Consider the following 55,570-nt stretch of genomic DNA (forward strand, 5'->3'; position numbering starts at 1 on the left):
CGGGCGCGGACGAGCCGGTCCCCATCGGCTACGTCCGCACCCTGGAGGACGTCTTCCGGTTCGAGCCGGTTCCCCCGGAGCTGACGCCCGAGGAGGCCCGGCACGTGCTGGGCACCCAGGCCAACCTGTGGACGGAGGTGATGGAGGACCCCGCGCGCGTGGACTACCAGGCCTTCCCGCGTCTCGCCGCCTTCGCCGAGGTGGCCTGGAGCGCCCTGCCCGCCCCGCACGAACGGGACTTCGCCGGATTCGAACGGCGGATGGCCGCCCACTACCGGCGGCTCGACGCCCTCGGCGTGGCCTACCGGCCGCCGTCGGGGCCGCGGCCGTGGCAGCGGCGGCCCGGGGTCCCGGGACGTCCGATCGACGGTCCGCCACCGAACAGGTGACGGAAAAGGGCCCCGGTCTCCCCGAAGAGCGGCAATCCTGGTGAATCGGTGAAGTACGTCCCAAACGGACCATCTACCCGATGAGGTGGGCGAATGCCTCCTAGCGGACCCCCGCGTCCGGGCCCTGCGAAGATGTGCCAGAGTTGCCACGTCCGCCCTGTCAGCACGTACCGTACGGCAGCACAGGCGGGACCAGGTGGGGCAGCGGGAAGGGGCAGCCGGTTTGACCACGCACGCACCGCAGGCGGCGCAGGCCGTCACCCTGCCCGCCACTCTCGACGAGGCCGTGGCGGCGCTCACCGCGATGCCCGCCGCGGTCCCGGTGGCGGGCGGCACCGATCTGATGACCGCCGTCAACTCCGGTCAGCTCAGACCCGCCGGACTGGTGGGCCTCGGCCGGATCAGCGAGATCCGTGGCTGGCAGTACCAGGACGGTCACGCCCTGCTCGGCGCGGGCCTCACGCACGCGCGCATGGGCCGCCCCGACTTCGCCGCCCTGATCCCCGCGCTCGCCGCCGCCGCGCGCGCCGCGGGCCCGCCGCACATCCGCAACGCGGGCACCCTGGGCGGCAACATCGCCTCCGCCGCGCCCACCGGCGACGCGCTGCCGGTGCTGGCCGCCCTGGAGGCGACGCTGATCGTCGCCGGCCAGGGCGGGGCCCGTCGGGAGATCCCGGTGTCGCACCTGCTGGCCGGCATGGAGATGCTCCGCGCGGGCGAACTCATCGGCTACGTGCGCGTGCCGCTGCTGCACGCCCCGCAGGTCTTCCTGAAGGCGACCGGCCGGACCGGCCCCGGGCGGGCCGCGGCCTCCGTCGCCCTGGTCCTCGACCCCGCGCGGCGCGGCGTGCGGTGCGCCGTGGGCGCCATAGCGCCGATGCCGCTCAGGCCCCTGGAGGCCGAGCAGTGGGTCGCCCAGCTCATCGACTGGGACAACGACCGCGCGATCGTCCCGGAGGCGCTGCACGCCTTCGGCGAGTACGTCGCCGCGGCCTGCATCCCCGACCCGGCGCCGGCCGAGGACGGCTCCGTGGTGCCGCTGCCGCCCGCCGTACTGCACCTGCGGCGCACCGTCGCCGCGCTGGCCCGACGAGCACTGGGGAGGGCGCTGTCGTGACCGACGACCAGCACGGAGAGGGCACGCCCCAGGGCGGCGGCCGCTGGGACCCGCTGCCCCAGGGGGACTACGACGACGGCGCCACCGCGTTCGTGCAGCTGCCCGAAGGCGGCATCGACGCGCTCCTCGCCGCCTCCGAGAGCCCGCTCGCCGCGCCCGGCCACGGCTATGTGCCCCCGCCCATAACGGTCACCCCGGCCACCACCGCCGGCTCCGACCCGGCGGCCACCGGCGCCTGGAGCATGCCCGCCGAAGGCGCGCAGTGGCCCGACCCCGAGGCGGTGCCGCAGCAGGACGCCGCGCACGACCGGTTCACCTACGACCCCGGGGCGACCGGGCAGTGGACGTACGCGGAGCCGCCGGAGACGTACGAGGAGCAGCCGGAGGCGCTGCCCGCGCCCGGCCACGACGTCACCGGCCAGTGGTCGATCCCGGTCGCCGGCGGCGACCTGCCGGACGAGTCGGGCGAGTTCACCACGTCCGCCCTGGTCGAGCAGTGGGGCGGCACCCCGCCCGCCACCCTGCCCGGCGGCGCGCCCGCGCCCTGGGCGACGGAGGGCGCCGGGCAGGCGTGGGCACAGCAGGCGACGGCCGGGGACGGCGGTAGGCACCCGCAGGACCACCCGCAGTCTCACTCCGAGGCCCACGCGGAGCCGACGCCCGCGCACGGCATGTACGTGGGGCACCTCCCGGAGGCGGAGGCGGAGGCTGAGTCGGCCGAGGCACCGGCCCCGGAGGCCGGGGAGGCCGGGGAGGCCGGGGGAGCCCCGGAAACCCCGGGAGCCTCGGACACCGCAGGTGCAGGAGAGGCCGTGGAGGCCGTCTCCGGCGCCGTAGAGACTCCCGAAGGCACCGAGCCCACCGGAATGGCTCCGGACGCCCCCACGGGCGGCGAGAGCGCCGCTGAGGGCCCTGCGGAAGCCGAGGCCGAAGTGCTGCCGGACGCGGAACCCGCGCAGGCCGCAGGCACCCCGCCGCCCCCCTCGGACGCCGCCCCCGAGCAGGAGCACGCCCCCGAGCCCGCCGCGGCACCCGACGCCGCGGAGGACCCCCCCGCGCTCCCCGGCGAGGAGCACCCCCTCGCCTCCTACGTGCTGCGCGTCAACGGCGGCGACCGCCCCGTCACCGACGCGTGGATCGGCGAGTCGCTGCTGTACGTGCTGCGGGAACGCCTCGGGCTGGCGGGCGCCAAGGACGGCTGCTCGCAGGGCGAGTGCGGGGCCTGCAACGTGCAGGTCGACGGGCGGCTCGTGGCCTCCTGTCTGGTCCCCGCCGTGACCGCCGCCGGCAGCGAGGTCCGTACCGTCGAGGGCCTGGCCGTGGACGGGCAGCCGTCGGACGTGCAGCGGGCGCTCGCGCGGTGCGGCGCGGTGCAGTGCGGGTTCTGCGTGCCCGGCATGGCGATGACCGTGCACGACCTGCTGGAGGGCAACCCGGCGCCCACCGAGCTGGAGACCCGCCAGGCGCTGTGCGGCAACCTGTGCCGCTGCTCGGGCTACCGGGCCGTCGTCGACGCGGTCCAGGAGGTCGTCGCCGAACGCGACGCGCACGCCGCGTCCGACGCGGCCGAGACCGACGAGGCCCGCATCCCGCACCAGGCGGGTCCGGGTGCCGGGGGCGTCAACCCGTCGGCGTTCGAGGCGTTCCAGCCGCACGACCCGTCGTTCGGGCAAGGACCCGGAGACGGACAGGGACAGGGACAGGGACAGGACGGAGGCCAGGTGTGAGCAACGAAGCCGTCACCGCGAGCACCGCCACCGCGGCCGGCACCGCCGAGGCCGGCCCCGCCCCGGAGCCGATCCCGCACGGCCTCGGCTCCTCGCTGCCCGCCGCCGACGCGCGCGCGAAGACGGAGGGCACGTTCCCGTACGCGGCCGACCTGTGGGCCGAGGGGCTGCTGTGGGCGGCCGTGCTGCGCGCCCCGCACGCGCACGCGCGGATCACGTCCATCGACACCACCCACGCGCGCGCGATGCCGGGCGTCCGGGCCGTCGTCACCCACGAGGACGTGCCGGGGAGCGCGCTGTACGGCCGGGGCAAGGCCGACCGCCCGGTCTTCGCGTCCGACGTCGTACGCCACCACGGCGAGCCGATCGCCGCCGTCGCCGCCGACCACCCGGACACCGCGCGGATGGCCGCCGCGGCCGTCATCGTCGAGTACGAGGTGCTCGACCCGGTGACCGACCCCGAGCAGGCGTTCGAAGCCGAGCCGCTGCACCCCGACGGCAACCTGATCCGGCACATCCCGCTGCGGCACGGCGACCCCGAGGCGGCCGGCGAGGTCGTCGTCGAGGGCCTGTACCGCATCGGCCGCCAGGACCCCGCCCCCATCGGCGCGGAGGCCGGGCTCGCCGTGCCGCGCCCGGACGGCGGCGTAGAGCTGTATCTGGCCTCCACGGACCCGCACGCCGACCGTGACACGGCCGCCGCCTGCTACGGCCTGGAACCCGAACGCGTCAAGATCGTCGTCACCGGTGTACCCGGCGCCACCGCGGACCGCGAGGACCAGAGTTTCCAGCTGCCGCTCGGCCTGCTGGCCCTGAAGACCGGCTGCCCGGTGAAGCTCACGGCCACGCGCGAGGAGTCGTTCCTCGGCCACGCCCACCGGCACCCCACCCTGCTGCGCTACCGCCACCACGCGGACGCCGAGGGCCGGCTGGTCAAGGTCGAGGCGCAGATCCTGCTGGACTCGGGCGCCTACGCGGACACCTCGTCGGAAGCCCTCGCGGCGGCGGTGGCGTTCGCCTGCGGGCCGTACGTCGTCCCCAACGCCTTCATCGAGGGCTGGGCCGTGCGCACCAACAACCCGCCCTCCGGCCATGTGCGCGGCGAGGGCGCGATGCAGGTGTGCGCCGCCTACGAGGCGCAGATGGACAAGCTGGCCAAGAAGCTCGGCGTCGATCCGGCCGAGCTGCGGCTGCGCAACGTCATGGCGACGGGCGACGTCCTGCCCACCGGCCAGACGGTGACCTGTCCCGCGCCGGTCGCCGAACTCCTCCAGGCGGTACGCGACTTCCCCCTCCCCGCGCTGCCCAAGGACACCCCCGAGGAGGAGTGGCTGCTGCCCGGCGGCCCCGAGGGCGCGGGCGAACCGGGCGCGGTGCGCCGGGGCGTCGGCTACGGCCTGGGCATGGTGCACATGCTCGGCGCGGAGGGCGCCGACGAGGTCTCCACGGCCACGGTGAAGGTGCAGGACGGGGTGGCGACGGTGCTGTGCGCGGCCGTCGAGACCGGCCAGGGCTTCACCACGCTGGCCCGGCAGATCGTCCAGGACGTCCTCGGCGTGGACGAGGTCCACGTGGCGCCGGTGGACACCGACCAGCCGCCCGCCGGGGCGGGGTGCCGGGGCCGGCACACGTGGGTGTCGGGCGGTGCGGTGGAGCGCGCGGCGAAGATGGTCCGCACGCAGCTCCTGCAGCCGCTGGCCCACAAGTTCGGCATGTCCACCGAGCTGCTGCAGATCGCCGACGGCAAGATCACCTCGTACGACGGGGTCCTGTCGACGACCGTCGTCGAGGCCCTGGAGGGCAAGGAACTGTGGGCGACCGCGCAGTGCCGCCCGCACCCGACCGAGCCGCTGGACGGCGCCGGGCAGGGCGACGCCTTCGTGGGCATGGCGTTCTGCGCGATCCGCGCGGTGGTGGACGTCGACATCGAGCTGGGCTCGGTACGGGTGGTGGAGCTGGCGGTCGCCCAGGACGTGGGCCGGGTGCTGAACCCGGCGCAGCTGGCGGCCCGGATCGAGGCGGGCGTCACGCAGGGCGTGGGCATCGCGCTCACCGAGAACCTGCGGACCCCGCGCGGGGTGATACGGCACCCGGACCTCACGGGGTACTCCCTGCCGACGGCCCTGGACGCGCCGGACATCCGGATCGTCAAGCTCGTCGAGGAGCGGGACGTGGTCGCGCCGTTCGGCGCCAAGGCGGTCAGCGCGGTGCCGGTGGTGGCGTCGCCGGCGGCGGTCGCGTCGGCGGTGCGGGCGGCGACGGGCCGACCGGTGAACCGGCTGCCGATCCGGCCGCAGGCGGCGGTGGTGACCGCGCAGTGAGCGGCCGGTTCTGATCGTCGCGGCTGGTCGGGGCGATTGTCAGTGGCGCCGCGTAGTGTTCTTCCCATGAGCACGACCGGCGCCGTCATCGCGGCGATCAGCACCCCGGCCACGGAGTCCGGCCTCGCCCTCGACCTGCCTTCGCGCCTGCTGGACCAGGAGTTCGGCCGGGGGCGCGTGGCGCGTTTCGAGGACGTGGACTTCCCCGTGACGCTCACTCATGAACCGACGCGCCGCTTCCTTCGCGAGACCGGGCTGCCGGCGGACGAGGTCCTGTTCTCGCTGGACACGGACCTGCCGCTGCCGACGCTCACCGAGTTCTACACCGACGAGGAGTACACGGGCGGCTTCCCGCTCGACCGACTCCCGCGGGACGCCGACCAGTTGATACGCCTCGGCCGCCTGGCCGGGGACGCGGGCCTGGTGGTCGACGGCACGAGCGGCGAGATCCTCCGCTGGACCGAGCCGCAAGCCCGTCTGGACCCCCTGAACCGGGACGTGTCAGAACTGGTCCTCGCACTCTGCCTGTTGCGCACGAACAACAGCGAGGCGATGACGGGCCTGGAGGCCGTGGCGGGAATCGAACCCGCGTAACCAGATTTGCAGTCTGGCCCCTGAACCACTCGGGCACACGGCCAACGTGTTGCGTCGACCGTATGGCGGGCCGGGACGCGGGCTCAAGGGATCCGGGCGCGCTGCAACGTGACCGCCACACGCCGTTCATGAACGGGGGGGCGCAGGGCGGCGTAGGACCAACGGCGGAGGCGATCACCGCCTATCGACAGGGGTCAAACACCCCCGTGCCCCTTACGCTGACGTGCATGGCCGCCCTTGAACCCCGCGACGCCGTGGTCGCGGACACCGAAGTCACCCCCGAACCCGCGGGCCCCGTCGAGCGCGACGGCGTCCTCGCCCGGCCGTACCGGGCCCTCAGCATCGGGATCGTCTCCGTCGTCCTCCTCATCGCCTTCGAGGCGACCGCCGTCGGGACCGCGATGCCGGTCGCGGCGCGGGAGCTGGACGGGGTGTCGCTCTACGCGTTCGCGTTCTCGGGGTACTTCACGACCAGCCTGTTCGGGATGGTGCTCTCGGGCCAGTGGTCCGACCGGCGAGGCCCGCTCGGACCGGTCACCTGCGGTATCGCCGCCTTCGCCGCGGGGCTGCTGCTGTCCGGCACGGCCGGGGTGATGTGGCTGTTCATCCTCGGGCGGGCCGTGCAGGGCCTCGGCGGCGGCCTGGTGATCGTCGCGCTGTACGTGGTCGTCGGCCGGGCCTACCCCGAGCGGCTGCGGCCCGCGATCATGGCCGCGTTCGCCGCGAGCTGGGTCGTCCCGTCGATCGTCGGCCCGCTCGCCGCGGGCGCGGTCACCGAGCGGCTGGGCTGGCGCTGGGTGTTCGTCGGCATACCGCTCCTCGTCGTCCTCCCCCTGGCGCTGGCCCTGCCGCAGATCCGGCGCCGGGCGTCCGGAGCGGTCGGGGCGGACGGCGGCTCCGGCGCGGGCGCTTCCTTCGACGGCCGCCGGATCCGCTTGGCGCTCGGCATCTCCCTCGGCGCCGGACTGCTCCAGTACGCCGCCCAGGACCTGCGCTGGATCTCCCTGCTGCCCGGCGTGGCGGGCGCCGCGCTGCTCGTGCCGGCGGCGCTCGGACTGCTGCCGCGCGGCACCTACCGGGCGGCGCGAGGCCTGCCCTCGGTGGTGCTGCTGCGCGGCGTGGCGGCGGGCTCGTTCATCGCGGCGGAGTCCTTCGTGCCGCTGATGCTGGTCACCCAGCGGGGCCTGTCACCCACGATGGCGGGGTTCTCGCTGGCCGCCGGCGGCGGGACGTGGGCGCTCGGTTCCTGGGTGCAGTCGCGGCCCCGCCTGGAGCCGTACCGGGAGCGGCTGATGACGCTGGGCATGGTGCTGGTGGCGGCGGCCGTCGCGACCGCGCCGAGCGTGCTGATCGACGCCGTGCCGGTGTGGACGGTGGCCGTCGCCTGGGGCTTCGGCTGCTTCGGCATGGGCCTGGTGATCGCCTCGACCAGCGTGCTGCTGCTCCACCTGTCCGCCCCCGAGGAGGCGGGCACCAACTCCGCCGCCCTCCAGATCTCCGACGGCCTGTCGAATGTGATCCTGCTCGCGGCGGGCGGCGCCGCCTTCGCCGCTCTCGGCGGCGGGACAGTGGCCCACGCCACGGCCGGCGCGGCGGACGCGGCCTCCCATCCGGCCGCCTTCGCCGCCGTCTTCCTGCCTATGGCGTCGGTGGCACTGGCGGGCGCGTGGGTGACGACACGGCTGCGTGAGCGGTGAGTGAATCGGTGGCGTCACAGAGGGTGTTGTGACGTGAGTCCCACCCACGGGCGACCCGGCCTCGTTGGCGCGTTGACGGTGCCGGGCCGCCGGTAGGGTGGCCCGGTTGTTTTAGTAGCCGAGCCGCCCTACCCCGTACGGAGACCGTGACTACCACCGCCGCTTCCTCCTCCCACCACCTCTCGCCCGCCTTCCCCGGCCGCGCCCCCTGGGGCACCGCCAGCAAGCTGCGTGCCTGGCAGCAGGGTGCGATGGAGAAGTACGTCCAGGAGCAGCCGCGAGACTTCCTGGCCGTCGCCACCCCGGGCGCCGGCAAGACGACCTTCGCGCTGACGCTGGCGTCCTGGCTGCTGCACCACCACGTCGTGCAGCAGGTGACCGTGGTCGCCCCCACCGAGCACCTGAAGAAGCAGTGGGCCGAGGCCGCCGCGCGGATAGGCATCAAGCTGGACCCCGAGTACAGCGCCGGACCGCTGGGCCGTGAGTACCACGGCGTCGCCGTCACCTACGCCGGTGTCGGCGTCCGCCCGATGCTGCACCGCAACCGCGTCGAGCAGCGCAAGACCCTCGTCATCCTCGACGAGATCCACCACGCCGGCGACTCCAAGTCGTGGGGCGAGGCCTGCCTGGAGGCGTTCGAGCCCGCCACGCGGCGCCTCGCGCTGACCGGTACGCCGTTCCGCTCCGACACCAACCCCATCCCGTTCGTGACGTACGAGGAGGGCGCGGACGGCATCCGGCGCTCGTCGGCCGACTACACCTACGGCTACGGCTCCGCGCTCGCCGACAACGTCGTCCGCCCGGTCATCTTCCTCTCCTACAGCGGCAACATGCGCTGGCGGACCAAGGCTGGCGACGAGATCGAGGCCCGGCTCGGCGAGCCGATGACCAAGGACGCCATCAGCCAGGCCTGGCGTACGGCGCTGGACCCGCGCGGCGACTGGATGCCCGCCGTGCTGCGCGCCGCCGACCAGCGGCTGACCGAGGTCAGGAAGGCGATCCCGGACGCGGGAGCGCTGGTCATCGCCTCCGACCAGGACTCGGCCCGCGCCTACGCCAAGCTCATCCGGGACATCACCGGGCACAAGGCGACGCTGGTCCTCTCCGACGACGCCGGCGCGTCCGACCGGATCGACGAGTTCAGCAACAGCACCGACCGCTGGATGGTCGCCGTCCGCATGGTGTCCGAGGGCGTCGACGTGCCGCGCCTCGCGGTCGGCGTGTACGCGACGACGATCTCCACCCCGCTGTTCTTCGCGCAGGCCGTCGGACGCTTCGTGCGGTCGCGGCGCCGCGGCGAGACCGCGTCGGTGTTCCTGCCGACCGTGCCCGACCTGCTCGGCTTCGCCAACGAGATGGAACGCGAGCGGGACCACGTCCTCGACAAGCCGAAGAAGGACGGCGAGGAGGACCCGTACGCCGAGGAGGACAAGCTCCTCCAGGAGGCGGAGAAGCAGCAGGACGAGGACACCGGCGAGCAGGACATGCTGCCTTTCGAGGCGCTGGAGTCCGACGCCGTCTTCGACCGGGTCATGTACAACGGCGCCGAGTTCGGCATGCAGGCCCACCCCGGCAGCGAGGAGGAGCAGGACTACCTCGGCATCCCGGGCCTCCTCGAACCCGAGCAGGTGCAGCTGCTGCTGCAGAAGCGGCAGGCGCGGCAGATCGCGCACAGCAAGAAGAAGCCGGACAGCGAGGCGGACCTGCTGGAGCTGCCCGCCGAGCGGCGGCCCGTGGTCTCCCACAAGGAGATGATGGAGCTGCGCCGCCAGCTCAACACGATGGTCGGCGCGTACGTCCACCAGAGCGGCAAGCCGCACGGGGTCATCCACACCGAGCTGCGCCGCGTCTGCGGCGGGCCGCCGGCCGCCGAGGCGACCGCCGGGCAGCTGCGGCAGCGGATCGCCAAGGTGCAGGAGTGGGCCACCCGGATGCGGTAGCCCTGTCGGGGGCTTGAGGGGCCGCGGCGCGCGCCGTACGTATCAGGACATATCGCGGCAGGTCATATCGGCCACTGACCGGATTCTGGACGGAGCCTTCCGCTGAGCGAACCGGCTCGCTACTGTCCCGCTACGCACACGCCCCGTGGCAGCGCCGCCGCGGAGCGCAGCCGTGAAGCGACGCGGCTCGGTACAGGCCGGGCCGCCGGCCGATCGGCAGCCTCTGAAGCGCGTCGCTGACGGGACTCGGCGACGCATCCGCCGCGAGGGGGCTGCCGACCTCACCACTTAAGGAGTGGGCGTCGTGACCGCGGAGACCTCTCAGACGCTCGACCGGGGACTGCGGGTCCTCAAGCTGCTGGCCGACACGGACCACGGGCTGACCGTCACCGAGCTTTCCACCAAACTGGGCGTGAACCGGACCGTTGTGTACCGGTTGCTGGCCACGCTGGAACAGCACGCACTCGTACGCCGGGACCTGGGCGGCCGCGCCCGGGTGGGACTCGGCGTGCTGGGACTCGGACGGCAGGTGCATCCGCTGGTACGGGAGGCGGCGCTGCCGGCGCTGCGCTCGCTGGCGGAGGACATAGGCGCCACGGCGCACCTGACGCTGGTCGACGGGGCGGAGGCGCTGGCCGTGGCCGTCGTCGAGCCGACGTGGACCGACTATCACGTGGCGTACCGGGCGGGGTTCCGGCACCCGCTGGACCGGGGGGCCGCGGGCAAGGCGATTCTGTCCGCGCGGCAGAAGCCGTCCGGTGACCCCGGGTACACGCTGACCCACGGCGAGCTGGAGGCGGGCGCGAGCGGGGCCGCGGCGCCGCTGCTGGGCGTGACCGGGGTCGAGGGCAGCGTCGGTGTCGTGATGCTGGCCGACGCGGTGCCGGAGCGGGTGGGCACGCGGGTGGTCGAGGCGGCCCGGGAGGTCGCGGAGGCGCTGCGCTGAGCCGTGCCGAGCCTGGGGGCACGGTTGCCCGCAGGCTGAGCCGGTGGGTCCTCCGTTAGATTGACTCCGTGCTCTCTCGTCTCTCTCGCCCCCAGGCCCTCGCCGTCTGCGCGCTGCCCGTCGTGGCGCTTCTCGCCACCGCGGCGTTCGCGCCGCTGCCGTTCGTCGTGGCGGAGCCGGGGATGACGGCGGACGTGCTCGGCAAGGACAAGGGGACGCCGGTGATCACCATCACCGGGGCGCCGACCCTGAGGACGAGCGGCGAGCTGCGGATGACGACCATCGAGGCGTCCGGCCCGGAGGCGCCGGTGTCGTTCGCGGACGTGGTCGACGGCTGGTTCCGAAGCGACGAGGCCGTGATGCCGCGGGACGCCGTGTACCCCAGCGGGGACAGCGAGCGGGAGATCGAGGAGTACAACGAGAAGCAGATGCGGGAGTCGCAGGACGATGCGACCGCCGCCGCGCTGAACTACCTCGACCGTGCCGACGAGGGCATCGGGGTCGACCTGGAGCTGGAGGACGTCGGCGGGCCCAGCGCCGGGCTGCTGTTCTCGCTCGGCATCGTCGACAAGCTCGACGGGAACGGCAGCGGGGGCGACCTGACCGGCGGCCGTACGATCGCCGGGACCGGCACGATCACCCCCGACGGCGAGGTCGGGCCGGTGGGCGGGGTGGCGCTCAAGACGCAGTCCGCCAAGCGTGACGGCGCCACCGTCTTCCTGGTGCCGAAGGCCGAGTGCTCGGACGCGAAGTCGGAGCTGCCCAAGGGGCTGCGGCTGATCCCCGTGACCACGTTGAAGGGGGCCGTGCAGTCCCTGGTCGCCCTCCAGAGCGGCAAGGGGTCCGTGCCCAGCTGCTGAGCGGCGTCACCCTTCCTTGACGAACCCTTCCTGCACCAGCCAGTCCAGCGCGACCTGGTGCGGGTCCTCGCCGTCCACGTCGACCTTGGCGTTGAGGGTCTGGGCGACCTCGTTGTTCAGCTTCTGCGTGATCGGGTCCAGGATGCCCGTGATCGCCGGCCACTCCTTCAGCGTGTCGGTGTTGATCACCGGAGCGGCGTTGTAGTTGGGGAAGAACTGCTTGTCGTCCTCCATGACCACGAGGTTCATGGACTTGACCCGCCCGTCGGTGGTGAAGACCTCGCCGTACGTGCAGGTGCCCTTCGCCACCTGGGTGTAGATGATCCCGGTGTCCATCTGGGTGATGCGGCCCGCCGGGATGTCCATCCCGTACTCCTTCTCCATCCCCGGCAGCCCGTCCGCCCGGTTGGCGAACTCGCCCTCGACGCAGAGCGTCACCGCGCCGGGGTCCTTCCCGGCCAGTTCGGCCACCTCCGACAGGGTCTTCGTGCCGTACTTCTCGAAGTTCGCCTGGTTCGTCGCCAGCGCGTAGGTGTTGTTCAGCGCGGACGGCGCCAGCCAGGTCACGCCGTTCTCGAGGTCGGCGTCGCGCACCACCTGCCACTGCTGCTGTGGGTCGGGGATGGGCTCGCTGTTGCCCATGTACGTGATCCAGGCGGTGCCGGTGTACTCGTACGCGGCGTCCGCGTCGCCGTTGACGACCGCCTCGCGGGAGCCGATCGAGCCCTGGATGCCGGTGCGGTCGAGGACTTCCGCGCCGGCCGCCTGGAAGGCGATGCCCATGATCGCGCCGAGGATGAGCTGCTCGGTGAACTCCTTGGACGTCACGGTGAGGTCGGCGCCCTTGAGGGGTTCGCCCTGCCCGATGGAGCCCGGCTTCACGTCGTCGACCATCGGCGAGCCGCTGGTGAGCCCGCAGCCCGCGGCCGCGACCAGGACGCCGGCCAGCAGCAGGCCCGTACGCCTCCCGGCCCCGCGTCCCATGGCCCCGCGCCTCATGTCTCGCTCTCCAGTCCCCGCGGCCGCAGCAGCAGTTCCGCCAGTGACGCCGCCCAGTCCACCAGCAGGGCGAGGGCGACGGTGAGGATGGAGCCCAGCACCAGCACGGGCATGCGCTGGCTGGTGATGCCCGTGGTGATCAGGACGCCGAGGCCGCCGCCGCCCCCGAAGGTCGCCAGGGTCGCCGTGCCCACGTTCAGCACCAGCGCGGTCCGCACGCCCGCCAGGATCAGCGGGACCGCCAGGGGCAGTTCCACCTTGGTGAGTACCCCCATGGGGGACATGCCGATGCCGCGCGCCGCCTCCAGCAGCGTCGGGTCGTTCGCCTTGAGCCCGGCGATGGTGTTCGACAGCACCGGCAGCACGGCGTAGACGGTGATGCCGATCAGGGCCGACCGGCGGCCGATGCCGAACCAGATCACCAGCAGCGCGAGCAGGCCGATCGCGGGGGTCGCCTGGCCCATGTTGGCCAGCGCCATCGCGAACGGGGTGGCCCTGCGGAACCGCTGCCGGGTCAGCAGGATGCCCAGCGGGATCGCGATGATCAGCACGAAGAAGGTGGAGATCAACGACAGCTGGATGTGCTGCCACAGCGCCTTGGAGACCCGCCCGCCCGACAGCGCGTTCTCGGAGATGGTGTCCAGCTCGGCCTGCTGGAACCACAGCCAGGTCCCCAGCAGCAGCATCACCAGGAACGCGGGCAGGAACGTCAGCTTCCGCCACCCGATCCGGCGGGGCGCGGGGCGGTGCAGATGCGGGACGGGCTCCAGCTCGGCCTCGCCGTCGTCCCGGAAGGGCAGCCCCCTGACCTCGTGCTCGCCCTCGGGGCGGCGCTCGCGCTCCGGTGAGGTCGTCACGCCTTCGTCTCCCCCGGGTCACCCTCCTGCTCCGCGCGGGTCAGCTCGTCCCGGGCCTCCTCCAGTTCCTGCTGGTGCTCGATCGCGTCCAGCCGGTCGGCCTCCAGCAGTTCGTGCACGGAGTTCATCAGCGTCTCCATATCGACGACGCCGGTGTACTCGCCGTGCCGGCCGGTCACCGCGACCCGCCCGGCGTTGTCGGTGAGGACGGCTTCCAGGGCGTCCCGCAGGGTGGCGTCCCGGGTCACCGTGTCGTGCACCAGGGTGCCCGCGCGCGCCAGCGACCCCCTGGCCCGCATCAGGTCGCCGCGCCGCAGCCACTTGTAGGGGCGGCCCCGCCGGTCCAGCATCAGGATCTCGTTCGTCCCGCCGCGGCGGAGCTTGTTGAAGATGTTCTGCAGCGGTTCGTCCACGGTCACCGTCGGATACTCGGTGATCTCCACCTCGCGCACACGCGTCAGGTTCAGCCGTTTCAGCGCGGCGCCCGCGCCGACGAAGCCGGAGACGAAGTCGTCCGCCGGGTTGGTGAGGATCGCCTCCGGGGTGTCGAACTGGGCGATGTGCGAGCGTTCCCGCAGCACCGCGATCCGGTCGCCCAGCTTGATCGCCTCGTCGAAGTCGTGGGTGACGAAGACGATCGTCTTGTGCAGCTCGTGCTGGAGCCGGATCAGCTCGTCCTGGAGGTGGTCCCGGGTGATCGGGTCGACCGCGCCGAACGGCTCGTCCATCAGCAGCACGGGGGGATCGGCGGCCAGCGCCCGTGCCACGCCCACGCGCTGCTGCTGCCCGCCGGACAGCTGGCGCGGATAGCGGCCGCGGAACTCGCCCGGGTCCAGGCCGACGAGGTCGAGCAGTTCCTCGACCCGGTCGCGGATCCGGGTCTTCGGCCAGCCGATCATCTTCGGTACGAGGCCGATGTTCTGCGCGACGGTCATGTGCGGGAAGAGCCCCGCGGACTGGATGGCGTAGCCGACCTTGCGGCGCAGCTTCACCGGGTCGATGTCGGTGACGTCCTCGCCGTCGATCCGGATCCGGCCGCTGGTCGGCTCGATCAGCCGGTTGATCATCTTCAGGGTGGTGGACTTGCCGCAGCCGGACGGCCCGACGAAGATCACCGTCTCGCCCGCCCCGATCTCCATGCTGACGTTGTCCACCGAGGGCGCGGGGTTGCCGGGGTAGCGCTTGGTCAGGTTCTCCAGCTCGATGGTGGCGCCACCGCGAGCGCTGTTCTCAGGCACGGATCCCCCTGGGAATGGTCAGCCGTCCGAGCAGGACGTAGGCGGCGTCGAAGAGCAGGGCCAGCACGATGATCCCGAGGGTGCCCGCGAGCACCTGGTTCAGCGCGTTCTTGCTGCCCAGCGAGGCGATCCCGCGGAAGATCAGGTTGCCGAGGCCGGGCCCGGAGGCGTACGCCGCGACGGCGGCGATGCCCATCAGCATCTGGGTCGAGACCCGGATGCCGGTCAGGATCGGCGGCCAGGCCAGCGGCAGTTCCACCCGCGCCAGCCGCATCGACCGGGACATCCCGATGCCGGTCGCGGCGTCCAGCAGCGCCGGGTCGACGCCCCGCAGGCCGACGATCGAGTTCCGCACGATCGGCAGCAGCCCGTACAGGATCAGCGCGATCACGGTGGGGGCCACGCCGAGACCGACGATCGGGATCAGCAGACCGATCATGGCCAGCGACGGGATGGTCAGGATGGTGGACGTGGTGGCGGTGGCCATGCTGCCGCCCCAGGCGCTGCCGTAGGTCGCGACGCCGATCAGCACGCCGAGCACGGTGGCCACGACGATGCACTGGAAGACGACGCTGGCGTGCTGTGCGGCGTCGCTGAGCAGCTGCTGATGGCGACTGCCCAGGTACTCCCAGAAGTTCACACCGCCTCACCCCACGACTAGGACGTCCTTTCCCGGTCCTCGGCCGCCTGCTCCACGAGCGGGATGATCCGCAGCGGAACGGGGTTTTCCATCACGATCGCGGTGGAGGCCCGGACGATGCCATCAAAACCGACAACCCGGTCGATCACCCGCTGAAGATCGGCGTTGGAGCGGGCCACCAGACGGCACAGCATGTCGTTGGCGCCGGTGGTGGTGTGCAGCTCCAGCACCTCCGGAACGGTCGCCAAGTGGGCCCGTACATCGGCTCCTTGCCCCTGCCGGATCTGCAGCGTGGCGAACGCCGTGACGGGGTAGCCGAGGGCCGCGGGGTCCACCTGAGGACCGAATCCGCGGATGACTCCGTTCGACTGAAGCCGGTCCAGCCGCGCCTGCACGGTGCCGCGCGCCACCCCCAGCCGCCGGGACATCTCCAGCACCCCGATCCGGGGCTCCCGCGCGAGCAGCACGATGATCCGCCCGTCCAGATGATCGATCGCCATGCCGAGCCCTCCCGGCTCTCCCGTAGTGGTCATCCTGTACAGAAGTGTCGTACTCGCGGCCTCACAGCTGGACAGATTGCCCAGTGAATACGCAAACTATTGCGCACCTTGCAGAGCGGGGCCAGGCTTCGGCTATGACGCAGACCACACACCAGACTCCCGACACCGCCCGGCAGGCCGACCCCTTCCCGGTCAAGGGGATGGACGCGGTCGTCTTCGCCGTGGGCAACGCCAAGCAGGCGGCGCACTACTACTCCACCGCCTTCGGCATGAGGCTGGTCGCGTACTCCGGACCGGAGAACGGCAGCCGCGAGACGGCCAGTTACGTGCTCGAGAACGGCTCGGCGCGCTTCGTCCTCACCTCCGTCATCAAGCCCGCCACCACCTGGGGCCACTTCCTGGCCGAGCACGTGGCCGAGCACGGCGACGGCGTCGTCGACCTCGCCATCGAGGTGCCGGACGCGCGGGCCGCCTACGAGTACGCCCTCGCCCACGGGGCCCGCTCGGTCGCCGAGCCGTACGAGCTGAAGGACGAGCACGGCACCGTCGTCCTCGCCGCGATCGCCACCTACGGCGAGACCCGGCACACCCTCGTCGAGCGCACCGGCTACGACGGCCCCTACCTGCCCGGTTACGTCGCCGCCGCGCCGATCGTCGAACCGCCCGCGCAGCGCACCTTCCAGGCCATCGACCACTGCGTCGGCAACGTGGAACTCGGCCGGATGAACGAATGGGTCGGCTTCTACAACAAGGTCATGGGCTTCACGAACATGAAGGAGTTCGTGGGCGACGACATCGCGACCGAGTACAGCGCGCTGATGTCGAAGGTCGTGGCCGACGGCACGCTGAAGGTCAAGTTCCCGATCAACGAGCCGGCGATCGCCAAGAAGAAGTCCCAGATCGATGAATACCTGGAGTTCTACGGCGGCGCCGGTGTCCAGCACATCGCGCTGAACACCAACGACATCGTCGCCACCGTCCGCACCATGCGCGCGGCCGGCGTGCAGTTCCTGGACACCCCCGACTCGTACTACGACACCCTCGGCGAGTGGGTCGGCGACACCCGGGTGCCGATCGAGACGCTGCGCGAGCTGAAGATCCTCGCCGACCGCGACGAGGACGGCTACCTGCTGCAGATCTTCACCAAGCCGGTCCAGGACCGTCCGACCGTGTTCTTCGAGATCATCGAACGGCACGGCTCGATGGGCTTCGGCAAGGGCAACTTCAAGGCCCTGTTCGAGGCGATCGAACGCGAGCAGGCCAAGCGCGGCAACCTCTAGGGGGTGTCTTGCCGATCAGGCCGGATCAGGGAGCGGCGTCTGGTGCCGTGCATCGCAAGGCGGAGGAGGGAGTCGATGCGGAGCGATGGGGGTGCCCCCGCGGGAGCTCGTTCGAGCGTGGGGGAGAGTGACGACAACGCGGCGAGGCGCGGTGCCAGGCGCCGCGAGCCCGGCATGATCGGCGAGACGCCCCCTAGGGCTGCTCAGGCAGCCGCCGAACCCCGGGAGCCCGGTCGCCCGTCGGCCGGTCCTCCGGGGCTCGCTCGGCCGGAGGCCGGACCTGCGGGGTTCGCTCGGCCGGCGGGCGCACGTCCGGACGCCGTACCTTCGGCGGCCGCACGTCCGGCGGCAGCTTGTCGGGCGGCTCGCCGAGCGCCTTCAGCGCCGTCCGGGCGAGCGGCACGTGCAGCGGGGAGAAGTACGGGTTCAGGCGCAGCGCCTCCTCGAGATGCCGTCGAGCGGGGCCGTGCAGCTTCAGGTCCCGCTCGATCATCCCCCGGTGGTAGGCGTACAGCGCGCTGCGCATCGTGCCGCCCTTCTGCCGGTCCGTAGCCCGCACGGCGAACGTCCACGCCCCCTTGTGGTCGCCTGCCCGGTGCAGCGCCCACCCCAGTGCGTCGGCGACGGCGATCGACGGCTGCCGCCGCCACTCCGCGCGCAGCCGCCGCACGGCGGACTTCGGGTCCCCGTGGTCCGCCTCCATACGGCCCAGCACCAGCTCCTCGTCCACACCGCCCGCGGCCGCCGACCGCACCAGGTCACGCACCAGGTCGTACTGCGCCCGCGCCTCCGGCTTCAGCCCCAGCGACTCGTACAGCTCGCCCAGCTCCAGCGCGTACTCCGGCGCCGGCTGCTCGGCCAGCGCCGCGCGGTACGCGCTCAGCGCCTCCGCCGTCCGGCCCAGCGCGGCCAGCGCCCTGCCCTCCCCGACCTGCGCGGCCCGCTGGCCCGGGTCGGTGCGCAACGCCTCCCGGAAGAGCCGCAGGGCCGCCTCCCGGTCCCCGCGCTCCCACGCCAGCTGCCCGCCCCGTTCCAGCCAGGCCGCCCGCTCGGCGGGGGACCGGGCGGCCGCCGCCGCGTCCGACAGCTCGGCGGCCGCGTCCTCGGGCCGGCCCCGGTCCCAGTACACGGCGGCCGCGCGGGCCATCACCGCTGGCCCGGTGCGCAGGGTCAGCAGCCGGTCCAGCGTCCGCTTGACCGCCTTGTAGTCGCCGAGCCCGGTGTAGGCGTCGATCAGCAGCGGATACGTCGTCCAGCGCGCCCGGTCCACCTTCAGCGCGGCCTCGCCCCACTTGCGCGCGGCCGGGAAGTCCCGCCGCGCGTTGGCCAGCGCCGCCATACCGTCCAGCGCCGCCGCGTTCCCGTTCGGCCGCACCTTCAGCGAGGTGCGCAGCGCCCGCTCCGCCTTCGGGTAGTGCCCGGCGTCGGCGTCCCGCCGCGCCTGCTCCACGTACGCCGTCCCCAGCACCGCCCACGCGCCGGCGTCCTTGGGATGCTTGCGCACCCGCGCCTCCCGGTCGCCGATCAGGGCCGTCAGATCCGGCAGCTCGGGCGGCACCCCCCTGCTCACCGCCCGCGCCGCCGCCCCCGGAGCGGGCGGCGGGGCGGTCTTCTCGTCGGGCGGCCACAGCATCAGCACCCCGCCGAGCACCAGGCACCCGGTGAGCGAGGCGATCATCGCCCCTTTGAGGACGACATGGACCCGGCGCCTGCGCGTCTCGGCCTCCTGCTCGGGACTGGGCCTGGCTCCGCTGCTCTCCTGCGTCTTCATGCCGCTCACTGTGCGTCAATACGACGAGTCATCCCGGCAGCCGTAGGGCGCCGCCGACGGGGTTCACACCGATGGCCGCCGGTGCGACGCTGTGATCATGAGCCGTATCGAAGCCGCGCCCCACGAGGGTCGCGCAGCCGGACGCGACCTCACCGACCGGCTGCTCGCGGGACTGCCCGCCGAGGCCGTCCTGACCGACCCGGACGTCACCGTCTCCTACGCCAACGACATGGCGAGCTTCTGCCCGGCCGGCACGCCCGCCGTGGTGGTCCTGCCGCGCACCGTCGAACAGGTCCAGCACGTCATGCGCACCGCCACCGAGCTGCGCGTCCCGGTCGTCCCGCAGGGCGCCCGCACCGGCCTGTCCGGCGCGGCCAACGCCTCCGACGGCTGCATCGTGCTGTCCCTGACCAAGATGGACCGGATCATCGAGATCAACCCGGTCGACCGCGTCGCCGTGGTCGAACCCGGCGTCGTCAACGCCACCCTCTCCCGCGCGGTGGCCGAACACGGCCTCGCCTACCCTCCCGACCCGTCCAGCTGGGAGATGTGCACCATCGGCGGCAACATCGGCACCGCCTCCGGCGGGCTGTGCTGCGTGAAGTACGGGGTGACGGCCGAGTACGTCCTCGGCCTCGACGTCGTGCTCGCCGACGGGCGGCTCATGTCCACCGGCCGCCGCACCGCCAAGGGCGTCGCCGGGTACGACCTGACCCGGCTGTTCGTCGGCTCCGAGGGCTCCCTCGGCATCGTCGTGCGCGCGATCCTGGCCCTCAAGCCGCAGCCGCCCCGGCAGCTCGTGCTGGCCGCCGAGTTCGCGTCGGCGGCCGCGGCCTGCGACGCCGTGTGCCGGATCATGGCCGGCGGGCACGTCCCGTCACTCCTCGAACTGATGGACCGTACAACCGTCAAGGCCGTCAACGACATGGCGCGCATGGGCCTCCCGGAGACCACCGAGGCCCTGCTCCTCGCCGCCTTCGACACCCCCGACCCCGCCGCCGACCTCGCCGCCGTCGGCGCGCTGTGCGAGGCCGCCGGCGCCACCCAGGTGGTGCCGGCCGAGGACACCGCCGAATCGGAACTGCTGCTGCAGGCCCGTCGGCTGTCGCTCACCGCGCTGGAGGCCGTCAAGGGCACGACGATGATCGACGACGTGTGCGTGCCCCGCTCCCGGCTCGGCGACATGCTCGACGGCGTCGAGCGCATCGCCGAGAAGTACGGCCTGACCATCGGGCTCTGCGCGCACGCGGGCGACGGCAACACCCACCCCACCGTGTGCTTCGACGCGCAGGACCCCGACGAGTCCCGGCGCGCCCGCGAGTCCTTCGACGAGATCATGGCCCTCGGCCTGGAACTCGGCGGCACCATCACCGGCGAACACGGCGTCGGCGTCCTGAAGAAGGAGTGGCTCGCCCGGGAGATCGGCCCGGTGGGCCTGGAGATGCAGCGGGCGGTCAAGCAGGTCTTCGACCCGCTGGGCATCCTCAACCCGGGCAAGCTGTTCTGACCCGCCCCGGATCACTGGGCGAGCAGCTCGGCGAGATCGTCGTCGATCCCCAGCTGCTCGCCCTCCGTGCCCGGGGGCACCACCCGCAACGTCCGCTCCAGCCACGCCGACACCTGCGCCGCCGGGGCCTCCAGCAGGGCGTCCCCGTCGGGTGAGGTCAGCGCCATCAGCACGACGCTGCGCCCCTCCGCCTTCGTCGGCCACACCCGCACATCACCGTGCCCGCACGGCCGGAACACCCCCTCCACCAGCAGCTCCCGGGCGAACGTCCAGTGCACCGGGTACTCGGAGTCGATGTGGAAGGCGATGTGGACGGCGTACGGGTCGTCGGTGCGGTAGCTCAGCCGGGCCGGGACGGGGACGCCGCGCTCGGGGGACAGGACGAGCCGCAGCTCCAGTTCGCGCTCCACGACGGTGTACATGGCGTTTCCTCTCTCATGCCGCACTGCTTCGGTACGGGGTGAGAGCGGGAAGCTGCTCGACCATTACGCGGGTTCGCGGAACTTTTTCCGCGTGGCGGTGGTGCCGTCCGTGCCGCCGGGGTAGCACAAGCGTGCTCGAAAGGGGCGGGTACGGCGGGACAGGCGATGCGGGTTGCGCCCGTCTGATAGATGTGGAGGCCCCCATCACACCCCCGAGCAGATACGGGACGACGGACATGAGCGCCCCAACCCCGGCCCCCGGCGACGACAGGCCCCGCGAAGGGTATTACCCGGACCCCTCCATCCCCGGATATGTCCGGTACTGGAACGGTGCCGCGTGGGTACCGGGCACCAGCCGTCCGGCACCGGCCGACGGCGAACCGCTCGCCCCGCCGCCCGGGGTGCGCCCGGCGCAGCCCTCCGTCGAGGAGACCGGCCCGCACTTCTTCGACGAGGACCCGCTCGACGAACCCGCCCCGCAGGAACCGGCGTCCGCGTGGGGCGCCGACCGCGCCCACCAGTCCGGCTTCGGCGGCGACCAGGACCGCAGGGTCTCCTGGGGCACGCCCGACGCCGCCGACCCTCGCGCGGCCCACCAGCCCGCCGACCGGACGGCCACGCCGGACCCCGGCGGCACATTCGTCTTCCGCCGCCCGACGCCGGCCGACGGGGGAGCGGAGCCCGACCCCACCGGGGGCACGGGCCAGGGCGGAGCGCCCGGGCAGGGCGCGGGTGCGGCGGGCCAGGGTGCGGTGCCGGGGCAGGGCCCTGGTGCGGCGGGCCAGGGCGCTGGTGCGGCGGGGCAAGGTGCTGCGTCAAGCCATGGCGCCGGCGCGGGCTTCGGGCCGGTCATGGCGTCGGGTGCCGCCGGTTCCGGCGCTGCGGGCTCCGGTGCGGCGGGTCATGGCGGTGCGGGTTCGGGTGCCGCAGGCTCCGGTGCGGCCGGTCCCGGCGCTGCGGGCTCCGCTGCGGCCGGTTCCGGCGCCGCGGGTTACGGCGGCGCGGGCTCAAGTCCCGCGGGCGCCAGTGCGTCCGGCCCCGGTGCCGCCGGCCCGCACGCGGCCGGCCCCGGTGCCGCAACCCCCGGTGACGCGGGCTCCCACGCCGACGCCCGCGCAGGGGCCCGCAGGGACGACGGCACCATGACCTTCCGTGCCGTGGGCGGCCCCCGCGCGGCCGCGTCCGGTACGGCGGCCGCCGCTCCGGCGAGCGCCGCCGACCCCGCCTCCGGCGCCCCCGGCTTCGGCGCCGGGAAGGCCGCCGCCGCCCGCGCCGCGACGGCCCAGGCAGCGCAGGCGGCTCAGGCGGCTCAGGCCGCGTCGGTCCCCTCGGCGCAGGCGGCCTCCGCACCTCCCGCCCAGGCCGGTTCCGCCGGACCCCAGCAGCAACCCGCCGGCGCCGGCTTCCCGCCGCGTGCCGCGCAGGTGCCCCAGCAGGCCGCCGCCCCCACCCCGGTGACGTCCGGCCCCGGCGGCGGGCAGTCCTCCTGGGCGCAGCAGGTCCACCAGCTCGCCGGAGGCGCGGGCGGCGCGGGCGGCGACGACCAGCCGGTCGCCCCGTGGAAGCCCCCGGTCGAGGACCCCTTCCAGGCGGCGGCGCGGCGTCAGGCGGCGGCCCGCCCGGCCGGGTTCGGCAAGCGGCTGGCGGCGCGGCTGATCGACACGGTCGTGGTCGCGGGCGTCACCGCGGTGGCCGCCGTGCCCCTCGGCGGGAAGGCGCTGGACCACGTCCAGGGCAAGGTCGACCAGGCCAAGCTGTCCGGCGAGACGGTGACGGTGTGGCTGCTGGACGGCACGACGTCGGCGTACCTGGGCATCGTGGTGGCCGTCCTCCTGGTGGCCGGTGTCCTCTACGAGGCGCTGCCGACCGCCAAGTGGGGCCGCACCCTGGGCAAGCGGCTGCTCGGCTTGGAGGTCCGCGACATCGAGGCGCACGAGCCGCCGTCCTTCGGCGCCGCGCTGCGCCGCTGGCTGGTCTACAGCGTGCCGGGACTGCTCTGCATCGGTCTGGTCGGCGTGCTGTGGTGCCTGTTCGACAAGCCGTGGCGCCAGTGCTGGCACGACAAGGCGGCGCGTACGTTCGTGGCGGCGGACTGACCGTCCCCCGGGGACGCGCTCGCGGTAGGGGGTAGCCCGGACGGCCGTCCGGAGGATGCGCCGCCGGGGCCTTCGGGGTCCACTCGGGCCATGACCACCGAACCGCCCCCCGGCTCCGGCGACCGGCCCCCGGAAGACGACCCGTTCAGAAAGCAGCCCCCGTCCGGCGCGGGCTCGGGCTCGCCGTACGACACCCCGCCCGGCGGCGGCACCCCGCCCGGCGGTGGCGGCCCGTACGGCGGCCCCCCGCCGCCCCCGTACGGAGGCGGTGGTCCGTACGGCGGCTACGGCGGTCACGAGGACCCGCTCGCGGGCATGCCCCCGCTCGCCGACAGCGCCAAGCGCACCCTCGCCCGGATCATCGACATGATCCTGGTGGGCGCGGTCGTCGTGCTGCTCAGCTGGGCCTTCGGGGTGGGCGAGTACGACCTGGCGGGCGACGACATCGACACGGCGGCGTCCTTCGGCCAGTCCACGATCGCGGCCGTCCTCTACATCGCGTACGACACCCTCATGATCTCCAGGTCGGGTCAGACGCTCGGCAAGAAATGGCTGAAGATGCGCGTCGCCAACCTGGACAACGGAGCCACGCCCTCCGTCCAGACCGCGCTGATCCGCGCGGCTGTGCTGTGGCTGCCGTTCGCCTTCTGCTGCGCCTGCATCTGGACGGCGATCTCGGGCGGCTGGAGCTACTTCGACAAGCCCTACAAGCAGGGCCTGCACGACAAGGCGGCCAAGACGGTGGTGGTCGCCACCGACTGACCGGTGCCTCAGTTGTCGTTGACCGACGCGGCCGCGACCGGCTCCTGTGCGGCGGCCCGCGCCACGGGGGAGGCCGGCGCGGTCCGCGGGGTCCTCGCCGGGACCGTCAGGGCGACCAGCAGCCCCAGGACGAGTGCCCCGACGGCGATGAGTGAGATCCCGACGACCGAACTCGTCTGCGACAGCAGCAGCATGGCGAGCGTCGAGAGGATCACGGTGCAGGAACCGTAGGCGAGCTGTGCGGCGGTCGGACGACGCATGGCAATCGTGTCCTCGGAGAATGGGGGTCTCCCCCCGTGCCTCTCGCCGTGGGGGAGGTGCGGACAGGCATATGTGTTCGTCAATCTATTCGGCTGCATGCCCGAGTGGAGCGATGAGTAAGCGTGAGATGACCAACAGTGCCGGAGCACGGGGGGCGCATCGAGTCATGTCGGGCCAACTCCCGCCTGTTCGCTGAGCGGAAGCGGAACACCGCATAATGCAGTTGACCTGAGCAAGTCAAGACCTGTCTTTTCTGCTCAACCTCTAGTCCAATGTCGTCACTTGACTACACGCGTTGATCACGCGCGCGCGGACATCCACGACCCAGGACCCTTCCCTCCGCGCGCCCGGACGCGGGGGAGGACCTCAAGTGACCAGCAGACCCTGGACGTTCAGAGCGGCCGCGACCGCGGTCGCGTTCGCGGCGGCCACCGCCACCGTCTCCACCTACACCGTGGCCCAGGCCGACCCGGCCCGCCCCGGCAAGCCCGCCGCCGTCGACCGGCAGGACCCGGCGTCCGTCAAGGCCAACGAGGAGCACGACCTCGAAGGCCCGCTCAGCAAGACCCGGGAAGCCCAGCGCGAAGAGGCCCTGAAGCAGGTCATATCCGGCAAGGCCGAGATACAGAAGCGCGACGGCTCCAGCGTCGTCGAGCTGGCCGGCCGCAAGGGCGAGAGCAAGTACGTCGAGCTGGGCCGGGAGAAGACCGACAAGATCTTCACCATCCTGGTCGAGTTCGGCGACAAGACCGACCCCCGCTACGGCGGCACCCCCGGCCCGCTGCACAACCAGATCGCGGCGCCGGACCGCACCAAGGACAACAGCACGGCCTGGCAGTCGGACTACGACCGCGAGCACTTCCAGGACCTGTACTTCGGTGACGGCACCGACTCGATGAAGACCTACTACGAGAAGCAGTCCTCGGGCCGCTACTCGATCGAGGGCGAGGTCGCCGACTGGGTCAAGGTCCCGTACAACGAGGCCCGTTACGGCTCCAACAAGTGCGACCCCGACAACTGCGCCTGGTACGCGGTGCAGGACGGCGTCACCGCCTGGGTCGAGCAGCAGAAGGCCGCCGGCAGGACCGACGCCGAGATCAAGGCCAAGCTCGCCGAGTACGACCAGTGGGACCGCTACGACTTCGACGCCGACGGCGACTTCAACGAGCGCGACGGCTACATCGACCACTTCCAGATCGTGCACGCCGGCGAGGACGAGTCCGCGGGCGGCGGCGCGCAGGGCGAGGACGCGATCTGGGCGCACCGCTGGTACGCGTTCGGCACCGACCAGGGCGCCACCGGCCCCGACTTCAACAAGCTCGGCGGCACCCAGATCGGTGACTCCGGCATCTGGGTCGGCGACTACACCATCCAGCCGGAGAACGGCGGACTCGGCGTCTTCGCCCACGAGTACGGCCACGACCTCGGTCTGCCGGACCACTACGACACCCAGGGCGGCGAGAACTCCACCGGCTACTGGACCCTGATGTCCTCCGGCTCCTGGCTCGGCCGGGGCCAGGGCACCATCGGCGACCTGCCCGGCGACATGACCGCCTGGGACAAGCTCCAGCTGGGCTGGCTGGACTTCGACAAGGCGAAGGCGGCCACCAAGTCCAAGCACAAGCTGGGCCTCGCCGAGTACAACACCAAGAACGCCCAGGCCCTCGTGGTCGAACTGCCGAAGAAGGCGGTCACCACCGAGATCGTCACCCCGGCCCAGGGCGCCAGCCAGTGGTGGAGCGGCAGCGCCAACAACCTGAAGAACACGCTGACCCGCTCCGTCGACCTCACCGGCAAGACCTCCGCCGCCCTCACCTTCGACGGCTGGTACGAGATCGAGTCCGGCTACGACTTCCTGTACGCGGAGGTCTCCACGGACGGCGGCGCCAACTGGACCGCCCTCGACGGCACGGTGGACGGCAACCCGGTCCCGCGTGACGGCAGCGACAAGCCCGCCCTGACCGGCACGGTCGACGGCCACAAGAAGCTGGCGTACTCCCTCGACGCCTACGCGGGCAAGAAGATCGACGTGCGCTTCCGCTACACCACCGACGGCGGTCTGGCGATGAAGGGCTTCACGGCCGACAACATCTCCGTCGTCGCCGACGGCACCGCGCTGTTCGCCGACAACGCCGAGTCCGAGGACGCGGCTTGGAAGAAGACCGGGTTCGACCGGGTCGGCGCCTCCTTCACCAAGGACTACGCGCAGTACTACATCGCCGAGAACCGGCAGTACGTGTCGTACGACAAGACCCTGAGGACCGGCCCGTACAACTTCGGGTTCGCGAGCCGGCCGGACTGGGTCGAGCACTTCCCGTACCAGAACGGTCTGCTCGTCTGGAAGTGGGACACCAGCCAGACCAACAACAACACCAGCGAGCACCCGGGTGTCGGTCTGCTGCTCCCGGTGGACTCCCACCCGAAGCCGCTGAAGTGGTCCGACGGCAGCCTGATGCGCAACCGCATCCAGGCCTACGACTCGCCGTTCAGCCTGTACCGCACGGACGCCATCACGCTGCACAAGGCGGACGCCGCGACCCGGATCCCGTCGTCGAAGGGCGTGCCGGTCTTCAACGACCACACGAACAGCTACTACGACGAGTCCACCCCGACCGCGGGCGTGAAGATCACTGACACCAACACCAAGATCAAGATCGTCAAGGAGGCCAAGAACGGCTCCACGATCTCGGTCGAGGTCGGCCCCGCGGTGAAGTAGTCGGTATTTCCCCAGGTCAGACGCGTATCGGCGGTAACCCCTTGGCGGGTTGCCGCCGATCGTGTTCAGATGCGTCCTGTGGTTCTCTTATTGACACACGCTGACACGGGGATGTGACCGCATGGCCGCAGGGGGTTTCTGCAAGCTGCCGAACGGGACGGTGGTGGTGGCTCTGAACCTGCCCAGCCCCGCGGACGGCTACGGCTGCGTCCGGGTACTCGTCCACGCCCAGAACCGGGCGCGCGCCCTGACCAGGCTGCGCAACCTGGGTCTGCGCGCGGTCTACCTGCGGGGCAACGCGGCGCCGCCGAGCCCGGACGAGATCACGGCGGTCCTGCACCACCCCGACGGCCTCATATGGCGGACGGCCCCCGGCAACGATGTCGCGATCATGGAGCTGTGGCACCCGATCCGCGCCCTGCTGCGCCGGCCGACGGCACCGGCGTAGCGCCGCGGGGCCTATCCCGGGTTGCCGGAGACGACCGGCTTGCCGGTCAGCTCCACGCCCGCCTCGCGCAGCTCCTCCAGGGCCCGCTCGGTGGTCTCCTGGGCCACTCCGGCGGTGAGGTCCAGGAGGACCTGCGTGCGGAAGCCCTCGCGGGCCGCGTCCAGCGCGGTCGCCCGCACGCAGTGGTCCGTCGCGATGCCGACCACGTCGACCTCGTCGATCTCCCGCTCGCGCAGCCACCGGGCGAGCGGCACCCCGTTCTCGTCGGTCCCCTCGAACCCGCTGTACGCGGCCGAGTACGCGCCCTTGTCGAACACGGCGTCGATGGCCCCGGAGGCGACCGCGGGCGCGAAGTTCGGGTGGAAGCCGACGCCCTCCGTGCCCGCGACGCAGTGCGCGGGCCAGGAGTGGACGAAGTCGGGGTCGTCGGCGAAGTGGCCGCCGGGCGCGATGTGGTGATCGCGGGTCGCCACCACATGCCGGTACCCGGCGGGTGCCTGGCCGATCAGCTCGGTGATCGCGGCGGCCACGTCGGCCCCTCCGGCCACCGCGAGGCTGCCTCCCTCGCAGAAGTCGTTCTGCACGTCTACGACGATCAAGGCGCGGCGCATGGTCGGTGTCCTTCGGCTATGGGGCTCGGCGTCCACAGGATGAACTTCCGAGCCTAGAGACTTCGGTTGCCGTGTGGGAGGGGGCATCGGGGGCGTACGGGCGGCCTTCGTTCAGGTGCCCGACTCGTCGTGCAGGTATTCGGTCGGAAGCACGGGTTCCCCGCGGGAGAGCTGGGTCGCGGACATCGGCAGACCGGCTCGTGCGGCCGTGTGGCGCTCGCGCGGGGCGTCCAGTGGCTCCCGTGCGACCACCTGACCGCCCTTGACCAGCTCCACGAGCAGCTGCCGGTCGGCCAGCTCCTCGGGAACCGGCCCGGTGCCGATCACCTCGGCCTCGGCGACACCGTACGAGTCCAGCCGCCGGGCGGCCCACTTGCGTCCCCCGATGGAGGTCTTGCCGCCGGTGGACCGCTTCGCCACCGGCACCAGCGGCGCCCCCGGGTCGGCCGACTCGGCGCGGGCGACCAGCTTGTAGACCATGGACGCCGTCGGATACCCGGAGCCGGTCACCAGCTGGGTGCCGACGCCGTACGCGTCCACCGGCGCCGCCGCCAGCGAGGCGATGGCGTACTCGTCGAGGTCCGACGTCACGATGATCTTCGTGCCGGTGGCGCCCAGCTCGTCCAGTTGCTGCCGCACCCGGTGCGCGACCAGCAGCAGGTCGCCGGAGTCGATGCGCACGGCGCCCAGCTCGGGACCGGCGACCTCCACCGCCGTACGGACGGCCTCGGCGACGTCGTAGGTGTCCACCAGCAGGGTCGTCCCGCGGCCCATGGAGTCCACCTGGGCCTGGAAGGCGTCGCGCTCGCGGTCGTGGAGCAGGGTGAAGGCGTGCGCGGAGGTGCCGACGGTCGGGATGCCGTAGCGGAAGCCGGCCGCCAGGTCGGAGGTGGAGGCGAAGCCGCCGACGTACGCGGCGCGCGCGGCGGCGACCGCGGACAGCTCGTGGGTGCGGCGGGCGCCCATCTCGATCAGCGGGCGGCCCCCGGCGGCCGAGGTCATCCGGGAGGCGGCCGCGGCGATCGCCGAGTCGTGGTTGAGGATGGAGAGGATCACGGTCTCCAGCAGCACACACTCGGCGAAACTGCCCTCGACCCGCAGGATCGGCGAGCCCGGGAAGTACACCTCGCCCTCGGGGTAGCCCCAGATGTCGCCGCTGAAGCGGTAGCCGGAGAGCCACTCGAGGGTGTCCTCGCCGACGATGCCGCGCTCCCGCAGGAAGCCGAGGACGGCGTCGTCGAACCGGAAGTTCTCGACGGCGTCCAGTACCCGTCCGGTGCCCGCGACCACGCCGTAACGGCGTCCGTCGGGCAGCCGCCGGGTGAAGACCTCGAACACGCTCCGCCGCTCCGCCGTGCCCGCACGCAGGGCGGCCTGGAGCATCGTCAGCTCGTACTGGTCCGTGAAGAGCGCCGTCGAGGGAACTTCCACCGGCAGGCCAAGGTCTGCTGTGTTCATGCCCACGCATGCTACTCCTATTTCGTCAGTGTGACGATTTCTGGAGGGCGTGGCAGCATGGTCATGTGACGTCAGCCGCTCCCATCGAGATCGAACGCACCGAATCGGCGGAAGAGGTTTCCGCCGTTCCCGAGCCGGACGTCCCCTGGGTCACGATCGTCCACAACGACCCGGTCAATCTCATGAGCTATGTGACGTACGTCTTCCAGACGTACTTCGGCTATCCCAAGGACAAGGCCACCAAGCTCATGCTCGACGTCCACCACAAGGGCCGGGCGGTCGTCTCCAGCGGCAGCCGCGAGGAGATGGAACGCGACGTGCAGGCCATGCACGGCTACGGTCTGTGGGCCACCCTCCAGCAGGACCGCAAGTAGCCGGTCGGAAGTAGCGAATCGCCTCCATGTCAGGAACCTTCGAACCGCTCCCCGGCGGCGGCGCGGCCGTCGCCCTCGACGACGTCGAGATCTCCATCATCCGCTCGCTGGCCGTCCAGCTGCTGGAGCTCATCGGGCCCGGCCCCGCCGAGGACGCCCCGGCCGACCCGCTCGCCGAGCTGTTCGCCGACGGTCCGACGGAGCCGCCCTCCGACCCGGTCCTGCGGCGCCTCTTCCCGGACGCCTACAGCGACCCGGAGGGCACGCCCGGGCCGCGCGAGGCCGAGGAGCGCAAGGCGTACTCCGCCGAGTTCCGCCGCTACACCGAGAACGACCTGCGGGCCGGCAAGCGCGAGAACGCCCTCGCGGTGATCCGCTCCCTGGACGCGCTGTCGCCGGCCGGTGACGGCGGGGCGGTGCTGAAGCTGTCCCCGCAGGAGTCCCGGCAGTGGCTCGGCGCCCTCAACGACCTGCGGCTCGCCATCGGCTCCCGGCTGGAGATCACCGACGAGGACGACAGCGATCTGCTGTACCGGCTGCCGGACGAGGACCCGCGCAAGCCGATGGTGATGGCGTATCTGTGGCTGGGCGGTCTGCAGGAGACGCTCGTCGCGACCCTGATGCCCTGATTCGCACCAAGAAGTGTTCGCTCAGCGGACGCTCAAATCCGGATAACGATCCTGTCACCTATGTAGCGGCCTATGCGCCGCTACATTGCTTTTTGTCCGCTTCTCCCTGTGGTGTGCGCCACACAGGGCAGGGGCGATCATTGTTGCGGCCGTGATAAATCTTCACGACCGCCCGGCGAACACCACCCATGTGCGCCGGGTGCGCCACCGAGCCGACGACCGTCGGCCAGGCACGAGCGGGCTCGCGAATCCCGCTCAGCTCCATCAATCCGGGGGGATCGTGACCCGATCCGAGGCCGAAGAAAGGCCCGGGTCGGTATGGAGAAAGGCGCACCACACATGACCTCTGTGCAGGTCGACAACGAGAACACCACCTCGGAAGAGGGGTACGAGCGGGGCCTCGGCAGCCGGCAGATCCAGATGATCGCCATCGGCGGCGCCATCGGCACCGGTCTCTTCCTCGGCGCGGGCAAGGGCATCTCGAAGGCCGGGCCCAGCCTCATCCTGGCGTACGCCGTCGCCGGCCTCGTCATCTTCTTCATCATGCGGGCGCTCGGCGAACTGCTGATGTACCGCCCCGTGTCCGGTTCCTTCTCGGAGTACGCGCGCGAGTTCATCGGCCCCTTCGCGGGCTTCGTGACGGGCTGGACGTACTGGCTGTTCTGGGTCGTCACCGGCATCACCGAGGTCACCGCCGCCGCTGCCTACATGCAGTACTGGTGGGACATCCCGCAATGGGTCTCGGCGCTGATCTTCACGATCGTCCTGTACGGCGCCAACCTGATCTCCGTGAAGCTCTTCGGTGAGCTGGAGTTCTGGTTCTCGATGGTCAAGGTCACCGCGATCATCGGCATGATCCTGATCTGCCTCGGCATCCTGACGCTCGGCTTCTCGGACGCCGGCGACACCGCCTCGGTCACCCACCTGTGGAGCGACGGCGGCTTCTTCCCGCACGGTGTCGGCGAGTCCCTGATGACCCTCCAGATGGTCATGTTCGCCTTCCTCGCCGTCGAGCTGGTCGGTGTCACCGCGGGCGAGTCCAAGGACCCGAAGACCGTGCTGCCCAAGGCGATCAACACCGTGCCGTGGCGTATCGCCGTCTTCTACGTCGGCGCGCTGATCATGATCCTGTCGGTCGTGCCGTGGACCCACTTCCAGCCGGGCGTGAGCCCCTTCGTGGCCGCCTTCGAGAAGATGGGCCTGGCCGCGGGCGCGGGCATCGTCAACTTCGTCGTCCTCACCGCCGCCCTGTCGTCCTGCAACTCCGGCATGTACTCCACCGGCCGGATGCTGCGCGACCTGGCGCTCAACCACCAGGGCCCGAAGGTCTTCACCAAGCTGACCGCCAACGGCCTGCCGCTGATCGGCACCACGTTCTCGGCCGCGCTGATGATGGTCGGCGTCTGGATCAACTACCAGTGGCCGGGCAAGGCGTTCGACTACGTCGTCTCCTTCGCCACGATCTCCGGCATGTGGGCCTGGATCATGATCCTGATCTCCCAGATCCGCTACCGCGCCAAGGCGGACCGCGGCGAACTGCCCCGCTCCGAGTTCCGCGCGCCGGGCGCCCCGTTCACCAGCTGGTTCGCGCTCGCCTTCATCGCCATGGTGATCGTGTTCATGGGTATCGACAAGGACGCCCGGATCTCGCTTTACTGTGCGCCGCTGTGGGCCGTGATCCTCGGCGTCTCCTACTGGCTGCTCAAGCGCCGCAACCCGGAGGCGGCGGCCTTCCGCAAGCGCTGACCCTCCCCAGGACGCCCAGCCGCAGGGAGTACTCGTGGCACCCCCTGCGGCTGCCGCTCAGGGCGTCCGGCATATGGGCCGTTCCGTACCAACCCTCGGTACGGAACGGCCCTTCTGCTTATCCTGACGGACATGCTGACCATCACCCAGGCCCTGTACGACCAGATCGTCGCCCACGCGCGCAAGGACCACCCCGACGAGGCGTGCGGCGTGGTGGCGGGCCCGGCGGGCTCGGACCGCCCCGAGCGCTTCATCCCCATGCTGAACGCGGCGATGTCGCCCACCTTCTACGAGTTCGACTCGGGCGACCTGCTCAAGCTCTACCGCGAGATGGACGACCGCGACGAGGAGCCGGTCGTCATCTACCACTCCCACACCGCGACCGAGGCCCACCCCTCGCGCACCGACATCTCCTACGCCAACGAGCCCGGCGCCCACTACGTCCTGGTTTCCACCGCCGACACCGACGGACTGGGCGAGTTCCAGTTCCGCTCCTTCCGGATCGTCGACGGCGAGGTCACGGAGGAAGAGGTCAAGGTCGTGGAGGCGTACTGACCCGCACCGGCGGGCCCTGACCGCAGTTCGGGCAGAATTCATCCAGTATCTGAGATCACATTCCAGGAACCGGACCGGGAATCGATACGATGAGCCCATGGTTCTCCTCGACGTGAGCGACAAGGCGCCGGGCACGCTGCTCGTGGCGCGGCTGCACGTCGACCTGTGCAGGCTGAGCAGCGCCATCTGTTGACACCGCGCTGCCGCCGTACGGCCGTGTGTGCCGCGGCGCGCGCGTTCTCCGCGCGCCCATCGACCAGAGCGACCAGAGACCCTCAACCCTCCCGACAGGAGCCCCCTGCCATGGCCATCGAGGTCCGCATCCCCACCATCCTCCGCACGTACACCGACGGTCAGAAGGCGGTGGAGGGCAGCGGCGACACCCTCGCCGACCTGTTTGCCGACCTCGAGACCCGGCACGCGGGCATCCAGGCCCGGATCGTGGACGGCGACCAGCTCCGCCGGTTCGTCAACGTCTACCTGAACGACGAGGACGTCCGCTTCCTGGACGGCATCAACACCAAGCTCGCCGACGGCGACAACGTCACGATCCTGCCGGCCGTGGCCGGCGGCATGGCCTGAGGCCCCGCCACCGATGCGTTACGACTCCCCGCTGGCCGCGGTGGGCAACACCCCCCTGGTGCGCCTGCCGCGGCTCTCGCCGTCCGCCGACGTCCGGATCTGGGCCAAGCTCGAGGACCGCAACCCGACCGGCTCGGTCAAGGACCGCCCCGCCCTGCACATGATCGAGCAGGCGGAGAAGGACGGCCGGCTGACCCCGGGCTGCACCATCCTGGAGCCCACCTCCGGCAACACCGGCATCTCCCTCGCCATGGCCGCCAAGCTCAAGGGCTACCGCATGGTGTGCGTGATGCCCGAGAACACCTCCCAGGAACGCCGGGACCTGCTCGGCATGTGGGGCGCCGAGATCATCTCGTCGCCCGCCGCGGGCGGCTCCAACACCGCCGTACGGGTCGCCAAGGAACTGGCCGCCGAGCACCCCGACTGGGTGATGCTCTACCAGTACGGCAATCCGGACAACGCGGGCGCGCACTACGCCACCACCGGGCCTGAGATCCTGGCGGACCTCCCCTCGATCACCCACTTCGTCGCCGGCCTCGGCACCACCGGCACCCTCATGGGCGTCGGCCGCTACCTGCGCGAGCACAAGCCGGACGTCAGGATCGTCGCCGCCGAGCCGCGCTACGACGACCTGGTGTACGGCCTGCGCAACCTCGACGAGGGCTTCGTCCCCGAGCTGTACGACGCCTCCGTGCTGACCAGCCGCTTCTCCGTCGGCTCGGCCGACGCGGTCACCCGCACCCGGGAACTGCTCCAGCAGGAGGGCATCTTCGCGGGCGTCTCCACCGGCGCCGCCCTGCACGCCGCGATCGGCGTGGGCAGGAAGGCGGTCAAGGCCGGCGAGAGCGCGGACATCGTCTTCATCGTGGCCGACGGCGGCTGGAAGTACCTGTCGACGGGCGTGTACACGGCGGCGACCACGGAAGAAGCGATCGAGACGCTGCAAGGCCAGCTCTGGGCATAGGCGACGCCGCTCAGGGGAGGGGCGCGCGGAACCGCGCGAAGGCCCCCCACCGGCCCGCCTCAGCCGAAGGACGACCTACCCGGCGAGGTGACGGACCTGGTCCCACAGGACCGGGTCCACAACCCCCACCCGCCGCCGGAAGTCCCCGACGGACACCTCACGCAGCTCGTCCGTCTCCAGGAAGCTCGCCCGCCCCCGGGTATCTCCGACGGAACCCGGCGGCAGCGGAATCACGCCCGCCCGCTCGTCGCGGTACTTGCTGGTGATCTTCGCCACGGTGGCCCGCCGCCCCCGCACCGACAGCACCAGACAGGGCCGGTCCTTGGCCCCCGGCCCGTCCTCGAAGGGCACATCGGCCCACCAGATCTCCGCCGGCCGCGGCCGGACCGAGTCCGAGCGGCCCGGTGGCCGCGTCCTGCGCCCCCGCGGACGCCGCACACCCCAGCCGTCGACGAGCGCGGCGACGAGCGCGAGCAGTACGACCGCGGCGAGCGCCAGCCACCAGGACGTGTCCATACCGACGACGTTACCGGCGCGCGTTCACACCCGCGCGCCCTCCGCCGCGCCGTCCGCGCCCCACGTCCAGCCGAACCGGTGACAGCACAGGTGAGTTCGCCCACAACGGCGACTGCCGGAGGAGCGACCAGCCGTTTTGCGCCTTACGCTCGACGGACCGCACGACCCCCGTCTCTCACCATCCGCCAGCGGAGGTTTCTGCTTCATGAAGCTCACCGTCGTCGGCTGCTCGGGGTCGTTCCCGTCCGCGGAATCGGCCTGCTCGAGCTACCTCGTCGAGGCCGACGGCTTCCGGCTGCTCCTCGACATGGGCAACGGCGCCCTGGGCGAGCTGCAGCGCCACTGCGGTCTCTACGACCTCGACGCGATCTTCCTCAGCCATCTGCACGCCGACCACTGCATCGACATGTGCGCCTACTTCGTGGCGCGCTACTACCGGCACGAGGGCGGACGCTGCGCCCCGCTCCCCGTCTTCGGCCCCGAGGGCACGGAACACCGCCTCACCACCGCGTACGCCGACACCCCGTCCGCCTCGTCGATGAGCGAGGTCTTCGACTTCCACACGGTGAAGCCGTCCACCTTCGAGATCGGCCCGTTCACCGTGCACACCGAACGCGTGGCGCACCCCGTGGAGGCGTACGCCATCCGCATCGAGCACGGCGGCCGCTCCCTGACCTACTCCGGCGACACCGGCGTGACCCCGGTACTGGACGAACTCGCCCGGGACACCGACCTGTTCCTGTGCGAGGCGGCGTTCACGCACGGCAAGGAGAGCATCCCCGACCTGCACCTCAACGGCCGCGAGGCGGGCGAGACGGCGACCCGGGCAGGCGCCCGCCGCCTGGTCCTCACCCACATCCCCCCGTGGACCGACCCCCAGGTCAACCTGACCGACGCGCGCGCGGTGTACGCCGGGCCGGCGGAGCTGGCGGTGTCCGGGAGGACGTACGAGATCTAGGTCGTACGAGATCCAGGGCGTACGGGATCCAGGGCGGTACGTACGCGCAGGCCCCCGGAGCGGTGATGCTCCGGGGGCCTTCGGCGTGTGTGGCGGGGGCCGGGGCTACTTGGCCTCGGCCTTCTGCAGTTCCGCCAGCTCCTCGTCGGACTCGCGGCCCGGCGTCGGCAGGTTGAACTTGGTGATCGCGAAGCGGAAGACCACGTAGTAGACCGCCGCGAAGCACAGGCCGACCAGGGCCAGGCCCCACGGGTTGCTCGCGATGCCCAGGTTGAGCAGGAAGTCGATCGCGCCGGCCGAGAAGCCGAAGCCGTCCTTCATGCCGAGCGCCCAGGTCAGCGCCAGCGAGACACCGGTGAGCACCGCGTGGATGGCGTACAGCACCGGCGCGATGAACATGAAGGTGAACTCGATCGGCTCGGTGACACCGGTGACGAACGAGGTCAGCGCGAGGGAGAACATCATGCCGCCGACGACCTTGCGGCGCTCGGGGCGGGCGCAGTGCACGATCGCGAGGCAGGCCGCCGGGAGGGCGAACATCATGATCGGGAAGAAGCCGGTCATGAACTGGCCGGCGGTCGGGTCACCGGCGAGGAAGCGCGCGATGTCGCCGTTCTTGCCCTCGTACTCGCCCGCCTGGAGCCAGGGGAAGGAGTTGAGCAGGTGGTGCATGCCGACCGGGATCAGCGCACGGTTGGCGACACCGAAGATGCCCGCGCCGACGGCGCCGGAGCCGACCAGCCACTCGCCGAAGTTGTGCAGACCCGCGCCGAGGACCGGCCAGATGTAGCCGAAGACGACACCGATGATCAGACCGGCGAAGGCCGAGAGGATCGGGACCAGGCGGCGGCCGCCGAAGAAGCCCGCCCAGTCGGGCAGCTTGGTGCGGTGGAAGCGCTGGTAGAGCAGCGCGACCACGAGACCCATGACGACACCGCCGAGGACGCCGGCGTTGACCGCCTTCTCCACCATGACGACCTTGCCGTCGACGGCCGTCTCGACCTTCGGCTGGTTCGGGTCGGTGAAGGTGCCGAGCACCCGCTGGAAGACCAGGTAGCCGGTGACCGCGGCGAGCGCGGTCGAGCCGTCCGACTTCTTCGCGAAGCCGATCGCGATGCCCACCGCGAACAGCAGCGCCATGTTGTCGAGGATCGCGTTGCCGCCCGCGGCCATGAAACCGGCGATCTTCGTCAGGAAGGCGGGGAACTCGGGGCGTCCCAGCATGTCGTCGTTGCCGAGGCGCACCAGCAGGGCGGCGGCGGGCAGGACGGCCACCGGCAGCATCAGGCTCCGGCCGATGCGCTGCAGGACAGCCATCACGCCGGAACCCTTCTTCTTCTGGGCCGCGGGGGCGGCGCTGGCCGTGGACACAACTTCCTCCAGAGGGCATGGCGCCGCCCGGGGACAATGGAAGGGGACGGCGGCGTCCAGAACAGGTCTACACCACCAGTGGTGTAGACCTGTTGTAGCACGATGAAGGACGGATGAGGAACCCGCGATTCCTGCTACGAAGCCGCTACCGGCGGTGTGCGGAAGTCAGACCTTCGTGACGTCCTCGACCTCCTCTTCCGGCTCCCGGCCGGGGGTCTTCAGATCGAATTTCGTGATCGCGAAACGGAAGACCGCGTAATACACGACCGCGAACGCCAGCCCGATCGGAATGATCAGCCACGGTTTCGTCGCCAGGTTCCAGTTGATGACGTAGTCGATGAGACCCGCGGAGAACGTGAACCCGTCGTGCACGCCCAGCCCCCACGTCACCGCCATCGAGACGCCGGTGAGCACCGCGTGGACCGCGTACAGCACCGGCGCGATGAACATGAACGAGTACTCCAGCGGCTCGGTGATGCCGGTCACGAAGGACGTCAGCGCCACCGACACCATCATCCCGGAGATCTCCTTGCGGCGGTCCGGCCGCGCGCAGTGCGCGATCGCGAGCGCCGCGGCCGGCAGCGCGAACATCATGATCGGGAAGAAGCCCGAGGTGAACTGGCCGGCACTCGGGTCGCCCGCGAGGAACATGTTGATGTCGCCGTGCACCTCCTCGCCGTCCGGCGTGGTGTACGTGCCGAACTGGAACCAGATGGGCACGTTCAGGAACTGGTGCAGGCCGATCACCAGCAGGGCGCGGTTGGCGACACCGAAGACACCGGCGCCCCAGGCGCCCAGGTCGCTCAGCCAGTCGCTGAAACCCTCCAGGCCCCGGCCGATCGGCGGCCACACCCACAGGCACAGCACGGCGAACGCGATCGCCACGAACGCCATGATGATCGGCACCAGCCGCCGGCCGTTGAAGAAGCCGAGCCAGTCCACCAGCCTGGTGCGGTGGAAACGGGCCCAGAAGTAGGCGGAGAGCAGGCCCAGGACGATGCCGCCGAAGACGCCGGGGTTCTCGTAGGTGAACGCCTCCACCGTCCCGTCGGCCGCCTGGCAGCCGAGTTCCACCGCCACCGCGCCGTCCCCGCAGTCCTCCGGGAACTGCCGCAGCACGTTGTAGTAGACGAGGAAGCCGGCCACGGCGGCGAGCGCGGTCGACCCGTCCGCCTTCTTCGCCATGCCGATGGCCACGCCGATACAGAACAGCAGCGGCAGCCCGAGCGAGCCGTCCAGCAGGGCGCCGCCGGCGCCGTCCATCACCTTGGCCACATCGGTCCAGCCGAGCCCCTCGTCCCCGAACACGTCCGGCTGTCCCAGCCGGTTGAGGATGCCCGCGGCCGGCAGGACGGCGATCGGCAACTGGAGGCTGCGGCCCATCTTCTGCAGGCCCTGGAACAGGGAACTCCACCGGGCCCGGGCAGGACTCGCGGCATCGGCACTCATGAGTGTCCCTCCGGGCGGTTTGGCGACCGTCTGTCAGGTGGTGTAGACCAGTCATGGACGATTGTGTTGCCGTGACGTCATCCTGCGATCCATACGGTTGAAACGCTCGCGAAGCTGGGCCGACTGTGGGTTACTGCGACAAAGCGGCATATGCGGCACACATCCAGTCGGATCAGGTCCTGTCGGATCAGGGAGAAAGAACATGGCCAGCAAGGCTGAGAAGATCGTTGCCGGACTCGGTGGCATCGACAACATCGAGGAGATCGAAGGCTGCATCACCCGCCTGCGGGTCGAGGTCGGCGACGGCTCGCTGGTCGACGAGGCGGCTCTGAAGAGCGCGGGCGCCCACGGCGTCGTCAAGATGGGCACCGCCATCCAGGTCGTCATCGGCACCGACGCCGACCCGATCGCCGCGGAGATCGAAGACCTCATGTGAGCCCGGCTCACCGACGCCAGGGGCCCTCCCACGCCCGGGAAGGGCCCCTTCCGTATGCGGCTAGGCTCGCCCCATGTCTCGAATCGACGGCCGTACCCCCGAACAACTCCGCCCGGTCACCATCGAACGCGGCTGGAGCAAGCACGCCGAGGGCTCCGTCCTCGTCTCCTTCGGCGCCACGAAGGTCCTCTGCACCGCCTCCTTCACCGAAGGCGTCCCGCGCTGGCGCAAGGGCAGCGGCGAGGGCTGGGTCACCGCGGAGTACGCCATGCTGCCCCGCTCCACCAACACCCGCGGCGACCGCGAGTCCGTCAAGGGCAAGATCGGCGGCCGCACCCACGAGATCTCCCGCCTCATCGGCCGCTCCCTGCGCGCCGTCATCGACTACAAGGCGCTCGGCGAGAACACCATCGTCCTGGACTGCGACGTCCTCCAGGCCGACGGCGGCACCCGCACGGCAGCCATCACCGGCGCGTACGTCGCCCTCGCCGACGCCGTCTCCTGGGCCCGGGGCCGGAAGCTGGTCAAGCCGGGCCGCCAGCCGCTGACCGGCACCGTCTCGGCCGTCTCCGTCGGCATCGTCGGCGGCGTCCCGCTCCTCGACCTCTGCTACGAGGAGGACGTGCGCGCCGACACCGACATGAACGTCGTCTGCACCGGCGACGGCCGCTTCGTCGAGGTCCAGGGCACCGCCGAGGCCGAGCCCTTCGCCCGCGACGAACTCAACGCCCTGCTCGACCTGGCGGTCGCCGGATGCGGCGAACTGGCGGCGGCGCAGCGCGCGGCGCTTGATACGGTCGACGAAAAGTAAAGGACGCACAAAGAGCGGCGGTCGGCGCGGGCAACCGCACCGCCCGCCGCCGCGTCTTGAGAGGTACGGGCGCACGGCATCGACTCCGTGCGCCCGGCCAGTTCGGGCCCCGCGGGCCTGCGTCAGGGAGGGAACGAAACATGGCCGTGAGCCGTCGCCGTCGTAGCCGTACCGTCATAGCCGCCACCGTGGCTGCCGTCGGACTGACGCTCGGCCTCACCACCGGCTGCGACGCCGTCAGCAAGGCACTCGACTGCGTCGAGACCGCCGACGCCGTCGCCGACGCCGTGACCGACCTCCAGCAGGCCGTGGACAACGCGGCCGACGACCCCGCGAAGACCCAGGAAGCCATCGACGCCGTCGGGGACAGCCTCAACAAGATCGACAGCGAGACGGGCGACGCCGACCTCGACAAGGCCACCGCGGACCTCCGGCGCGCCCTGACCGACGTCACCACCGCCGTCGAGAACGGCGACGCCACCCCCGACATCAGCGGCGTCACCGACGCGGCCGGCGAACTGACCAAGGTCTGCACCTCGTAGGCCCACGGCTCACGGGGACCGGAATACTGGTCCCCATGACCCGCTTGATCCTCGCCACCCGCAACGCCGGAAAGATCACCGAGCTGAAGGCGATCCTCGCCGACGCCGGGCTGCCCCACGAACTCGTCGGCGCGGACGCCTTCCCCGACATCCCCGACGTCAAGGAAACCGGCGTCACGTTCGCCGAGAACGCCCTGCTCAAGGCCCACGCCCTGGCCCAGGCGACCGGCCTGCCCGCCGTGGCCGACGACTCCGGCCTCTGCGTGGAAGTCCTGGGCGGCGCGCCGGGCATCTTCTCCGCCCGCTGGGCCGGCCGCCACGGCGACGACAAGGCCAACCTCGACCTGCTCCTGGCCCAGCTCTCCGACATCGCCGACACCCACCGCGCGGCCCACTTCGCCTGCGCGGCCGCCCTGGCCCTCCCCGACGGCACGGAACGCGTGGTCGAGGGCCAACTCCGCGGCACCCTCCGCCACACCCCCGCCGGCACCGGCGGCTTCGGCTACGACCCGATCCTCCAGCCCGACGGCGAAACCCGCACCTGCGCGGAACTGACCCCCGAGGAGAAGAACGCCATCAGCCACCGCGGCAAGGCGTTCCGGGCACTCGTACCGGTGGTGCGGGAGCTGCTCGGGGCCTGAGGCGGCGGGGAACGCGCGGAGGGCTCGGCCCGCACAGTGCGGGACCGAGCCCTCTTCAGGGTGCGGTCGGTGGGACTCGAACCCACACGGGATTTCTCCCACGGGCACCTAAAACCCGCGCGTATCGCCTATTTCGCCACGACCGCCCCAAAACGGACATCCGGCTACGCCGTGCCGCTTGGTGACCACAGTGTACGGGGACGCCCGTCCCCGCCGTGCCGGGACTTCCCGCGGCACCATGTGGCCGTCAGTGCGTGGCAGTTCGGGCAGAGATAGCGCAGATTCTCCGCCCGGTTGTCCAGCCAGTTGCCGTCGATGTGGTCGATCTGGAGCGTGATCGGCTGCCCCAGCCACTCGCCGTCGTTCCCGCAGGACGCGCATCGGTAGGGAATGCCGCGCTCTTGAAGGGCCGCATGCAGTCGTTCCCGGTTGAGGCGCGCAGACCCGGACGGCAGGACGCTGAGGACGCCGTCGGTGCTCGATCGCCTCGAGGCTGCCGGAGCCGAGCCCCAGGACCGTCGCTTGAAGTGGCTGGTGTCGAGCTTCATCTGCGCCACCCGGCGGCGCACCCGACGGTGGTTGGTGTGGTTCACCTCGAGCCCCAGGGCGCGCATGACGTCCGCGTAACTCTCGCTGGAGCGTACGGCGGCGCGGAGCTTGTCGTCCGGCGGGGCGGACCGGGTGTGGCGGAAGTGGGAGGTGTCGATCGAGCGCTCCCGGAGTATGCGACCCAGAGCCGCCCTGGACCGCCCGTCGTCCGGAATGCCGAGCGCTCTGGCCGTGCTGCGGATGCTGTCGGCGGACGCGGCGGCGGCGCGCAGCTCCTCGTCGGTGAACGGCAGCTCGATGCGGCGTCGGCTGATGCCCGGGAAATGGCTGATGTCGATGCCCGCCGCCTCGATGCGGCGACGGATGTGCGAAAGCGTGCCGACTGCCGGGGTCGCCCCCAGCTTGAGGGCGACCTCACGCAGGCTCGTGGACGATGCGGCGGCTTCGGCGATCGCGCCGTCCGGATACCTGCGCCAGGGGCTGCGCTGCTTGAAGTGGCCGGTGTCGATGCCGTGCGCGGCGACCTTCTGCTGCAGTACTCGGCGCTGTCCGCCGCTGGGCTTGAGGCCCAAGCGCCGCATGAGCTCGTTCCACGTGTGTGAATCGCTCACGGCGGCCGTCAGCAGCTCGCGAGCGTACTTGTCCATGTCGCCCATATCCCCCCGAATCGGCTAGGTGTTCCCGTCTCGCACAGATCAATGATCTGGATCGCGACGGGTCACGCCTGGCCGCGCGATGGAGGGGGCGGCGGCTGGCGTCAGATCCCCAGATCCTTGATGATCTTGGCCACGTGGCCGGTCGCCTTGACGTTGTACAGGGCGCGTTCGACCTTGCCCTGTTCGTCGACGACGACCGTGGAGCGGATGACGCCGACGACCGTCTTGCCGTAGAGCTTCTTCTCGCCGAAGGCGCCGTAGGACTCCAGGACCTGCTTGTCGGGGTCGGCGAGGAGGGTGACCTTCAGGGATTCCGTCTCGCGGAACTTGGCCAGCTTCTCCGGCTTGTCCGGGGAGATGCCGATCACGTCGTAGCCCGCGCCGGCCAGCAGTTCCAGGTTGTCGGTGAAGTCGCAGGCCTGCTTGGTGCACCCGGGGGTGAGGGCGGCGGGGTAGAAGTAGACGATGACCTTGCGGCCCTTGTGGTCGGCCAGGGACACCTGGTTGCCGTCGGCGTCGGGCAGGGTGAAGCCGGGAGCTTCGTCCCCGGGCTGAAGTCGCTCGCTCATCCGGCTAGCGTAACCGGGGGTGCTGACAGTGCGCCGAGCCGCAGAGCTGACAGACTGTCCGGAACAGGCAAACGCAGACTTCGGAGGCCGTACGGTGGCGGATACGTCGGACACCAGAACCCCGGCGCAGATCGAGGCGGACATCAAGCGCCGCCGCGAGCTGCTGGCCGAGACGCTCGACGAGATCGGGGTGCGGGTGCATCCGAAGACCATCGTCGGGGACGCCAAGGCCAGGGTCGTATCGAATGTCGATCGCACTCTCGGCCGGGCGTACGTCGAGGTCAATCGGGTCGTGAGCGATGTGAAGGCCTCGTTCGTGGACGACCAGGGGGCACCGCGCCTGGAGCGGGTCGTGCCCGTCGCGGTGGTCGCCGTCGCGTTCGTCGGGGTCCTCGTGCTCGGGACCCGGCGACGCAAGGGCTGAGGCAGGACAGGTAGGTTCGAAGGCGTGAGCGCCAAGAGAGACGACCAGAGCATTGCGCACGACAAGCTGCCCATCCGGATGCTGCACGACCGCGTGCTCGTCCGGCAGGACACCAGCGAGGGCGAGCGGCGTTCCGGTGGCGGCATCCTGATCCCCGCCACGGCGGCCGTGGGCCGTCGGCTGGCCTGGGCGGAGGTCGTCGCGGTGGGGCAGAACGTACGGACCGTGGAGCCGGGCGACCGCGTGCTCTACGACCCGGAGGACCGCGCGGAGGTCGAGGTGCGCGGTGTCGCGTACGTGCTGATGCGCGAGCGCGACCTGCACGCCGTGGCCGCGGACCGGTTCGAGGGGTCCGAGGACTCCACGGGGCTCTACCTGTAGAGCGGAAGCGCGGGAGCGGAAGCGCGTGAGCGGAAGAGGAACGGGCTGGTGACGCTTGTCACCGGCCCGTTCCTCGTCTTCCCTCGTCTCCCTCGTCTTCCGGCTTTGCTACGGTGGAAACGCACCCGACGAGACGCGCCGTACCGGGTTGAAGGCAAAGACGACGCACCCCCGTCAGTCCGCCTGTCTCTCGGAGGTGCCTCCCATGGCCTGGGTTCTGCTGATCATCGCCGGTCTGCTCGAAGTCGGCTGGTCGATCGGGATGAAGTACACCGACGGTTTCACCCGCCTCGTCCCCAGCCTGTTCACCGGCGCCGGCATCGTCGCCAGCATGCTGCTGCTGTCCTATGCGTCCCGGTCCCTTCCCATCGGCACCGCCTACGGCGTCTGGGTCGGGATCGGTGCCGCCGGTGCGGCGGTGCTCGGCATGGTGGTGCTGGGGGAGCCGGCGACCGCCGCCCGGATCTTCTTCGTCTGTCTGCTGCTGGTGGCCGTGGTGGGTCTGAAGGTGACCTCCGGGCACTGAGTCAGCCGACCCGGCCGCTCACTGCCTGCGGGTTCCGCCCGTCGCCCCCGCGGCCGTCCCGGCCACCACCCCGCCGTCGGTGTCGCCGGTGGTGCCGCCGTCCGTGGTGCCGCCGGTCGTCGTGTCGCCGGTGGTGCCGCCGTCGGTGGTGGTGCCGCCGTCCGTGGCCGTGCCGCCGTCGGTGGGGGTGCCACCGGTCGTCGTGTCCCCGGTGGTGCCGCCGTCGGTGGTCGTGCCGCCGTCGCCGGTGGTGCCGTCCGTCGTGCCGCCCTGCGTCTGGCCCTCGGTCGGTCCCTCGGTGTCGTCGCCGGGCTCGTCGCTCGTCTCGTCGGTGGGCTCGCTGGTGCTCGGGTCCGGGGAGGCGGGCGGGACGCTCGGGTAGACCCATTCCTCGGCGCCGTCCTGGAGCGTCAGGCTGAAGTCGCGGACCGGGGTGCCCTTGAGGGCGTCCTTGGTGAACTGCGCCCAGATGTCGGCGGGCGCGCCGCCGCCGTTCATGCGCGGTTCGCCCATCGCGCCGTACAGCGACTTGTGCGCGGCGGTGACCGGGTCCTGGCCCATGACGGCGACGACGGTGGCCAGGTCGGGGGTGTAGCCGGCGAACCAGGCGGCGGTGTCCTCCTCGGCGGTGCCGGTCTTGCCGGCGGCGGGGCGGCCGGCGGCCTGCGCGGCGGTCGCGGTGCCGTTCTCGACGACGCTCTGGAGGATCGAGGTGGTGGTGTCGGCGGCGGCGCGGCTGATCGCCTGGCGGGTCTTGCGCTCGGGGAGCCGGACGTCGGTGCCGTCCTTGGTGACCTTTTCGATCATGGTGTAGGTGCCGTGCTCGCCGTGGTTGGCGAGGGTGGCGTACGCCTCCGCCATGTCGAGGACGCTGGCCGTGGCCGTGCCGAGCGCGATGGACGGGCCGGCGTGCAGTTCGGGGGTGTCCTTCGGCAGGCCGAGGTCGATCGCGGTCTGCTTGACCTTGTCGGAGCCGACGTCGACGGCCATCTGCGCGTACACCGAGTTCACGGACTTGTCGGTGGCCTCGCGGACGGTGATGTCGCCGTAGTCGTAGTGGTCCTCGTTCTCGGGGGCGTAGTGGCCGCCGTCCCAGCCCTGGACGGGGCGCTCGCTGGTGCCGTCGTAGATCGTGTTCGGGGTGATGAGGCGGCCGTCCTGGGTGGTGGAGTCGTTCTCGGCGGCGGAGGTGAACACGAACGGCTTGAAGGTGGAGCCGACCTGGAAGTCGCGGCGGGTGGCGTTCGGCGTGTACTGCTTGACGTAGTCGATGCCGTTGTACATCGCCACGACCTTGCCGGTCTGCGGGTCGACGGCGGCGCCGCCCGCGCGGACGTAGGTGTCGACCTTGTTGTTCTTCTTGTCCAGCTTGTCCATCAGCTGGTCGTTGACGGCCTTGACGAAGGCGTCCTGCCGGGGCTTCTCCAGGGTGGTGGTGATGCGGTAGCCGCCCGCGTCGAGGGCGTCCGCGTCGACGATGCCGTTCTCGATCAGGTAGTCCTGCGCGATCCGCACGACGTAGCCGCGCTGCCCGGACAGGCCGGTGGAGACGGTGGTCTCCTTCGGCATCGGGAACTTCATCCCGGCCCGCTTGGACTCCGTCAGCCAGCCCTCCTTGACCATGCCGTCCAGCACGTAGTTCCAGCGGGCCTCGGCGGCCTTCCGGTTCTGCGGGTGGGCGACCACGTCGTACTCGCTGGGCGCGTTCAGCAGCGCGGCGAGGTAGGCGCCCTTGGCCGCGTCGAGCTCGGTCGCGTCGACGCCGTAGTAGGCCTGGGCGGCGGCCTGGATGCCGTAGGCGTTGCGGCCGAAGTAGCTGGTGTTGAGGTAGCCCTGGAGGATGTCGTCCTTGCTCTTCTCGCGGTCCAGCTTGATCGCGATGAAGAACTCCTTCGCCTTGCGGGTCAGGGTCTGCTCCTGGGCCAGGTAGTAGTTCTTCACGTACTGCTGGGTGATCGTGGAGCCGGACTGCTTGCCCTTGCCGGTGGCGGTGTTCCAGCCGGCCCGCAGCATCGCCTTGGGGTCGACGGCGGACTCGGAGTAGAAGTCGCGGTCCTCGGCGGCCAGCACGGCGTGCTGGGCGTCCTTGGAGATCTGGCCGAGGGTGACGTTTTCCCGGTTGACCTCGCCGTCGCGGGCGAGCACGGTGCCGTCGGCGTAGAGGTAGACGTTGCTCTGCTTGACGGCGAGGGCGTTGGCCGGCGGGATCTTGACCAGCGAGTAGCCGAGGAAGAACAGGCCCGCCAGCAGCAGGAGGCCGATCACGAAGGTACCGAGCACCATCCGCCAGGTGGGGATGATCCGGCGCCAGCCGGTGCGCCTGGGCTTCTTGGCCTTCTCGCCCCCCGGCCCGCCCTCGGTCGGCTGCTGCGCCTGCGGCTCGTCGCTCATGTCGTGCACGGACTCCTGTTTTAGCCGCGTACGTTGTCGTACGCCTCGTACGTCTTCTGCGCCCCCCGATAGAGACTCTCGCACCGCGCGTTCCGTTCCCGGATCGCCGCACCTGTCGCGGCGGAATTCGCCTGACAGCCCGGTCGGCCGCCCGCTAGGCTCCTGCGCTTCGTGTCGGGCGGTCCTGGAGGGCGGTTGGCGTGGGTGCGGGACGGTTGTACGCGGCCGTCGCGGCCGGGGGTTTTCGACGGTACGCGACGTATCGGGCGGCGACGGCCGCCGGGGTCTTCACGAACACCGTCTTCGGCCTGGTTCTCGTCTACACCTACCTGGCCCTGTGGGACGAAAGACCGCAGCTCGGCGGGTACGACCAGGCGCAGGCCGTCACCTATGTGTGGCTGGGGCAGGCGCTGCTGGCGGCCGTCGCGATCGGGGGCGGTGGCTTCGAGGACGAGCTGATGGAGCGCATCCGTACGGGTGATGTCGCGATCGACCTGTACCGGCCGGCCGACCTGCAGGCGTGGTGGCTCGCCGCGGACCTGGGCCGGGCCGGGTTCCAGCTGCTCGGGCGGGGTGTGCTGCCGTTCGCGTTCGGGGCGCTGGTCTTCGAGGTCGCCCTGCCGGGTGATCCGCTGGCCTGGGTGGCGTTCGTGGTGGCCGTGGCGCTGGGCATGCTGGTCAGCTTCGGGATCCGGTACCTGGTGGCGCTGAGCGCGTTCTGGCTGATGGACGGCACGGGTGTGGTGCAGATGGCGTGGCTCGCCGGTGTCTTCTGCTCGGGGATGCTGCTGCCGCTGAACGTGTTCCCGGGGGAGCTGGGGGAGGTCGTACGGGCGCTGCCCTGGTCGTCGCTCCTCCAGGCGCCCGCCGACGTCCTGCTCGGCAAGGCGGATCCGCTGCCGGTGTTCGCCTTCCAGGCGGCGTGGGCGGTGGCGCTGCTGGCGGCGGGGCGGCTGGTGCAGTCGGCGGCGACGCGGCGGGTGGTGGTGCAGGGTGGGTGACAGCCGGGTGCGGGAGAGCGCGGTGCCGGTGCGGGGCGCCGGGGAGAGCCGGGTGCTCGACGGGCTGCGCGCCTACCGGATGATCGCCGCGATGTGGATCCGCTCCACGATGGCCTACCGGGCGTCCTTCGTCATGACCACCTTCGGCAACTTCGCGGCGACCGCGCTGGACTTCGTGGCGATCCTGCTGATGTTCTCCCGGGTGGACGCGCTCGGCGGGTACGCGCTGCCCGAGGTCGCCTTCCTGTACGGCCTGTCCAGCGTCTCCTTCGGCCTGGCCGACCTGGCGATCGGTTCGATGGACCGGCTGGGTCGGCGGGTGCGCGACGGCACCCTGGACACCCTGCTGGTGCGGCCGGCGCCGGTGCTCGCCCAGGTCGCCGCCGACCGTTTCGGGCTGCGCCGCCTCGGCCGGGTCACCCAGGGCGCGCTGGTGCTGGGCTACGCGCTGTGGACGGTCGGCATCGACTGGACCGTGCCGAAGCTGCTGCTGATGCCGGTGATGCTGGTCAGCGGGGCGGGCATCTTCTGCGCGGTGTTCGTGGCGGGCGCGGCGTTCCAGTTCGTGGCGCAGGACGCGTCGGAGGCGCAGAACGCGTTCACCTACGGCGGCACCACACTGCTGCAGTACCCGCCGACGATCTTCGGCAAGGAGCTGGTGCGCGGGGTGACCTTCGTCCTGCCGCTGGCCTTCGTGAACTGGCTGCCCGCCGCGTACGTCCTGGACCAGCCCTACCCGCTGGGGCTGCCGCAGTGGGTGGCGTTCACGCCGCCGCTGGTGGCGGTGGCGTGCGGGGCGCTGGCGGGGCTCGCGTGGCGGGCGGGGCTGCGGACGTATCGGAGCACGGGGAGCTGAGGAGCCCATGGAACCCATGAAGCCCATGAAAGCCGTGAAGCCCATGACGGCCATGGACGGTGCCTTCATCGAGGTGGACCGCGTCGAGAAGGTCTTCGACGTGCGCAGGAAGACCGGCTTCCTCAAGCGGGAGCGGCGGCAGGTGCGGGCCGTGGACTCGATCTCCTTCACCGTGCCGCGCGGCGAGATGGTCGGGTACATCGGGCCGAACGGCGCCGGAAAGTCGACGACGATCAAGATGCTGACCGGCATCCTGACGCCGAGCGGCGGCCGGCTGCGGGTCGCGGGCATCGACCCGTCCCGGGAGCGGTCGCGGCTCGCGCACCGGATCGGGGTGGTGTTCGGTCAGCGTACGACGCTGTGGTGGGACCTGCCGCTGATCGACTCCTACCGGCTGATGCACCGCATGTACCGCATCCCCGACGCCCGTTACCGCGCGAACCTCGATCGCTGCGTCGAACTCCTCCAGCTGGGCGAGCTGTTGGACGTGCCGGTGCGTCAGCTCTCCCTCGGCCAGCGGATGCGCGGAGACATCGCGGCGGCGCTGCTGCACGACCCGGAGGTGCTGTACCTGGACGAGCCGACGATCGGCCTCGACGTCGTGTCCAAGGCGAAGGTGCGGGACTTCCTGCGGGACCTGAACGCCGAGCGCGGCACCACCGTGCTGCTGACCACGCACGACCTCCAGGACATCGAGCAGTTGTGCTCCCGGGTGATGGTCATCGACCACGGCCGGCTCATGTACGACGGCCCGCTCACCGGCCTGCACGAGGCGGGCGAGAGCGAACGGACCCTCGTCGTGGACCTGGAGCGGGAACTCCCGCCGATCGACGCGCCGCCGCCCGCCCGGGTGGTCCGGGTGGAGGGGCCCCGGCAGTGGCTCGCCTTCCCGGCGGCCCAGTCGGCGGCGCCGCTGGTGGCGCGGATCGCGCAGGACTACCCGCTGGTCGACCTGTCGGTGCGGGAGCCGGACATCGAGGCGGTGATCGCGAAGATGTACGAGGAGCGGGCGAGCGCGTAGTGCGGGGCGGGGCGAGTACGTAGGCTGCTGTGTATGACCGACGATGCCCCGGAGCTGCGCGCCTCCGACGCCGATCGTGAACGAGTCGCCGAGGTCCTGCGGGACGCCGTCGCGGAGGGCCGGCTCGACATGGCGGAGTTCGAGGAGCGGCTGGACGCGACGTACCGGGCGCGGACGTACGGGGAACTGGCCCCGATCACCCGGGACCTGCCGGTCGCCGGGGTCACCGCTCCCTCCGTGCCGCTTACGAAGGACCAGGCGGGCGGCGGGAGTTGGGCCGACCGGATCGTCGGCGGCGAGGGCACGTCGCGGGCGGCGGTCGCCGTGATGTCCGGGTTCCAGCGCAAGGGGCGCTGGACCGTGCCGCGCGCCTTCACCTGCTTCGCCTTCTGGGGCGGCGGCGAGCTCGATCTGCGCGAGGCGGACTTCGCGGCGGGCGAGGTCCGGATCAACTGCGTGATGATCATGGGCGGTATGAACATCGTCGTGCCGCCCGGGGTCGAGGTCGAGGTGCGCGGCTTCGGGCTCATGGGCGGCTTCGACCACAGCGAGGAGGGGGTGCCGGGCGATCCCGGCGCCCCGCGCGTGATCGTCTCCGGGTTCGCCTTCTGGGGCGGCGTCGGCGTCGAGCGCAAGCTGCCGCGGGCCGAGCGCAAGCGGCTGAAGGAGGAGCGCCGCCAGGAGAGGCTGGAGCGGAGGACGGAGCGCGGCGAGCTGGAGGACTGAGACGCCCCTTCCGGGGCTTCACCGGGCTCCCGCAGCCGTTGCCGGGCTACAGCCGTGCCGGTGCCGCGCCCTTCAGGTCGTCCAGGTCGATCGCCTCCGCCATCCGTGCGTAGCCCTTGTCGCTGGGGTGGAGGTGGTCGCCCGAGTCGTAGTCGGAGCGCAGGCGGCGGGGGTCGTACGGGTCGCGCAGCGCCTGGTCGAAGTCGGCGACCGCGTCGTAGACCGAGCCGGAGCGGATCTCCGCGTTGATCTCCTGGCGCACCGCCTCGCGGGCGTCGGTGTAGCCGCGGTGGCCGTGGAAGGGCATCAGGGTGGCGCCGATGACCTTGATGCCGCGGGCGTGGGCCTGCCGGACCAGGGTGCGCAGGCCGTCGACGATCTCGTCCGGGTCGGCGAGCCGCGGGTTGCGCAGGATGTCGTTGACGCCCAGGTCGATGACGACGACCTTGACGTTGGTGCGGCCGAGGACGTCGCGGGAGAAGCGGTTCAGCCCGCTGGGGTTGTCGGCGGGGCGGCCCAGGCCGTCGTCGAGGACCCGGTTGCCGCTGATGCCCTGGTTGACGACGCTGTAGCGGGGCACGTCCCGCCGGTCGGCGAGGGCGTCGCGGATGCGCTGCGAAAGGATGTCCGTCCAGCGGAGGTTGGCGCCCTCGGTGGAGGTGATGCCGTCGGTGAGGGAGTCGCCGAGGGCGACGACGGTCCCGTCGGACTCGTTGCTCAGCACGTCCAGCGCGGTCAGGTAGCGCCAGTACTCCACCTGCTCGGTGTAGCCCGTGCCGGTGACGTCCTCGGTGAGGTCGCCCTCGGCGGCGTAGGAGATCTGCCGGGCGTGCGGGTGGTGGGTGACGGGGCCGGAGGAGGTGGGGGAGTAGGTGGTGACCAGGACGTCGCTGTCGTGCGGGACGCGGAGGGTGACCGCGTCGCTGAGCACCTGCCCGCCGGCCGGGACGATCACCGTGGTGTCGCCGTTGAACGTCAGCCGCCGCATCGTCTCCGGCAGGGCCGCCGCGCTGTCGTCGGCGGCGGCGAGGGCGATCGAGGCGTGGGTGATGGTCAGCGGGCGCTGGCCGTAGAGATTGGACAGCGTGATACGGGCACTCGTCCCTCCGACGCTCGCGTGCACGACGTTGCGCACCGAGCGGTTCGCCAGCCCCGTGGTCTCCGTGCCGGGCTCGGCCGCCGCCGGCGACGCCGACCAGGAGCCGACCCAGGTGCCGGTGGAGGCGGGTGCGGCGGAGTTGCGCGGGGCGCGTCCGGCGGCGACGGTCTGCCGGCCGGTGCCGTCGTCGGACGAGACGCCGACGTATATCGCGGTGGAAAGGGCCACGATCAGGGCGGTGATCGCGGCGAGCAGGGCATAACCGTGACGCCTGGTCATGCGGGTGTGGGTCTCCTCGGGCGTGCGGAGCCCCCGAGGCTCCGATGTGATCACCTCATGATGCGTCATGAGGCGGGGGGCGGTTGAACGGGACCCCCCTTTGGGCCAATGGCGTTCACGCGTACGTTTCCCCGACCGGACAGACGCCGGGAACTCTTGTTCCGTTCCAGGAGTAGGTCAGGAAGGGACAATGTCATAGCGGGGCATCGGGAACGGGTGGAGCGGATGGATCGCACGAAACCGGAAGAAACCGAAGAGACCGAGGAAGTGGCAGGGGCGGGCCCGGCAGGGCAGGCGGCCACCGCCGCCGGCGTCCCCGCCTCCGCCGCCCGCGCCATGACCACCTTCAGCGCCGCCGACGAGGAGAAGCAACGCGGCGTACGCCGGATGAAGATCACCGCGACCGGCCTGCTGCTGCTCGTCGCGCTGATCTACGTCCTCGCCAAGGTGGCCTCCCACCACGGTGCCGGCGCCTGGGCGGGCTATGTCGCCGCCGCCGCCGAGGCCGGCATGGTCGGCGCGCTCGCCGACTGGTTCGCCGTCACCGCCCTCTTCCGCCACCCCCTCGGCCTGCCCATCCCGCACACCGCGATCATCCCCAACAAGAAGGACCAGCTGGGGGTGTCCCTCGGCGAGTTCGTCGGCGAGAACTTCCTCTCCGAGGCGGTCGTACGGCAGCGGCTGCGCGCCGTCGGCATCGGCAGCCGCCTCGGCACCTGGCTCGCCGAACCCGCCAACGCCGACCGGGTCACCGCCGAGCTGGCGACCGCGCTGCGCGGCGCGCTGACCGTGCTGCGCGACTCCGACGTGCAGGCCGTGGTCGGCGAGGCGATCACCCGGCGCGCCGAGGCCCAGGAGATCGCGCCCGGCATCGGCAAGATGCTGGAGCGGGTCGTCGCCGACGGCGGCCACAGACGCGTCGTCGACCTGGTGGTGACCCGCGCCCACGACTGGCTGGTCCTGCACGGCGACGACGTCATGGACGCCGTGCAGGGCGGCGCGCCCGGCTGGACCCCTCGGTTCGTCGACCGCAAGGTCGGCGAGCGGGTCTACAAGGAGCTGCTGAGGTTCTGCGCCGAGATGCGCGACATGCCCGGCCACCCCGCGCGCGGCGCCCTCGACCGCTTCCTCACCGACTTCGCCTCCGACCTCCAGTCCGACACCGACACCCGGGCCCGGGTGGAGCGGCTGAAGGGCGAGGTGCTGGGGCGCGGCGAGGTCCAGGACCTGATCGCGTCCGCCTGGACGGCCGTACGGGCCATGATCGTCTCCGCGGCGGAGGACGAGCGCAGCGAGCTGCGGCTGCGGGTCCGGGCCTCCCTGCTGTCCCTGGGCGCCCGGCTGGCGGTGGACCCCAAGCACCAGAGCAAGGTCGACGGCTGGATCGAGGGTGCGGCGGTGCACGTCGTCACCACCTACCGCAAGGAGATCACCTCCCTGATCACCGACACCGTGGCGAGCTGGGACGCCGAGCACACCACGCGGAAGATCGAGGCGCACATCGGCCGTGACCTGCAGTTCATCCGCATCAACGGCACGGTGGTGGGCTCGCTTGCGGGCCTGCTGATCTACACGGTGTCGCGGGCACTGGGGGCGTAAAAGCGCGGTTGACGGGGCACTCGGCTGAAACTGTCGCGGCCTTTTCGCCGGTCGCGGCGTCCGGTCGGCCGACTCGACGAGGAGGAGCCCGTGTCCGTCGGTACCGTCACCACCGCCGTCCCCGCCCGCTTGGACAGACTTCCCTGGTCACGCTGGCACTGGATGATCGTCATCGGTCTCGGCACCGTCTGGATCCTGGACGGCCTGGAAGTCACCATCGTCGGCAACGTGGCCGGCCGTATCGCCGAGGAAGGCAGCGGCCTGGACATCTCGGCCGCCCAGGTCACCGGCATGGCCGCCGCGCTCTATGTGGCGGGAGCCTGCTCGGGCGCCCTGTTCTTCGGCTGGCTGACCGACCGCTACGGCCGCAAGAAGCTGTTCATGGCGACGCTCGCCGTCTATCTGGCGGCGACCGCGCTGACCGCGGTGTCCTTCGAGACCTGGTGGTTCTTCCTCTTCCGGTTCCTCACCGGCTTCGGCATCGGCGGCGAGTACGCGGCCATCAACTCCGCGATCGACGAGCTGATCCCGTCCAAGTACCGGGGACGCGTCGACCTGATCATCAACGGCAGCTACTGGCTGGGCGCGATCGGCGGCTCGCTGCTGTCCATCGTGATGCTGGACACCGACATCTTCCCCAAGGACCTCGGCTGGCGGCTCAGCTTCGCGCTCGGCGTCGTCCTGGGCCTGGTCATCCTGCTGGTCCGGCGGCACGTGCCGGAGAGCCCGCGCTGGCAGTTCATCCACGGCAAGGGCGACGACGCCGAGCAACTCGTCACCTCCGTCGAACGGGAGATCGAGCAGGAGAAGGGCGAGAAGCTGTCGCCGCCCGCCGGTGAGATCACCATCCACCAGCGCAAGAGCATCGGCTTCGGCCTGATCGCCAAGACCGTCTTCGGCAAGTACCCCCGCCGCGCGGTCCTCGGCCTGTCCCTCTTCATCGGCCAGGCGTTCCTCTACAACGCCATCACCTTCGGCTTCGGCACCATCCTCATCACCTTCTTCGACGTGCCGACCGGCCACACCGGCTACTACTTCGCCGTCATCGCCGCCGGCAACTTCCTCGGCCCGCTGGTCCTCGGCAAGCTCTTCGACACGGTCGGCCGCCGGATCATGATCTCCGGCACCTACCTGCTCTCCGGCCTGCTGCTGTTCGGCACCGCCTGGCTCTTCGACCGCGGCACGCTGACCGCCACGACCATGACGGCCTGCTGGTGCGTGGTGCTGTTCTTCGCCTCCGCGGGCGCCTCCAGCGCGTACCTGACGGTCTCCGAGATCTTCCCCATGGAGACCCGCGCGATGGCCATCGCCTTCTTCTACGCCCTCGGCACCGCCGCCGGCGGCATCAGCGGCCCCCTGCTCTTCGCCGACCTCACCGAGTCCGGCGTGGTCGGCGACACCGTCCTCGCCTTCCAGATCGGCGCCGGCCTGATGTGCGCGGCCGGCCTGGTCGCGGCCTTCCTGGCGGTGAAGGCGGAACGCCGCTCCCTGGAGGACATCGCGCTGCCGCTGTCGGCCACGGAGGAGAAGTCGTCGTCGGTGGGGGTGCGGTCGGGGACGGTCACGCCGTAGGCCCCGCCGGGCGGTTAGGGGGGCGAGACGCCCCCTAGGCCCCGGTCGTGGACCCCGGCCGTACGATCATCAGCACGGTCACCACCGCCCACAGGACGTTGAAGATCCCGGTGAACATGGCGAGCCGCACGGTCGCCTCCCGGGACCCGTCACCGGCGACGCCGCTGCCGCCCATCTCCAGCAGCGCGCTCTGCCGGGGCAGCACCAGGGCCACCAGGACCAGCGCGGCGAGCGCGGTCAGTGCGATGGACACGATCAGCCAGGCGTCGCCGAGGACGCCCATGCTGCTCGCGGTGGCGAACCCGAAGACGGGGACGACGACACCGACCGTGGCGTACACCCGGCAGATGCGGTGCAGCAGCCGCACGGTCTCGGCGGCCCGCGGATCGTCGGGCGACGCCATGGCCCGGCGCGCGGCGGGCGGGAACATGCTGGCGGCGACGGTGACGGGCCCGATCGCGAGGATCGCGGCGATGACGTGGACGGCGAGAAGGAACTTGGTCACGCCGGTGACGGTAGGCGGGCCCGGGGATCGCGAAGAAGTGGCGATAGTGCCAGGGTCCAACGGATTCTCGCCAGCGCATCTGCCGGCAGTCAGGGGCAGCTCCACCTGCCGTGTGCCCCGGCTGCCAGGGGCTGCTCCGCCTGCCGGGGCAAGGCAGAGCACGGTTGGCGGCATCCCGTCGCACCCCTACGATCCCGCCATGCACACCGTCGCCGTACTGGCCCTGGACCGGGTGATCCCCTTCGACCTGTCCGCCCCGATCGACGCGTTCGGCTGGGCCCGGCTGCCCGACGGCAGGGAGGCGTACCGGGTGCGGGTCTGCTCGGACCGGGAGGAGGTGAACGCGGGCTCGTTCACGATCCGGGCGCAGTACGGCCTCGACGCGCTGGCCGAGGCGGACACGATCATCCTGCCCGGCGTGGAGGACCCGCCCGACCCGTTGCCGCCGGGCGTCACGGAGGCCCTGCGCGCGGCGGCGGCCGACGGCACCCGCATCGCGTCGGTCTGCGTCGGCGCGTTCCTGTTCGCGGCGACGGGCCTGCTGGACGGCCTGCGCGCGACCACGCACTGGATCGCGGCACCGGACCTGGCGGCGCGTTACCCGCGGGTGACGGTCGACCCGAACGTCCTCTACGTCGACAACGGCCAGTTCCTGACCTCGGCGGGCGCGGCGGCGGCCCTGGAC

55 protein-coding genes, 2 tRNA genes and 1 riboswitch (2 of these 58 cut by a window edge) are annotated in these 55,570 nt (G+C 71.4%); of the genes, 37 read left to right on the plus strand and 20 right to left on the minus strand.

What is annotated here, in order from left to right; genetic code table 11:
* The 5 genes from AMK31_RS00430 to AMK31_RS00450 form a co-directional block, all read left to right on the plus strand.
* Nucleotides 1–389, plus strand: partial view of a beta-N-acetylhexosaminidase gene (locus AMK31_RS00430; protein WP_073938241.1) — the end only. 1,234 nt of this gene lie to the left of the window's left edge; the window shows 389 of its 1,623 coding nt (coding positions 1,235–1,623); its start codon lies off the left edge, out of view; its stop codon occupies nt 387–389.
* 223 nt (nt 390–612) lie between these two features.
* Nucleotides 613–1,506, plus strand: a complete 894-nt coding sequence (locus tag AMK31_RS00435) for an FAD binding domain-containing protein (protein WP_073938242.1) — start codon at nt 613–615, stop codon at nt 1,504–1,506.
* Complete coding sequence (locus AMK31_RS00440) at nt 1,503–3,233, plus strand: 2Fe-2S iron-sulfur cluster-binding protein (RefSeq protein WP_073938243.1); 1,731 nt, start codon at nt 1,503–1,505, stop codon at nt 3,231–3,233. The genes AMK31_RS00435 and AMK31_RS00440 overlap by 4 nt, the downstream gene beginning before the upstream one ends.
* Nucleotides 3,230–5,554 carry a xanthine dehydrogenase family protein molybdopterin-binding subunit gene (locus AMK31_RS00445; protein WP_073938244.1) on the plus strand — a complete coding sequence of 775 codons (2,325 nt, stop codon included), beginning with the start codon at nt 3,230–3,232 and terminating at the stop codon, nt 5,552–5,554. The genes AMK31_RS00440 and AMK31_RS00445 overlap by 4 nt, the downstream gene beginning before the upstream one ends.
* Nucleotides 5,555–5,620: 66 nt before the next feature.
* Complete coding sequence (locus tag AMK31_RS00450) at nt 5,621–6,148, plus strand: SUKH-4 family immunity protein (RefSeq protein WP_073938245.1); 528 nt, start codon at nt 5,621–5,623, stop codon at nt 6,146–6,148.
* Here the strand turns inward: AMK31_RS00450 and AMK31_RS00455 are convergent.
* Nucleotides 6,117–6,191: transfer RNA gene (locus tag AMK31_RS00455), tRNA-Cys, on the minus strand. The genes AMK31_RS00450 and AMK31_RS00455 overlap by 32 nt on opposite strands.
* Before the next feature lie 184 nt (nt 6,192–6,375).
* Here AMK31_RS00455 and AMK31_RS00460 point away from each other — a divergent pair.
* From AMK31_RS00460 to AMK31_RS00475, 4 genes are all read left to right on the plus strand, one after another.
* On the plus strand, nt 6,376–7,845 hold the full coding sequence (locus AMK31_RS00460; RefSeq protein ID WP_073938246.1) for an MFS transporter: 1,470 nt from the start codon (nt 6,376–6,378) through the stop codon (nt 7,843–7,845).
* Nucleotides 7,846–7,991: 146 nt separating this feature from the next.
* The gene (locus AMK31_RS00465) at nt 7,992–9,785 is read left to right on the plus strand and encodes a DEAD/DEAH box helicase (RefSeq protein ID WP_073938247.1); all 1,794 of its coding nucleotides are present in this window, start codon (nt 7,992–7,994) and stop codon (nt 9,783–9,785) included.
* A 304-nt stretch (nt 9,786–10,089) separates the two neighbouring features.
* Nucleotides 10,090–10,731 carry an IclR family transcriptional regulator gene (locus AMK31_RS00470; protein ID WP_073938248.1) on the plus strand — a complete coding sequence of 214 codons (642 nt, stop codon included), beginning with the start codon at nt 10,090–10,092 and terminating at the stop codon, nt 10,729–10,731.
* Nucleotides 10,732–10,799: 68 nt separating this feature from the next.
* Nucleotides 10,800–11,591: a YlbL family protein gene (locus AMK31_RS00475; RefSeq protein ID WP_073938249.1), complete on the plus strand. Its 792-nt coding sequence runs from the start codon at nt 10,800–10,802 to the stop codon at nt 11,589–11,591.
* Nucleotides 11,592–11,597: 6 nt separating this feature from the next.
* Here AMK31_RS00475 and AMK31_RS00480 read toward each other — a convergent pair whose 3' ends face one another.
* Genes AMK31_RS00480 through AMK31_RS00500 form a run of 5 tightly spaced genes read right to left on the minus strand, consistent with a single transcriptional unit; the run spans nt 11,598 to nt 15,825 of the window.
* The gene (locus AMK31_RS00480) at nt 11,598–12,590 is read right to left on the minus strand and encodes a glycine betaine ABC transporter substrate-binding protein (RefSeq protein WP_241842494.1); all 993 of its coding nucleotides are present in this window, start codon (nt 12,588–12,590) and stop codon (nt 11,598–11,600) included.
* A complete protein-coding gene (locus AMK31_RS00485; RefSeq protein ID WP_073938251.1) occupies nt 12,587–13,447 on the minus strand; it encodes an ABC transporter permease in 861 nt (286 codons plus the stop codon). Before AMK31_RS00485 ends, AMK31_RS00480 begins: the two co-directional genes overlap by 4 nt.
* Nucleotides 13,444–14,685, minus strand: a complete 1,242-nt coding sequence (locus AMK31_RS00490) for a betaine/proline/choline family ABC transporter ATP-binding protein (RefSeq protein ID WP_073938252.1) — start codon at nt 14,683–14,685, stop codon at nt 13,444–13,446. The genes AMK31_RS00485 and AMK31_RS00490 overlap by 4 nt, the downstream gene beginning before the upstream one ends.
* Entirely contained in the window at nt 14,678–15,325 is a 648-nt protein-coding gene (locus tag AMK31_RS00495; protein WP_073938253.1) for an ABC transporter permease, read from the minus strand. Before AMK31_RS00495 ends, AMK31_RS00490 begins: the two co-directional genes overlap by 8 nt.
* Before the next feature lie 17 nt (nt 15,326–15,342).
* On the minus strand, nt 15,343–15,825 hold the full coding sequence (locus AMK31_RS00500; RefSeq protein WP_073938254.1) for an Lrp/AsnC family transcriptional regulator: 483 nt from the start codon (nt 15,823–15,825) through the stop codon (nt 15,343–15,345).
* A 134-nt stretch (nt 15,826–15,959) separates the two neighbouring features.
* Here AMK31_RS00500 and hppD point away from each other — a divergent pair, with 134 nt between their 5' ends.
* Nucleotides 15,960–17,105 carry a 4-hydroxyphenylpyruvate dioxygenase gene (gene hppD, locus AMK31_RS00505; RefSeq protein WP_073938255.1) on the plus strand — a complete coding sequence of 382 codons (1,146 nt, stop codon included), beginning with the start codon at nt 15,960–15,962 and terminating at the stop codon, nt 17,103–17,105.
* A 193-nt stretch (nt 17,106–17,298) separates the two neighbouring features.
* Here the strand turns inward: hppD and AMK31_RS00510 are convergent, their stop codons facing one another.
* Nucleotides 17,299–18,876, minus strand: coding sequence for a tetratricopeptide repeat protein (locus AMK31_RS00510; protein ID WP_079186624.1), 1,578 nt, complete (start codon nt 18,874–18,876; stop codon nt 17,299–17,301).
* Between the two features lie 91 nt (nt 18,877–18,967).
* Here AMK31_RS00510 and AMK31_RS00515 point away from each other — a divergent pair, with 91 nt between their 5' ends.
* Nucleotides 18,968–20,383 carry an FAD-binding oxidoreductase gene (locus AMK31_RS00515; RefSeq protein WP_073938256.1) on the plus strand — a complete coding sequence of 472 codons (1,416 nt, stop codon included), beginning with the start codon at nt 18,968–18,970 and terminating at the stop codon, nt 20,381–20,383.
* Between the two features lie 11 nt (nt 20,384–20,394).
* Here the strand turns inward: AMK31_RS00515 and AMK31_RS00520 are convergent, their stop codons facing one another.
* A complete protein-coding gene (locus AMK31_RS00520; protein WP_073938257.1) occupies nt 20,395–20,805 on the minus strand; it encodes an SsgA family sporulation/cell division regulator in 411 nt (136 codons plus the stop codon).
* A gap of 236 nt (nt 20,806–21,041) precedes the next feature.
* On the opposite strand from AMK31_RS00520, the gene AMK31_RS00525 reads away from it, so the two are divergent.
* Nucleotides 21,042–22,901: an RDD family protein gene (locus AMK31_RS00525; protein ID WP_073938258.1), complete on the plus strand. Its 1,860-nt coding sequence runs from the start codon at nt 21,042–21,044 to the stop codon at nt 22,899–22,901.
* Nucleotides 22,902–22,991: 90 nt separating this feature from the next.
* A complete protein-coding gene (locus AMK31_RS00530; protein ID WP_073938259.1) occupies nt 22,992–23,663 on the plus strand; it encodes an RDD family protein in 672 nt (223 codons plus the stop codon).
* 8 nt (nt 23,664–23,671) lie between these two features.
* Here the strand turns inward: AMK31_RS00530 and AMK31_RS00535 are convergent, their stop codons facing one another.
* Entirely contained in the window at nt 23,672–23,923 is a 252-nt protein-coding gene (locus tag AMK31_RS00535) for a hypothetical protein (protein ID WP_073938260.1), read from the minus strand.
* 371 nt (nt 23,924–24,294) lie between these two features.
* Here AMK31_RS00535 and AMK31_RS00540 point away from each other — a divergent pair, with 371 nt between their 5' ends.
* Nucleotides 24,295–26,640 (plus strand): immune inhibitor A domain-containing protein, encoded by a 2,346-nt coding sequence (locus AMK31_RS00540; protein ID WP_073938261.1) that lies wholly within the window; start codon nt 24,295–24,297, stop codon nt 26,638–26,640.
* Nucleotides 26,641–26,761: 121 nt separating this feature from the next.
* On the plus strand, nt 26,762–27,088 hold the full coding sequence (locus tag AMK31_RS00545) for a hypothetical protein (protein ID WP_073938262.1): 327 nt from the start codon (nt 26,762–26,764) through the stop codon (nt 27,086–27,088).
* Between the two features lie 11 nt (nt 27,089–27,099).
* Here the strand turns inward: AMK31_RS00545 and AMK31_RS00550 are convergent, their stop codons facing one another.
* Together AMK31_RS00550 and AMK31_RS00555 are read right to left on the minus strand one after the other, a co-directional pair.
* On the minus strand, nt 27,100–27,699 hold the full coding sequence (locus tag AMK31_RS00550; protein WP_073938263.1) for a nicotinamidase: 600 nt from the start codon (nt 27,697–27,699) through the stop codon (nt 27,100–27,102).
* Nucleotides 27,700–27,810: 111 nt separating this feature from the next.
* Entirely contained in the window at nt 27,811–29,157 is a 1,347-nt protein-coding gene (locus tag AMK31_RS00555) for a nicotinate phosphoribosyltransferase (protein WP_073938915.1), read from the minus strand.
* 8 nt (nt 29,158–29,165) lie between these two features.
* Between AMK31_RS00555 and clpS the strand changes: the two genes are divergently transcribed.
* The 7 genes from clpS to AMK31_RS00585 all read left to right on the plus strand — a co-directional run bounded on the left by clpS (nt 29,166) and on the right by AMK31_RS00585 (nt 34,007).
* Complete coding sequence (clpS, locus tag AMK31_RS00560) at nt 29,166–29,531, plus strand: ATP-dependent Clp protease adapter ClpS (protein WP_073938264.1); 366 nt, start codon at nt 29,166–29,168, stop codon at nt 29,529–29,531.
* 26 nt (nt 29,532–29,557) lie between these two features.
* Nucleotides 29,558–30,160, plus strand: coding sequence for a DUF2017 domain-containing protein (locus tag AMK31_RS00565; RefSeq protein ID WP_073938265.1), 603 nt, complete (start codon nt 29,558–29,560; stop codon nt 30,158–30,160).
* Nucleotides 30,161–30,499: 339 nt separating this feature from the next.
* The gene (locus tag AMK31_RS00570) at nt 30,500–31,906 is read left to right on the plus strand and encodes an amino acid permease (RefSeq protein ID WP_073938266.1); all 1,407 of its coding nucleotides are present in this window, start codon (nt 30,500–30,502) and stop codon (nt 31,904–31,906) included.
* A gap of 132 nt (nt 31,907–32,038) precedes the next feature.
* Complete coding sequence (locus AMK31_RS00575) at nt 32,039–32,461, plus strand: Mov34/MPN/PAD-1 family protein (RefSeq protein WP_073938267.1); 423 nt, start codon at nt 32,039–32,041, stop codon at nt 32,459–32,461.
* A gap of 97 nt (nt 32,462–32,558) precedes the next feature.
* Entirely contained in the window at nt 32,559–32,654 is a 96-nt protein-coding gene (locus tag AMK31_RS42270) for a putative leader peptide (protein ID WP_019056721.1), read from the plus strand.
* A gap of 110 nt (nt 32,655–32,764) precedes the next feature.
* Nucleotides 32,765–33,043 (plus strand): MoaD/ThiS family protein, encoded by a 279-nt coding sequence (locus AMK31_RS00580; protein WP_073938268.1) that lies wholly within the window; start codon nt 32,765–32,767, stop codon nt 33,041–33,043.
* 13 nt (nt 33,044–33,056) lie between these two features.
* A complete protein-coding gene (locus AMK31_RS00585) occupies nt 33,057–34,007 on the plus strand; it encodes a PLP-dependent cysteine synthase family protein (protein ID WP_073938269.1) in 951 nt (316 codons plus the stop codon).
* A 75-nt stretch (nt 34,008–34,082) separates the two neighbouring features.
* Here the strand turns inward: AMK31_RS00585 and AMK31_RS00590 are convergent, their stop codons facing one another.
* Complete coding sequence (locus AMK31_RS00590) at nt 34,083–34,523, minus strand: type II toxin-antitoxin system PemK/MazF family toxin (protein WP_073938270.1); 441 nt, start codon at nt 34,521–34,523, stop codon at nt 34,083–34,085.
* Between the two features lie 205 nt (nt 34,524–34,728).
* Between AMK31_RS00590 and AMK31_RS00595 the strand changes: the two genes are divergently transcribed.
* On the plus strand, nt 34,729–35,481 hold the full coding sequence (locus AMK31_RS00595; protein ID WP_073938271.1) for an MBL fold metallo-hydrolase: 753 nt from the start codon (nt 34,729–34,731) through the stop codon (nt 35,479–35,481).
* A 105-nt stretch (nt 35,482–35,586) separates the two neighbouring features.
* Here AMK31_RS00595 and AMK31_RS00600 read toward each other — a convergent pair whose 3' ends face one another.
* A complete protein-coding gene (locus AMK31_RS00600; protein ID WP_073938272.1) occupies nt 35,587–36,852 on the minus strand; it encodes a PTS transporter subunit EIIC in 1,266 nt (421 codons plus the stop codon).
* A gap of 165 nt (nt 36,853–37,017) precedes the next feature.
* A complete protein-coding gene (locus AMK31_RS00605; protein WP_073938273.1) occupies nt 37,018–38,301 on the minus strand; it encodes a PTS transporter subunit EIIC in 1,284 nt (427 codons plus the stop codon).
* A gap of 202 nt (nt 38,302–38,503) precedes the next feature.
* Here AMK31_RS00605 and AMK31_RS00610 point away from each other — a divergent pair, with 202 nt between their 5' ends.
* The 4 genes from AMK31_RS00610 (at nt 38,504) to rdgB (ending at nt 40,731) form a co-directional block, all read left to right on the plus strand.
* Entirely contained in the window at nt 38,504–38,737 is a 234-nt protein-coding gene (locus tag AMK31_RS00610; protein WP_073938274.1) for a glucose PTS transporter subunit EIIB, read from the plus strand.
* Between the two features lie 73 nt (nt 38,738–38,810).
* Nucleotides 38,811–39,548 (plus strand): ribonuclease PH, encoded by a 738-nt coding sequence (gene rph, locus AMK31_RS00615; protein ID WP_073938275.1) that lies wholly within the window; start codon nt 38,811–38,813, stop codon nt 39,546–39,548.
* 140 nt (nt 39,549–39,688) lie between these two features.
* A complete protein-coding gene (locus AMK31_RS00620; RefSeq protein WP_073938276.1) occupies nt 39,689–40,090 on the plus strand; it encodes a hypothetical protein in 402 nt (133 codons plus the stop codon).
* A gap of 35 nt (nt 40,091–40,125) precedes the next feature.
* Entirely contained in the window at nt 40,126–40,731 is a 606-nt protein-coding gene (gene rdgB / locus AMK31_RS00625) for an RdgB/HAM1 family non-canonical purine NTP pyrophosphatase (RefSeq protein ID WP_073938277.1), read from the plus strand.
* Between the two features lie 61 nt (nt 40,732–40,792).
* On the opposite strand, the gene AMK31_RS00630 is transcribed toward rdgB, so the two are convergent.
* The 3 genes from AMK31_RS00630 to bcp form a co-directional block, all read right to left on the minus strand.
* Nucleotides 40,793–40,877, minus strand: a tRNA-Leu gene (locus AMK31_RS00630).
* Nucleotides 40,878–40,895: 18 nt separating this feature from the next.
* Nucleotides 40,896–41,927 (minus strand): HNH endonuclease signature motif containing protein, encoded by a 1,032-nt coding sequence (locus AMK31_RS00635; RefSeq protein ID WP_073938916.1) that lies wholly within the window; start codon nt 41,925–41,927, stop codon nt 40,896–40,898.
* Nucleotides 41,928–42,037: 110 nt separating this feature from the next.
* Entirely contained in the window at nt 42,038–42,505 is a 468-nt protein-coding gene (gene bcp / locus AMK31_RS00640; protein ID WP_073938278.1) for a thioredoxin-dependent thiol peroxidase, read from the minus strand.
* A gap of 94 nt (nt 42,506–42,599) precedes the next feature.
* Here bcp and AMK31_RS00645 point away from each other — a divergent pair, with 94 nt between their 5' ends.
* From AMK31_RS00645 to sugE, 3 genes are all read left to right on the plus strand, one after another.
* The gene (locus AMK31_RS00645; protein ID WP_073938279.1) at nt 42,600–42,929 is read left to right on the plus strand and encodes a DUF3618 domain-containing protein; all 330 of its coding nucleotides are present in this window, start codon (nt 42,600–42,602) and stop codon (nt 42,927–42,929) included.
* 78 nt (nt 42,930–43,007) lie between these two features.
* Nucleotides 43,008–43,310 carry a GroES family chaperonin gene (locus tag AMK31_RS00650; protein ID WP_125517739.1) on the plus strand — a complete coding sequence of 101 codons (303 nt, stop codon included), beginning with the start codon at nt 43,008–43,010 and terminating at the stop codon, nt 43,308–43,310.
* A gap of 102 nt (nt 43,311–43,412) precedes the next feature.
* Nucleotides 43,413–43,480, plus strand: a riboswitch (guanidine-III (ykkC-III) riboswitch).
* A 35-nt stretch (nt 43,481–43,515) separates the two neighbouring features.
* Nucleotides 43,516–43,836 (plus strand): quaternary ammonium compound efflux SMR transporter SugE, encoded by a 321-nt coding sequence (sugE, locus tag AMK31_RS00655; protein WP_073938281.1) that lies wholly within the window; start codon nt 43,516–43,518, stop codon nt 43,834–43,836.
* Between the two features lie 18 nt (nt 43,837–43,854).
* Here sugE and AMK31_RS00660 read toward each other — a convergent pair whose 3' ends face one another.
* Complete coding sequence (locus AMK31_RS00660) at nt 43,855–46,227, minus strand: transglycosylase domain-containing protein (protein WP_073938282.1); 2,373 nt, start codon at nt 46,225–46,227, stop codon at nt 43,855–43,857.
* Nucleotides 46,228–46,427: 200 nt separating this feature from the next.
* Here AMK31_RS00660 and AMK31_RS00665 point away from each other — a divergent pair, with 200 nt between their 5' ends.
* From AMK31_RS00665 to AMK31_RS00680, 4 genes are read left to right on the plus strand one after another with little or no spacing between them, the layout of a single operon-like run.
* On the plus strand, nt 46,428–47,228 hold the full coding sequence (locus tag AMK31_RS00665) for an ABC transporter permease (RefSeq protein WP_073938283.1): 801 nt from the start codon (nt 46,428–46,430) through the stop codon (nt 47,226–47,228).
* Nucleotides 47,221–48,084, plus strand: coding sequence for an ABC transporter permease (locus tag AMK31_RS00670; RefSeq protein ID WP_241842495.1), 864 nt, complete (start codon nt 47,221–47,223; stop codon nt 48,082–48,084). Before AMK31_RS00665 ends, AMK31_RS00670 begins: the two co-directional genes overlap by 8 nt.
* Nucleotides 48,085–48,091: 7 nt before the next feature.
* A complete protein-coding gene (locus AMK31_RS00675) occupies nt 48,092–49,105 on the plus strand; it encodes an ABC transporter ATP-binding protein (RefSeq protein ID WP_079186626.1) in 1,014 nt (337 codons plus the stop codon).
* A gap of 33 nt (nt 49,106–49,138) precedes the next feature.
* Nucleotides 49,139–49,831: a DUF1707 SHOCT-like domain-containing protein gene (locus tag AMK31_RS00680; protein ID WP_073938284.1), complete on the plus strand. Its 693-nt coding sequence runs from the start codon at nt 49,139–49,141 to the stop codon at nt 49,829–49,831.
* Nucleotides 49,832–49,877: 46 nt separating this feature from the next.
* Here the strand turns inward: AMK31_RS00680 and AMK31_RS00685 are convergent, their stop codons facing one another.
* Entirely contained in the window at nt 49,878–51,209 is a 1,332-nt protein-coding gene (locus tag AMK31_RS00685; protein ID WP_073938285.1) for an SGNH/GDSL hydrolase family protein, read from the minus strand.
* A gap of 225 nt (nt 51,210–51,434) precedes the next feature.
* On the opposite strand from AMK31_RS00685, the gene AMK31_RS00690 reads away from it, so the two are divergent.
* Both AMK31_RS00690 and AMK31_RS00695 read left to right on the plus strand, forming a co-directional pair.
* Nucleotides 51,435–52,808 carry a DUF445 domain-containing protein gene (locus tag AMK31_RS00690; protein WP_107468505.1) on the plus strand — a complete coding sequence of 458 codons (1,374 nt, stop codon included), beginning with the start codon at nt 51,435–51,437 and terminating at the stop codon, nt 52,806–52,808.
* A 90-nt stretch (nt 52,809–52,898) separates the two neighbouring features.
* Nucleotides 52,899–54,380, plus strand: a complete 1,482-nt coding sequence (locus AMK31_RS00695; RefSeq protein WP_073938286.1) for an MFS transporter — start codon at nt 52,899–52,901, stop codon at nt 54,378–54,380.
* Nucleotides 54,381–54,414: 34 nt separating this feature from the next.
* Here AMK31_RS00695 and AMK31_RS00700 read toward each other — a convergent pair whose 3' ends face one another.
* On the minus strand, nt 54,415–54,885 hold the full coding sequence (locus tag AMK31_RS00700) for a DUF2269 family protein (protein WP_073938287.1): 471 nt from the start codon (nt 54,883–54,885) through the stop codon (nt 54,415–54,417).
* Between the two features lie 199 nt (nt 54,886–55,084).
* On the opposite strand from AMK31_RS00700, the gene AMK31_RS00705 reads away from it, so the two are divergent.
* Nucleotides 55,085–55,570, plus strand: the 5' portion of a protein-coding gene (locus AMK31_RS00705; protein WP_073938288.1) for a GlxA family transcriptional regulator. 465 nt of this gene lie beyond the right edge of the window; only the first 486 of its 951 coding nucleotides appear in the window; its start codon is at nt 55,085–55,087; its stop codon lies beyond the right edge, outside the window.

The sequence above is a fragment of the Streptomyces sp. TSRI0107 genome (genome assembly GCF_001905845.1).
Lineage (GTDB): Bacteria > Actinomycetota > Actinomycetes > Streptomycetales > Streptomycetaceae > Streptomyces.

Coding starts and splice junctions, on each gene's coding strand:
- AMK31_RS00610 (WP_073938274.1), top strand. CDS start 38,504: ATGGCCAGCAAGGCTGAGAAGATCGTTGCCGGACTCGGTGGCATCGAC.
- AMK31_RS42270 (WP_019056721.1), top strand. CDS start 32,559: ATGGTTCTCCTCGACGTGAGCGACAAGGCGCCGGGCACGCTGCTCGTG.
- AMK31_RS00530 (WP_073938259.1), top strand. CDS start 22,992: ATGACCACCGAACCGCCCCCCGGCTCCGGCGACCGGCCCCCGGAAGAC.
- AMK31_RS00605 (WP_073938273.1), bottom strand. CDS start 38,301: ATGAGTGCCGATGCCGCGAGTCCTGCCCGGGCCCGGTGGAGTTCCCTG.
- AMK31_RS00460 (WP_073938246.1), top strand. CDS start 6,376: ATGGCCGCCCTTGAACCCCGCGACGCCGTGGTCGCGGACACCGAAGTC.
- AMK31_RS00650 (WP_125517739.1), top strand. CDS start 43,008: ATGCTGCACGACCGCGTGCTCGTCCGGCAGGACACCAGCGAGGGCGAG.
- AMK31_RS00520 (WP_073938257.1), bottom strand. CDS start 20,805: ATGTACACCGTCGTGGAGCGCGAACTGGAGCTGCGGCTCGTCCTGTCC.
- hppD (WP_073938255.1), top strand. CDS start 15,960: ATGACGCAGACCACACACCAGACTCCCGACACCGCCCGGCAGGCCGAC.
- AMK31_RS00450 (WP_073938245.1), top strand. CDS start 5,621: ATGAGCACGACCGGCGCCGTCATCGCGGCGATCAGCACCCCGGCCACG.
- bcp (WP_073938278.1), bottom strand. CDS start 42,505: ATGAGCGAGCGACTTCAGCCCGGGGACGAAGCTCCCGGCTTCACCCTG.
- AMK31_RS00510 (WP_079186624.1), bottom strand. CDS start 18,876: ATGAAGACGCAGGAGAGCAGCGGAGCCAGGCCCAGTCCCGAGCAGGAG.
- AMK31_RS00550 (WP_073938263.1), bottom strand. CDS start 27,699: ATGCGCCGCGCCTTGATCGTCGTAGACGTGCAGAACGACTTCTGCGAG.
- AMK31_RS00570 (WP_073938266.1), top strand. CDS start 30,500: ATGACCTCTGTGCAGGTCGACAACGAGAACACCACCTCGGAAGAGGGG.
- AMK31_RS00635 (WP_073938916.1), bottom strand. CDS start 41,927: ATGGACAAGTACGCTCGCGAGCTGCTGACGGCCGCCGTGAGCGATTCA.
- AMK31_RS00555 (WP_073938915.1), bottom strand. CDS start 29,157: ATGAACACAGCAGACCTTGGCCTGCCGGTGGAAGTTCCCTCGACGGCG.
- AMK31_RS00660 (WP_073938282.1), bottom strand. CDS start 46,227: ATGAGCGACGAGCCGCAGGCGCAGCAGCCGACCGAGGGCGGGCCGGGG.
- AMK31_RS00500 (WP_073938254.1), bottom strand. CDS start 15,825: ATGGCGATCGATCATCTGGACGGGCGGATCATCGTGCTGCTCGCGCGG.
- AMK31_RS00595 (WP_073938271.1), top strand. CDS start 34,729: ATGAAGCTCACCGTCGTCGGCTGCTCGGGGTCGTTCCCGTCCGCGGAA.
- rph (WP_073938275.1), top strand. CDS start 38,811: ATGTCTCGAATCGACGGCCGTACCCCCGAACAACTCCGCCCGGTCACC.
- AMK31_RS00565 (WP_073938265.1), top strand. CDS start 29,558: ATGTCAGGAACCTTCGAACCGCTCCCCGGCGGCGGCGCGGCCGTCGCC.
- AMK31_RS00535 (WP_073938260.1), bottom strand. CDS start 23,923: ATGCGTCGTCCGACCGCCGCACAGCTCGCCTACGGTTCCTGCACCGTG.
- AMK31_RS00575 (WP_073938267.1), top strand. CDS start 32,039: ATGCTGACCATCACCCAGGCCCTGTACGACCAGATCGTCGCCCACGCG.
- AMK31_RS00585 (WP_073938269.1), top strand. CDS start 33,057: ATGCGTTACGACTCCCCGCTGGCCGCGGTGGGCAACACCCCCCTGGTG.
- AMK31_RS00525 (WP_073938258.1), top strand. CDS start 21,042: ATGAGCGCCCCAACCCCGGCCCCCGGCGACGACAGGCCCCGCGAAGGG.
- sugE (WP_073938281.1), top strand. CDS start 43,516: ATGGCCTGGGTTCTGCTGATCATCGCCGGTCTGCTCGAAGTCGGCTGG.
- AMK31_RS00545 (WP_073938262.1), top strand. CDS start 26,762: ATGGCCGCAGGGGGTTTCTGCAAGCTGCCGAACGGGACGGTGGTGGTG.
- AMK31_RS00620 (WP_073938276.1), top strand. CDS start 39,689: ATGGCCGTGAGCCGTCGCCGTCGTAGCCGTACCGTCATAGCCGCCACC.
- AMK31_RS00590 (WP_073938270.1), bottom strand. CDS start 34,523: ATGGACACGTCCTGGTGGCTGGCGCTCGCCGCGGTCGTACTGCTCGCG.
- AMK31_RS00690 (WP_107468505.1), top strand. CDS start 51,435: ATGGATCGCACGAAACCGGAAGAAACCGAAGAGACCGAGGAAGTGGCA.
- AMK31_RS00685 (WP_073938285.1), bottom strand. CDS start 51,209: ATGACCAGGCGTCACGGTTATGCCCTGCTCGCCGCGATCACCGCCCTG.
- rdgB (WP_073938277.1), top strand. CDS start 40,126: ATGACCCGCTTGATCCTCGCCACCCGCAACGCCGGAAAGATCACCGAG.
- AMK31_RS00680 (WP_073938284.1), top strand. CDS start 49,139: ATGACCGACGATGCCCCGGAGCTGCGCGCCTCCGACGCCGATCGTGAA.
- AMK31_RS00675 (WP_079186626.1), top strand. CDS start 48,092: ATGGAACCCATGAAGCCCATGAAAGCCGTGAAGCCCATGACGGCCATG.
- AMK31_RS00580 (WP_073938268.1), top strand. CDS start 32,765: ATGGCCATCGAGGTCCGCATCCCCACCATCCTCCGCACGTACACCGAC.
- AMK31_RS00480 (WP_241842494.1), bottom strand. CDS start 12,590: ATGAGGCGCGGGGCCATGGGACGCGGGGCCGGGAGGCGTACGGGCCTG.
- clpS (WP_073938264.1), top strand. CDS start 29,166: ATGCTACTCCTATTTCGTCAGTGTGACGATTTCTGGAGGGCGTGGCAG.